The organism is Aeromonas sp. QDB34 (genome assembly GCF_027705405.1).
GTDB classification, from domain to species: domain Bacteria; phylum Pseudomonadota; class Gammaproteobacteria; order Enterobacterales; family Aeromonadaceae; genus Aeromonas; species Aeromonas hydrophila.
Window position 1 is genome coordinate 1 of sequence record NZ_JAPDBT010000011.1, and the last position, 55,756, is coordinate 55,756.

49 protein-coding genes, 4 tRNA genes, 1 pseudogene and 1 riboswitch (1 of these 55 cut by a window edge) are annotated in these 55,756 nt (G+C 63.3%); of the genes and pseudogenes, 24 read left to right on the forward strand and 30 right to left on the reverse strand.

Annotated features, from left to right (window positions below; genetic code table 11):
- The first annotated feature begins 185 nt into the window (after positions 1-185).
- Positions 186-458, forward strand: coding sequence for a late competence development ComFB family protein (locus tag OKC29_RS15015; RefSeq protein WP_016352123.1), 273 nt, complete (start codon positions 186-188; stop codon positions 456-458).
- Here the strand turns inward: OKC29_RS15015 and OKC29_RS15020 are convergent.
- A complete protein-coding gene (locus tag OKC29_RS15020; protein WP_011707516.1) occupies positions 453-662 on the reverse strand; it encodes a hypothetical protein in 210 nt (69 codons plus the stop codon). The two genes, OKC29_RS15015 and OKC29_RS15020, sit on opposite strands and share 6 nt — an antisense overlap.
- 299 nt (positions 663-961) lie before the next feature.
- Here OKC29_RS15020 and nhaC point away from each other — a divergent pair, with 299 nt between their 5' ends.
- The 7 genes from nhaC (at position 962) to OKC29_RS15055 (ending at position 9,079) form a co-directional block, all read left to right on the forward strand.
- Entirely contained in the window at positions 962-2,371 is a 1,410-nt protein-coding gene (gene nhaC / locus OKC29_RS15025; protein ID WP_016352125.1) for a Na+/H+ antiporter NhaC, read from the forward strand.
- A 105-nt stretch (positions 2,372-2,476) separates the two neighbouring features.
- On the forward strand, positions 2,477-3,400 hold the full coding sequence (locus OKC29_RS15030; RefSeq protein ID WP_073351894.1) for a LysR family transcriptional regulator: 924 nt from the start codon (positions 2,477-2,479) through the stop codon (positions 3,398-3,400).
- A gap of 199 nt (positions 3,401-3,599) precedes the next feature.
- Positions 3,600-4,745: an ABC transporter substrate-binding protein gene (locus OKC29_RS15035; RefSeq protein WP_065475434.1), complete on the forward strand. Its 1,146-nt coding sequence runs from the start codon at positions 3,600-3,602 to the stop codon at positions 4,743-4,745.
- 72 nt (positions 4,746-4,817) lie between these two features.
- Positions 4,818-5,831 (forward strand): ABC transporter ATP-binding protein, encoded by a 1,014-nt coding sequence (locus OKC29_RS15040; RefSeq protein ID WP_073351895.1) that lies wholly within the window; start codon positions 4,818-4,820, stop codon positions 5,829-5,831.
- Positions 5,828-6,796, forward strand: coding sequence for an ABC transporter permease (locus OKC29_RS15045; RefSeq protein WP_024944801.1), 969 nt, complete (start codon positions 5,828-5,830; stop codon positions 6,794-6,796). The genes OKC29_RS15040 and OKC29_RS15045 overlap by 4 nt, the downstream gene beginning before the upstream one ends.
- 7 nt (positions 6,797-6,803) lie before the next feature.
- A complete protein-coding gene (locus tag OKC29_RS15050) occupies positions 6,804-7,619 on the forward strand; it encodes an ABC transporter permease (RefSeq protein WP_019840685.1) in 816 nt (271 codons plus the stop codon).
- A 29-nt stretch (positions 7,620-7,648) separates the two neighbouring features.
- Positions 7,649-9,079: a gamma-aminobutyraldehyde dehydrogenase gene (locus OKC29_RS15055; protein ID WP_073351897.1), complete on the forward strand. Its 1,431-nt coding sequence runs from the start codon at positions 7,649-7,651 to the stop codon at positions 9,077-9,079.
- A 156-nt stretch (positions 9,080-9,235) separates the two neighbouring features.
- On the opposite strand, the gene OKC29_RS15060 is transcribed toward OKC29_RS15055, so the two are convergent.
- Positions 9,236-9,568: a hypothetical protein gene (locus tag OKC29_RS15060; protein ID WP_073351899.1), complete on the reverse strand. Its 333-nt coding sequence runs from the start codon at positions 9,566-9,568 to the stop codon at positions 9,236-9,238.
- Between the two features lie 335 nt (positions 9,569-9,903).
- Complete coding sequence (locus tag OKC29_RS15065) at positions 9,904-10,770, reverse strand: EamA family transporter (RefSeq protein WP_050490575.1); 867 nt, start codon at positions 10,768-10,770, stop codon at positions 9,904-9,906.
- Between the two features lie 103 nt (positions 10,771-10,873).
- On the opposite strand from OKC29_RS15065, the gene OKC29_RS15070 reads away from it, so the two are divergent.
- On the forward strand, positions 10,874-11,332 hold the full coding sequence (locus OKC29_RS15070; protein WP_016352133.1) for an Lrp/AsnC family transcriptional regulator: 459 nt from the start codon (positions 10,874-10,876) through the stop codon (positions 11,330-11,332).
- Positions 11,333-11,450: 118 nt separating this feature from the next.
- On the opposite strand, the gene OKC29_RS15075 is transcribed toward OKC29_RS15070, so the two are convergent.
- The 4 genes from OKC29_RS15075 to treR form a co-directional block, all read right to left on the reverse strand.
- Positions 11,451-12,056: a sugar O-acetyltransferase gene (locus tag OKC29_RS15075; protein WP_073351901.1), complete on the reverse strand. Its 606-nt coding sequence runs from the start codon at positions 12,054-12,056 to the stop codon at positions 11,451-11,453.
- A gap of 3 nt (positions 12,057-12,059) precedes the next feature.
- The gene (gene treC / locus OKC29_RS15080; protein ID WP_073351903.1) at positions 12,060-13,721 is read right to left on the reverse strand and encodes an alpha,alpha-phosphotrehalase; all 1,662 of its coding nucleotides are present in this window, start codon (positions 13,719-13,721) and stop codon (positions 12,060-12,062) included.
- A 68-nt stretch (positions 13,722-13,789) separates the two neighbouring features.
- Entirely contained in the window at positions 13,790-15,220 is a 1,431-nt protein-coding gene (gene treB / locus OKC29_RS15085) for a PTS trehalose transporter subunit IIBC (protein ID WP_162275781.1), read from the reverse strand.
- Between the two features lie 191 nt (positions 15,221-15,411).
- Complete coding sequence (treR, locus tag OKC29_RS15090; RefSeq protein WP_073351907.1) at positions 15,412-16,359, reverse strand: trehalose operon repressor TreR; 948 nt, start codon at positions 16,357-16,359, stop codon at positions 15,412-15,414.
- A 210-nt stretch (positions 16,360-16,569) separates the two neighbouring features.
- Between treR and OKC29_RS15095 the strand changes: the two genes are divergently transcribed.
- The 3 genes from OKC29_RS15095 (at position 16,570) to ansB (ending at position 19,005) form a co-directional block, all read left to right on the forward strand.
- The gene (locus tag OKC29_RS15095) at positions 16,570-17,520 is read left to right on the forward strand and encodes an AEC family transporter (RefSeq protein WP_073351909.1); all 951 of its coding nucleotides are present in this window, start codon (positions 16,570-16,572) and stop codon (positions 17,518-17,520) included.
- A 99-nt stretch (positions 17,521-17,619) separates the two neighbouring features.
- Complete coding sequence (locus tag OKC29_RS15100) at positions 17,620-17,814, forward strand: heavy-metal-associated domain-containing protein (protein ID WP_011707532.1); 195 nt, start codon at positions 17,620-17,622, stop codon at positions 17,812-17,814.
- Positions 17,815-17,946: 132 nt separating this feature from the next.
- The gene (ansB, locus tag OKC29_RS15105; protein ID WP_011707533.1) at positions 17,947-19,005 is read left to right on the forward strand and encodes an L-asparaginase 2; all 1,059 of its coding nucleotides are present in this window, start codon (positions 17,947-17,949) and stop codon (positions 19,003-19,005) included.
- Between the two features lie 90 nt (positions 19,006-19,095).
- On the opposite strand, the gene OKC29_RS15110 is transcribed toward ansB, so the two are convergent.
- Entirely contained in the window at positions 19,096-20,082 is a 987-nt protein-coding gene (locus OKC29_RS15110; protein WP_162275782.1) for a sodium:calcium antiporter, read from the reverse strand.
- Positions 20,083-20,170: 88 nt separating this feature from the next.
- Positions 20,171-20,278: riboswitch (yybP-ykoY riboswitch) on the reverse strand.
- Positions 20,279-20,474: 196 nt separating this feature from the next.
- Here OKC29_RS15110 and OKC29_RS15115 point away from each other — a divergent pair.
- On the forward strand, positions 20,475-21,062 hold the full coding sequence (locus tag OKC29_RS15115; RefSeq protein WP_010635988.1) for a superinfection exclusion B family protein: 588 nt from the start codon (positions 20,475-20,477) through the stop codon (positions 21,060-21,062).
- Positions 21,063-21,122: 60 nt separating this feature from the next.
- On the opposite strand, the gene OKC29_RS15120 is transcribed toward OKC29_RS15115, so the two are convergent.
- The 4 genes from OKC29_RS15120 to OKC29_RS15135 form a co-directional block, all read right to left on the reverse strand.
- Positions 21,123-21,581 carry a methylglyoxal synthase gene (locus OKC29_RS15120; protein WP_010635987.1) on the reverse strand — a complete coding sequence of 153 codons (459 nt, stop codon included), beginning with the start codon at positions 21,579-21,581 and terminating at the stop codon, positions 21,123-21,125.
- Positions 21,582-21,669: 88 nt separating this feature from the next.
- Positions 21,670-23,775: a DUF885 domain-containing protein gene (locus OKC29_RS15125; RefSeq protein ID WP_073351911.1), complete on the reverse strand. Its 2,106-nt coding sequence runs from the start codon at positions 23,773-23,775 to the stop codon at positions 21,670-21,672.
- 202 nt (positions 23,776-23,977) lie between these two features.
- Positions 23,978-24,457 (reverse strand): bacterioferritin, encoded by a 480-nt coding sequence (gene bfr, locus OKC29_RS15130; RefSeq protein WP_011707537.1) that lies wholly within the window; start codon positions 24,455-24,457, stop codon positions 23,978-23,980.
- 151 nt (positions 24,458-24,608) lie between these two features.
- Positions 24,609-24,806, reverse strand: coding sequence for a bacterioferritin-associated ferredoxin (locus tag OKC29_RS15135; protein ID WP_073351913.1), 198 nt, complete (start codon positions 24,804-24,806; stop codon positions 24,609-24,611).
- A 137-nt stretch (positions 24,807-24,943) separates the two neighbouring features.
- Between OKC29_RS15135 and OKC29_RS15140 the strand changes: the two genes are divergently transcribed.
- A complete protein-coding gene (locus OKC29_RS15140; protein WP_073351915.1) occupies positions 24,944-25,255 on the forward strand; it encodes an HlyU family transcriptional regulator in 312 nt (103 codons plus the stop codon).
- Positions 25,252-27,318: a tRNA(Met) cytidine acetyltransferase TmcA gene (locus OKC29_RS15145; protein ID WP_073351917.1), complete on the forward strand. Its 2,067-nt coding sequence runs from the start codon at positions 25,252-25,254 to the stop codon at positions 27,316-27,318. The genes OKC29_RS15140 and OKC29_RS15145 overlap by 4 nt, the downstream gene beginning before the upstream one ends.
- Here OKC29_RS15145 and OKC29_RS15150 read toward each other — a convergent pair.
- Positions 27,305-28,024 (reverse strand): SDR family NAD(P)-dependent oxidoreductase, encoded by a 720-nt coding sequence (locus OKC29_RS15150; RefSeq protein ID WP_073351919.1) that lies wholly within the window; start codon positions 28,022-28,024, stop codon positions 27,305-27,307. The two genes, OKC29_RS15145 and OKC29_RS15150, sit on opposite strands and share 14 nt — an antisense overlap.
- A 206-nt stretch (positions 28,025-28,230) precedes the next feature.
- Here OKC29_RS15150 and OKC29_RS15155 point away from each other — a divergent pair, with 206 nt between their 5' ends.
- A complete protein-coding gene (locus tag OKC29_RS15155; protein WP_011707542.1) occupies positions 28,231-29,244 on the forward strand; it encodes a chemotaxis protein in 1,014 nt (337 codons plus the stop codon).
- 57 nt (positions 29,245-29,301) lie between these two features.
- Here OKC29_RS15155 and OKC29_RS15160 read toward each other — a convergent pair whose 3' ends face one another.
- Both OKC29_RS15160 and OKC29_RS15165 read right to left on the reverse strand, forming a co-directional pair.
- Positions 29,302-30,474 carry a CD0519/CD1768 family membrane protein gene (locus tag OKC29_RS15160; RefSeq protein ID WP_162275783.1) on the reverse strand — a complete coding sequence of 391 codons (1,173 nt, stop codon included), beginning with the start codon at positions 30,472-30,474 and terminating at the stop codon, positions 29,302-29,304.
- 343 nt (positions 30,475-30,817) lie between these two features.
- Positions 30,818-31,333 (reverse strand): ClbS/DfsB family four-helix bundle protein, encoded by a 516-nt coding sequence (locus tag OKC29_RS15165; protein WP_073351923.1) that lies wholly within the window; start codon positions 31,331-31,333, stop codon positions 30,818-30,820.
- 111 nt (positions 31,334-31,444) lie between these two features.
- Here OKC29_RS15165 and OKC29_RS15170 point away from each other — a divergent pair, with 111 nt between their 5' ends.
- Positions 31,445-31,777 carry a hypothetical protein gene (locus OKC29_RS15170; RefSeq protein WP_073351925.1) on the forward strand — a complete coding sequence of 111 codons (333 nt, stop codon included), beginning with the start codon at positions 31,445-31,447 and terminating at the stop codon, positions 31,775-31,777.
- Positions 31,778-31,804: 27 nt separating this feature from the next.
- Here OKC29_RS15170 and OKC29_RS15175 read toward each other — a convergent pair.
- The 6 genes and pseudogenes from OKC29_RS15175 to plsY form a co-directional block, all read right to left on the reverse strand.
- Positions 31,805-33,074, reverse strand: a pseudogene (locus tag OKC29_RS15175) (potassium channel family protein).
- Between the two features lie 259 nt (positions 33,075-33,333).
- Positions 33,334-33,409: transfer RNA gene (locus OKC29_RS15180), tRNA-Asn, on the reverse strand.
- A gap of 45 nt (positions 33,410-33,454) precedes the next feature.
- Positions 33,455-33,530, reverse strand: a tRNA-Phe gene (locus OKC29_RS15185).
- A gap of 3 nt (positions 33,531-33,533) precedes the next feature.
- A tRNA-Thr gene (locus OKC29_RS15190) sits at positions 33,534-33,609 on the reverse strand.
- Positions 33,610-33,661: 52 nt separating this feature from the next.
- Positions 33,662-33,737 (reverse strand) — tRNA-Phe (locus OKC29_RS15195).
- A 47-nt stretch (positions 33,738-33,784) separates the two neighbouring features.
- A complete protein-coding gene (plsY, locus tag OKC29_RS15200; RefSeq protein ID WP_016352149.1) occupies positions 33,785-34,447 on the reverse strand; it encodes a glycerol-3-phosphate 1-O-acyltransferase PlsY in 663 nt (220 codons plus the stop codon).
- Positions 34,448-34,623: 176 nt separating this feature from the next.
- Between plsY and folB the strand changes: the two genes are divergently transcribed.
- The 3 genes from folB (at position 34,624) to OKC29_RS15215 (ending at position 36,084) form a co-directional block, all read left to right on the forward strand.
- Positions 34,624-34,995 carry a dihydroneopterin aldolase gene (gene folB, locus OKC29_RS15205; protein ID WP_011707547.1) on the forward strand — a complete coding sequence of 124 codons (372 nt, stop codon included), beginning with the start codon at positions 34,624-34,626 and terminating at the stop codon, positions 34,993-34,995.
- Positions 34,995-35,504, forward strand: a complete 510-nt coding sequence (gene folK / locus OKC29_RS15210) for a 2-amino-4-hydroxy-6-hydroxymethyldihydropteridine diphosphokinase (protein WP_073351927.1) — start codon at positions 34,995-34,997, stop codon at positions 35,502-35,504. Before folB ends, folK begins: the two co-directional genes overlap by 1 nt.
- Positions 35,505-35,625: 121 nt before the next feature.
- Positions 35,626-36,084 (forward strand): YbaK/EbsC family protein, encoded by a 459-nt coding sequence (locus OKC29_RS15215; RefSeq protein ID WP_073351929.1) that lies wholly within the window; start codon positions 35,626-35,628, stop codon positions 36,082-36,084.
- Between the two features lie 33 nt (positions 36,085-36,117).
- Here the strand turns inward: OKC29_RS15215 and mdtD are convergent, their stop codons facing one another.
- The 4 genes from mdtD to OKC29_RS15235 form a co-directional block, all read right to left on the reverse strand.
- Positions 36,118-37,506 (reverse strand): multidrug transporter subunit MdtD, encoded by a 1,389-nt coding sequence (gene mdtD / locus OKC29_RS15220; RefSeq protein WP_029302083.1) that lies wholly within the window; start codon positions 37,504-37,506, stop codon positions 36,118-36,120.
- A 61-nt stretch (positions 37,507-37,567) separates the two neighbouring features.
- Complete coding sequence (locus OKC29_RS15225) at positions 37,568-38,695, reverse strand: CobW family GTP-binding protein (RefSeq protein WP_045788914.1); 1,128 nt, start codon at positions 38,693-38,695, stop codon at positions 37,568-37,570.
- A 71-nt stretch (positions 38,696-38,766) separates the two neighbouring features.
- On the reverse strand, positions 38,767-40,161 hold the full coding sequence (locus OKC29_RS15230) for a D-arabinono-1,4-lactone oxidase (protein WP_073351931.1): 1,395 nt from the start codon (positions 40,159-40,161) through the stop codon (positions 38,767-38,769).
- A 122-nt stretch (positions 40,162-40,283) separates the two neighbouring features.
- Positions 40,284-40,901 carry a LysE family translocator gene (locus tag OKC29_RS15235; protein ID WP_024944780.1) on the reverse strand — a complete coding sequence of 206 codons (618 nt, stop codon included), beginning with the start codon at positions 40,899-40,901 and terminating at the stop codon, positions 40,284-40,286.
- Positions 40,902-40,977: 76 nt separating this feature from the next.
- Between OKC29_RS15235 and OKC29_RS15240 the strand changes: the two genes are divergently transcribed.
- Positions 40,978-41,886 (forward strand): LysR family transcriptional regulator, encoded by a 909-nt coding sequence (locus OKC29_RS15240; protein ID WP_073351933.1) that lies wholly within the window; start codon positions 40,978-40,980, stop codon positions 41,884-41,886.
- Between the two features lie 4 nt (positions 41,887-41,890).
- Here OKC29_RS15240 and OKC29_RS15245 read toward each other — a convergent pair whose 3' ends face one another.
- The 3 genes from OKC29_RS15245 to OKC29_RS15255 all read right to left on the reverse strand — a co-directional run bounded on the left by OKC29_RS15245 (position 41,891) and on the right by OKC29_RS15255 (position 48,714).
- Positions 41,891-43,465: an EAL domain-containing protein gene (locus tag OKC29_RS15245; RefSeq protein ID WP_073351935.1), complete on the reverse strand. Its 1,575-nt coding sequence runs from the start codon at positions 43,463-43,465 to the stop codon at positions 41,891-41,893.
- Between the two features lie 164 nt (positions 43,466-43,629).
- A complete protein-coding gene (acnB, locus tag OKC29_RS15250) occupies positions 43,630-46,227 on the reverse strand; it encodes a bifunctional aconitate hydratase 2/2-methylisocitrate dehydratase (protein WP_270669342.1) in 2,598 nt (865 codons plus the stop codon).
- 228 nt (positions 46,228-46,455) lie between these two features.
- Entirely contained in the window at positions 46,456-48,714 is a 2,259-nt protein-coding gene (locus OKC29_RS15255) for a patatin-like phospholipase family protein (RefSeq protein ID WP_073351936.1), read from the reverse strand.
- Between the two features lie 237 nt (positions 48,715-48,951).
- On the opposite strand from OKC29_RS15255, the gene OKC29_RS15260 reads away from it, so the two are divergent.
- The 3 genes from OKC29_RS15260 (at position 48,952) to OKC29_RS15270 (ending at position 52,965) form a co-directional block, all read left to right on the forward strand.
- On the forward strand, positions 48,952-50,859 hold the full coding sequence (locus OKC29_RS15260; RefSeq protein WP_041216960.1) for a methyl-accepting chemotaxis protein: 1,908 nt from the start codon (positions 48,952-48,954) through the stop codon (positions 50,857-50,859).
- 133 nt (positions 50,860-50,992) lie between these two features.
- Positions 50,993-52,639, forward strand: a complete 1,647-nt coding sequence (locus OKC29_RS15265) for a methyl-accepting chemotaxis protein (protein WP_029304719.1) — start codon at positions 50,993-50,995, stop codon at positions 52,637-52,639.
- 143 nt (positions 52,640-52,782) lie between these two features.
- Positions 52,783-52,965: a hypothetical protein gene (locus OKC29_RS15270; RefSeq protein ID WP_011707560.1), complete on the forward strand. Its 183-nt coding sequence runs from the start codon at positions 52,783-52,785 to the stop codon at positions 52,963-52,965.
- A 67-nt stretch (positions 52,966-53,032) separates the two neighbouring features.
- Here the strand turns inward: OKC29_RS15270 and lpdA are convergent, their stop codons facing one another.
- On the reverse strand, positions 53,033-54,460 hold the full coding sequence (lpdA, locus tag OKC29_RS15275) for a dihydrolipoyl dehydrogenase (protein WP_017409445.1): 1,428 nt from the start codon (positions 54,458-54,460) through the stop codon (positions 53,033-53,035).
- Positions 54,461-54,609: 149 nt separating this feature from the next.
- On the reverse strand, positions 54,610-55,756 hold the 3' portion of the coding sequence (gene aceF, locus OKC29_RS15280; RefSeq protein WP_073351941.1) for a pyruvate dehydrogenase complex dihydrolipoyllysine-residue acetyltransferase. It continues 755 nt past the right edge of the window; only the last 1,147 of its 1,902 coding nucleotides appear in the window; the start codon falls outside the window, past its right edge — the gene reads right to left on this strand; its stop codon occupies positions 54,610-54,612.

A 55,756-nucleotide genomic window follows, 5' to 3' on the forward strand; every position in this document is an offset into this window, starting at 1 on the left:
CGGAATTGGTAGACGCGCTAGCTTCAGGTGTTAGTGTCCCACGGATGTGAGGGTTCGAGTCCCTCTCTTCGCACCATTCATTATACAAAAGGCCCATCACGAAAGTGATGGGCCTTTTGTTTTTAGCCCTTGTTATGACTATGCTTTTGACGACTCACCGCCCATCGTCATGCCAAGGAACGCATATGATACTGGATACCGACATTCACAACTTCTACGAGCATCTGGTGCTCAAGGAGATTGAGAGACAGGGGCTCAACCAGAAGCTGAGCGCCAACCAGATGGCCGATCTCTGCTGCCTGACCCTGAACCAGCTGCCCTCCCACTACATTCGTCACGACGTCGACATGATCTACTTCCTGACCGATGCCAAGCGTACCGAGATGGAGAAAAACGTCATCGAGTCGCTCAAGCTGGCGCAAGAGAAGGTACAAAGCGCCCCGGCCACCTCGTCATAACCAGGGCTGTTGCCAGATCAGGGCCGCGACTCCCGTCATACCGGCCACCGGCAGCAGGATCAGCGCAGGCCTCAGCCTGGGTTCCAGCATGACCCAGGCGGCCAGCAAGAAGCCCAGGCTCCACATACCGTACGCCTTGTCCTGACCCCAGATCAGGATCGCCAGCAGCCCAATCAGCAGCATGGCTCTCACTATCCATCTCATGACACACTCCCCTCCAACAGCTGATAACAATTATCATTTGTATTTTAGAAGTATGCAATCGGACTTTTCTATCGGAGTCGAATGTCCCATCGGGGCAAACAGAGCACTCAAAAACGGGTTATGAGATCAACTAATTTGTAAGTTTTTCAATCAAAACTGCATTTTTGCTAAATCAGTTGGGATTTGCCCCCCCAAGTTTGTGGTAGATTGCGGCCTCTTTTTGGGTGGGCCCCTCGGGATACGTGTATCCACAGGACGAGAGGGACTGACCTTGGCGAGCAAGAGTTTAGGAAGTATCTATGCAAAACCAACAAAACCACATCCGATTGCCGGGCATGTCGCAGGTGTTTGCCTGCCTGGCCATTTTCCTGGCCTTGGCCTTCTCCTTCACCAGTGTGCTCGACCTGCCAATCCAGTTGGCACTGTTCATCGCCTGGTTCGTCATCATGGGGCTCGGCATCAAGCTCGGCCATGATTACAAATCCCTGGAACAAGCCGCCGTCGATGGCGTCGCCAAGGGGATGGGGGCCATCCTGATCCTGGTCTCCGTCGGGGCTCTGGTGGGCACCTGGATTGCCGGCGGCATCGTCCCCAGCATCATCTACTTCGGCCTCAAGGTGATTCACCCGTCCATCTTCCTGCTGGCCACCCTGATTATCTGTTCGCTGACCTCGCTGGCCACCGGCACCTCCTGGGGCTCGGCTGCCACTGCCGGCATCGCCATGATGGGGATCGGCCACAGCCTCGGCGTGCCCGCCCCGCTGGTAGCGGGTGCCGTGCTCTCCGGCGTCTACTTCGGTGACAAGCTCTCCCCGCTCTCAGACTCCGTGGTACTGGCCTCGACCATGTCCAACGTCGACGTGATGGAACACATCAAGGGGATGCTGCCCATCAGCCTGTTCTCCTATGTCATCACCGCCGCCCTGTTCACCGTGGTCGGCATGCAGTACTCCGGCAACGTCAGCCTGGAGCAGGTCAACCTGGTGATGGAGGCGCTCGACAAGCAGTTCAACATCACCCCGCTGGCCATAGTCCCGGTGGTGCTGGTGCTGGGCCTGTTGGCCAACCGCAAACCCGCCTTCCCGGTGATCAGCTTCGGCGCCCTGCTGGGCCTGATCTGGGCCATCCTGTTCCAGGACATGGATCCGGTCAAGGCGATGCACTCCGCCTACAGCCCGTTTGCCATCACCTCCGGCGTCGACTTCATCGACAACATCCTGGGCCGTGGTGGCATGGAGTCCATGCTGGGCTCGGTGGCCGTCATCATCTTCGGCTTGGGCTTCGGCGGCCTGCTGGAGAAGGTCGGCATCCTGGAAGTGATCGCCAGCGCCTTCGAGAAGCGCATCAACGGTGCCGGCAGCCTGACTACCCACACCATAGGCACCGCCTTCCTGGCCAACGTGTTCGGCTCGGCCATGTATGTGTCGCTGATCCTGACCCCCAAGATCATGGCCAAGAACTACGACCGGCTGGGACTGGCACGCAAGAACCTCTCCCGCAACGCCGAGTTCGGCGGCACCCTCACCTGCGGCATGGTGCCCTGGAGCGACAACGGCATCTTCATGGCCGGGGTACTGGGGGTGGCGACCCTCGACTACCTGCCCTACATGTGGCTCAGCTTCACCTGCATCATTGTGACCATCACCCTCGCCTATCTCGGCAAGGCGGTGAACCGGATCCCGGTGATCGAGGCGGCCAGCTCCCGCTAACCGCCGGAAAAACCATGACAAAGGCGCCAGCACGGCGCCTTTTGTCTGGCCGCGATTCAAGGTTAAGCTGGCAGTCACCTTGATCGCATGCGGCAGGACGCCCAGATGAATTTCACCTTTCGCCAGATCCGCTATTTCGTGGCGGTGGCCGACAGCTTCTCGGTCAGCCGCGCCGCCGCCGAGCTGCACATCTCCCAGTCGGCGGTCACCAGCGCCATCCGCGAGCTGGAGACCGAGCTCGGCGCCGCCCTGTTCGAGCGCAATCTGCGCGGCGTCAGCCTCACCACCCAGGGCCACCAGTTTCTGCTGCACGCCCGGCGCATCCTCGGCGCCATGACCGAAGCCGGCCAGTCCCTCAAGGCGGTGGCCCAGCAGGATCAGGGGCGGCTCACCATAGGCGTGACCACGCTGGTGGCCGGCTACTACCTGTCGGAGGCGCTCGGCCGCTTTCGCCGTGCCTTCCCGGCGGTGCAGATCGAGGTGAAGGAGGATGAGCAGCCCTATCTCGAGCACCAGATCGTCAACGGCGAGGTGGATGTGGGGATCCTGATGACCAACCGCACCATCCGCCAGGAGGCGTTCGATACCGAGCTGCTGACCCGCTCACCGCTGCGGGTCTGGCTCGCCACCAACCACCCGCTCTGCGCCGAGTCGACCCTCTCTCTCAAGGCGCTCGGCGAGGAGCCCATGATCTCGCTGACCGCCGACCAGCTGGACCAGATCATCGGTGGCGGCCTGCGCCGCTACGGCATAGCGCCGCGTATCGTGCTGCGGACCGCCTCGGTGGAAGCGGTGCGCAGCCTGGTGGCGAGCCAGCTCGGGCTCGCCCTGCTGCCAGACTTTGCCTACCGCCCCTGGTCGCTGGAGCAGGAGCGGGTCGAGGCCCGCGCCATCAAGGAGCCCATTCCCGCCATCGACATCGGCCTAGTGTGGCGGCGCGGCTCGCGGCTGGAGTGGACCGCCCGCGAGTTTATCGACATAGTGCGGGATCAGAGCCGGCTGCGAGCCCGTCAGCAGGTTTCTCGCTAACCGTTTCCGGAGACCTGACGACCGTATTGCCATAGAAATTCAGATTCATCTGCACTCGATATCGATTTAGCAGATACCTCTGGCGTTAAAAATTGAAATTCTCATTGCTCACGGCTTCTCCTACGCTCATGACTGGTTAACAGGATGTTAATTGTCAGCGTGGCATCACAACCGTGCCCGCCCCAGCAAGGAGAGCAAGATGAAACTGACCCCCCTCACCCTGGCCCTGATCCCCGCCCTGCTGGCAGGCCAGACTCAGGCTGCCCCCACCACCCTCGGCAAGGGTGAAGGCCAGCTCAACATCGTGGCCTGGGCCGGCTACGTGGAGCGCGGCGAGACCGACAAGAACTACGACTGGGTCACCGGCTTCGAAAAAGAGACCGGCTGCAAAGTCAACGTCAAGACAGCGGCCACCTCGGACGAGATGGTGGCACTGATGAACGAGGGGGGCTTCGATCTGGTGACCGCCTCCGGCGACGCCAGCCTGCGCCTCATCGCCGGCGGCAAGGTGCAGGCGCTCAACCTGGCGCTCATCCCTAGCTACGGCAAGATAGACCCCCGCCTGCAGAATGCCCCCTGGCACACGGTGGACGGCAAGCACTACGGCGTGCCCTACCAGTGGGGCGGCAACATCTTGATGTACAACACCAAGGTGTTCCCCAAGGCGCCCGACTCCTGGAGCGTGGTGTTCGAGGAGCAGACCCTGCCAGACGGCAAGTCCAACAAGGGCCGGGTGCAGGCGTTTGACGGCCCCATCCACATCGCCGATGCCGCCCTCTATCTGATGAGCCACCAGCCGGCGCTCGGCATCAAGGATCCTTACGAGCTGAACGAGGATCAGTACAAGGCCGCCCTCGACCTCTTGCGCCAACAGCGCCAGCTGGTGGGACGCTACTGGCACGACGCCTTCGTCCAGATCGACGACTTCAAAAACGAGGGGGTGGTGGCCTCCGGCTCCTGGCCGTTCCAGGCCAATACCCTGATCGCCGACAAGCAGCCCATCGCCACGACGGTGCCCAAGGAGGGCGTCACCGGCTGGGCCGACACCAGCATGGTGCATAGCGAGGCGAAGAACCTCACCTGTGCCTATCAGTGGCTGGAGCACTCCCTCAACAACAAGCTGCAGGGGGATCTCGCCTCCTGGTTCGGCTCCGTACCAGTGGTGCCGGCCGCCTGCGAGGGCAATGCCCTGCTCGGGAAAGAGGGGTGCAAGACCAACGGCATCGACAACTTCGATCGAGTGCGCTTCTGGCGTACCCCCGTCACCCAGTGCAAGAGCCAGGGAACCTGCGTTCCTTACTACCGCTGGGTCTCGGACTATATCGCCATCCTGGGTGGTCGCTGAGGTGCCTCAGTAAATGCCGATATGGGGCCGGACAGGAGTCCGGCCCGCTTCCCACACAGACAAGGACGCCCCATGAATGCCGTACAATTTGACCGGGTCAGCCGCCACTATGGCGAGGTGAAGGCGGTCGACGACATCTCCTTCCAGATCCCGGCCGGCGAGTTTTTCACCCTGTTGGGGCCGAGCGGTTCCGGCAAGACCACCTGCCTGCGGATGATCGCGGGCTTCGAATACCCGAGCGAGGGGGAGATCCGGCTGTTCGGCGAGCCCTGCTCCACCGTGCCCCCCTACGATCGCAACCTCAATACAGTGTTTCAGGACTACGCCCTGTTTCCCAACATGGATGTGCGCGACAACATCGGCTACGGCCTGATGCTCAAAGGCGTCCCCAAGGCGGAGCGTTACCGCAAGGTGGACGAGATGCTGGAGCTGGTGCGCCTGCCCGGCGTCGGCAACCGCAAGCCGGGCCAGCTCTCCGGCGGCCAGCGCCAGCGCATCGCCATCGCCCGGGCACTGATCAACCAGCCGCGCATCCTGCTGCTGGACGAACCGCTCGGGGCGCTCGACCTCAAGCTGCGCGAGCAGATGCAGCTCGAACTGAAAGCCTTGCAGCGCCAGCTCGGTATCACCTTCATCTTCGTCACCCACGATCAGCAGGAGGCGCTCTCCATGAGCGACCGCATCTGCATCTTCAATCAGGGCAAGATCGAGCAGATCGCCGCGCCGGATACCATCTACGACGCCCCCGCCACCCCCTTCGTCGCCCGCTTCGTCGGCACCGTCAACCTGTTTGAGGGGGAGCAGGCCCGCCGGCTGTGCGGTGATGCTCGCCAGATGATGGTGCGCCCGGAGCGGATCCGGCTCGCCGAGGCCGGCACGCCGGGCTGGTCAGGGGAGGTGCGCGAGGTGGAGTACCTCGGCCCCTTCGTGCGCTACCGGGTCGATCTCGGCGAGCAGCTCGAGCTCATCGTCAACCACCCCAACGAGGGCCAGGCCCGCCTGCCCCGTGGCGCCCGGGTCAGCCTCAGCTGGCCGGAGCAGGCGATCCATCGCCTGCACACCGCCCCTCTGGGAGCTCAGCCATGAGCGCCCCCCACAGTGCGAGCCTTGCCATGAGCCAACCCACTGCCCCCCTCTCCTATCGGCCGCTGCGGCGCCTCTCCACCCTGCTCTACGGGCGGCCAGGTCTGTTGCTGGCCATCCTGCTCGGGCCGCCCCTGCTCTGGCTTGGCATCATCTATGTCGGCTCCCTGCTGATGCTGCTCTCCAACGCCTTCTTCGGGCTGGACGAGTTCAGTGGCCAGATCCGCCACGAGCTGGGGCTGCAGAACTTCGTCGCCCTGCTGCGGGCGGAGAACCTGGACGTGATCCTGCGCACCGTCGGCATGTCGCTGCTGGTGACCCTGGCCTGTGCCCTGCTCGGCTTTCCGGTGGCCTACTACATGGCGCGCTACACCAGCGGCAAGACCCGGGCCCTGTTCTACGTCGGCATCATGCTGCCGCTCTGGTCCAGCTATCTGGTGCGGGTCTACGCCTGGAAGCTGATCCTGGCCAAGGAGGGGGTCATCAGCTGGCTGGCAGACACCTTAGGGCTGGATTGGCTGCTGGACGCCATCCTCTCGCTGCCGGTGATCGGGGGGCCGTCGCTGTCGTTCTCGCGCATCGGCACCTTCATCGTGTTCGTCTACGTCTGGCTGCCCTTCATGATCCTGCCCATCCAGGCAGCGGTGGAGCGGATCCCGCGCTCCTTGCTTGAGGCGAGCGGCGATCTCGGTGCCACTCCGGCCCAGACCTTTCGCACCCTGATCCTGCCGCTGGCCCTGCCCGGCGTGGTGGCAGGCTCCATCTTCACCTTCTCCCTGACGCTGGGGGACTACATCATCCCCGGCATCATAGGCAACTCCACCATGTACATAGGTCAGGTGGTCTACATGCAGCAGGGCACGGCGGGCAACCTGCCCTTCGCCGCCGCCTTCTCGCTGGTGCCGATCCTTATCATCGCCATCTACCTCACCATCGCAAAACGCTTGGGGGCCTTCGATGCGCTCTAATACCTCCATGAAACGGGACCATGGCAGCCAGCCTTCCGGCCTGCTCAAGTACGCGGCCATCGGCGGGCTGCTGTTTCTGCACTTCCCGATCCTGTTCATCTTCCTCTATGCCTTCACCAGCGAGAGCAAGAGCTATCAGTTTCCACCGCCCGGGCTCACCCTCAAGTGGTTCGAGGTGACCCTCAACCGCCCCGACGTGTGGCGCGCCATCCAGCTGTCGCTGGAGGTAGCGGGGCTGGCGACGCTGGCCGCCATGGTGCTCGGCACTCTGGCGGCGGGGGCCATCGCCCGCAGCCGCTTCTTCGGCCAGGAGGTGGTGTCGCTGCTGCTGGTGCTGCCCATCGCCCTGCCCGGTATCGTCACCGGCATCGCGCTGCGCTCTGCCTACGGGGTGATGGAGATCCCCTTCAGCTTCTGGACCATCGTCATCGGTCACGCCACCTTCTGTGTGGTGGTGGTCTACAACAATGCCCTGGCGCGCTTTCGCCGTACCAACCAGAGCCTCATCGAGGCGTCGATGGATCTCGGGGCCGACGGCTTCCAGACCCTGCGCTACGTGATCCTGCCCAACCTCGCCACCGCGCTGCTGGCGGGGGGCATGCTGGCGTTCGCCCTCAGCTTTGACGAGGTGATCGTCACCACCTTCACCGCCGGCCAGCAGACCACGCTGCCGATCTGGATGTATCAGGAGCTGATCCGGCCACGGGACAGGCCGGTCACCAACGTGGTGGCGCTCATCATAGTGGCCTTCACCACCATTCCCATTCTGCTTGCCTACTACCTCACCCGCGACGGCCAGGACGTCGCTGGCAGTGGCAAATAACGACTCAACGCGTGCGCAAGGATGCAACCATGAAACTCTCTACCCAACTCTTGATCGACGGTCAGTTCGTCACCGGTGACGGCCAGGCCGAGCCCATCCTCAACCCGGCCACCGGGGAACTTCTCGCCTCGGTGCCAGAAGCCTCGTTCGAGCAGGTGAACCGGGCGGTGAACGGCGCCCAGCGCGCCTTCGCCCAGTGGAGCCGCACCACACCAGCCCAACGCAGTACCCTGCTGCTGCGCCTGGCCGATGCCATCGAACGCCACGCCGAGGAGTTTGCGGCGCTCGAATCCCTCAACTGCGGCAAGCCCTATCTGGCGGTGCTGAACGATGAGCTGCCAGCGGTGGTGGACTGCTTCCGCTTCTTCGCCGGCGCTGCTCGCTGCCTGCAGGGACCGCTGGCGGGGGAGTACATCGAGGGGCACACCAGCATGATCCGCCGTGACCCCATCGGGGTGGTGGGCAGCATTGCCCCCTGGAACTATCCGCTGATGATGGCGGCCTGGAAGATGGCCCCGGTGCTCGCCGCCGGCAATACGGTGGTACTCAAGCCCTCCGAGCAGACCCCGCTCACCGCACTGCGCCTGGCGGAGCTGGCCAGCGAGCTCTTCCCGCGCGGCGTCATCAACATCGTCTGTGGCCGGGGCGAGAGCGTAGGGGCGCCGCTGGTGGAGCACCCGCTGGTGCGCATGGTGTCGCTCACCGGTGACATCGCCACCGGCCAGAAGATCCTGCAGAGCGCCGCCCGCACCATGAAGCGCACCCACCTGGAGCTGGGGGGCAAGGCACCGGTCATCATCTTCGACGATGCGGATCTGGAGGCCGTGGTGGCGGGCATTCGCACCTTCGGCTTCTACAACGCCGGCCAGGATTGCACCGCAGCCTGCCGCATCTATGCCCAGGGCAAGATCTACGACAAGTTTGTCGCCGCCATGACCGAGGCAGTGGCCTCCATCAAGGTGGGCGGTCCGCGCGAGGAGGGGGTGGAGATGGGGCCGCTCATCTCGGACCGACAGCGCAACCGGGTGGCCAGCTTCGTGGAGCGGGCCCAGAGCAGCGGCCACGTGGAGGTGACGGCGGGAGGCAAGATCCGCCCGGGCAACGGCTTCTTCTTCGAGCCGACCCTGATCGCCCATGCCCGCCAGGAGGATGAAATCGTGCGCCGCGAGGTGTTCGGCCCCGTGGTGTCGGTGACCCGCTTCAACGACGCCGAGCAGGTGGTGCAGTGGGCCAACGACTCGGACTACGGCCTCGCCAGCTCGGTCTGGACCAAGGATCTGAGCCTTGCCAGCAAGGTGGCCAGCCACCTGCAGTACGGCTGCACCTGGATCAACACTCACTTCATGCTCACCTCCGAGATGCCCCACGGCGGCATGAAGATGTCGGGCTATGGCAAGGATCTATCCCTCTACGCGCTGGAGGACTACACGGTGCCGCGCCACATCATGCTCAAGCTGTGAGACCCGGCCCACCGAACACGAAAAGCAGAAGGCCCCGCATGGCGGGGCCTTCTCTCTGAGCACTCTGCATCTTCACGCCACGCTGGCGGTCATGGCCGGGGACGGTACCGGTCGAGCCGGTGCGGTCTGCGGCCATCGCGCCAGGGCGTCGTCGGCTTAGCGCTGCTTGCCGCTGCCAATACCGAACGGAATGCGGTAGTCGCTGCTCTGATCACCCAGGCTCACGGTCAGGTTGCCCTGGGTGCGGCTCGGGATCTGCACTTGCTGGGTGCCCATCAGGTTGGCATGGACGGAGGCAACCACGTCGCCAGACTCGTCACGCACTTCCAGCATGGGGTTGGCCTTGCCTTCGACGACGGCGGTCGCGTGCCAGTTCACAAACAGCACGCCCGGGGCGGCGTTGAAGTCAGCCGGAACGGAAGCCTGGGCGAAGCCTGCGGTCATCAGGCCTGCGACGGCCAGCATCTTGATTACGTTTTTCATGTTCATTCACTCTCTTGGTTTTTATGTCATTGCCTGGGCCGACGGGCCCGAATCAATGCATCCTTGCAAGAGGTTATTCAAATAGTGTGTTGTTCTTTCACCGACATCCGGCACCCAGTTTGAGAGTGCCACAGCCTTGAACGACCAGTTATTTGGCCGCTTGGCGTTCCTGCCTAAGCGTTGAGTGAATATTAAACATCCAGGCCCGCCATTGTTAGCGAGATAAACTGGCCTAGATGTTCAAAAAATCTGAAGTGGCTGTACATCCCGGGTTCAGCGAACGGCAGACCCCCACCGGCAAGGTAATGAGCGTAATCCGGCTACCATACGGGTCCGGCAGATCACGCCGGCTCGGTGCGCCGGCGCCCGCCTTGCCAGGTGGTGCCCATGGAGGCGACGATGATCGCCGCTATCCCCAACCACTGGGCCGGGGGCAACTGTTCCCCCAGCAACAGCAACCCCATCAGGGCCCCCATGGCAGGTTCACCGCTGGTCAGAATGCCGTAGCTCTTGAGCGGCAGCCGGCGCAGGGCAAACATCTCGAGGGAGTAAGGGATCGCGCTGGAGAGCAGCCCTACCCCCACGATGGTCAGCACCACGGGCAGGGTGAAGGTGGCCTCGCTCGCACCACCGAGGCCGAAGGGCAGCACCAGCAAGGCCCCCACCCACATGCCCAGAGCCGGTGCCTGCGCCCCCAGCAGGGCACCGGCCCGCTTGCCGGTCAGCATATAGAGCCCCCAGAACACCCCGGCCCCGAGCGCCAACGCCGCCCCCAGGGGATCGAGGGTCTGTTCGGCCGCCCGCAGCGGCAGCAACAACAGCAGGCCGACGATGGCCAGCGCCAGCCAGAGGAAGTCTGCCCGATGGCGCGAGCCGAGCAGCGCCACCGTCAAGGGGCCGATGAACTCGATGGCCAGCGCCACGCCGAGGGGGATCCGCTCGATCGCCAGATAGAACAGCAGATTCATTGCTCCCAGCGACAGCCCATAGGGGATGGCCCCCAGCAGGGTGCGTCGATCGAAGGGCATTCGCCAGATGCGAAACACCAGCGAGAGGAGCAGGGCGGCGCATCCCAGCCGGAACAAGGTGGTACCGGCGGCCCCGATCAAGGGAAACAGAGACTTGGCCAGCGAGGCGCCGAGGGTAATCGACAGCATGGCGAGGATAACCGCCAGCAGGGAGGAGAAAGCAGTGGTGTTCGGCGGCATCTTGTTCAAACCTGAGCAGACAATGAGAAGTAAAATATATCTGGCGACGGCCGTAATTTCGGTCTAAAACTGGCCCTATTCGATAATTTTTATCTCTCTTCCCATGACCGACAAATTCGATCTGCTCATCCTCGCCGAACTGCAGCAGGATGCCCGCCTGCCGATCCCCGAGCTCGCCCACCGGGTCGGCCTCTCGGCGCCAGCCTGTTACCGCCGCGTGCGGGCGCTGCGGGAGGCGGAACTCATCGAACGGGAGGTCGCGCTGGTGGCACCGGCCACCATGGGCTGGCCCATCACCATGCTGGTGCTCGTGACGCTGGAGCGGGATCACGGCCGCATCGTCGATGAGATGATTGCCAGCCTGCAAGGGGAGCCGGAGGTCATGGACCTCTGGTACGTCACGGGGGAGCAGGACTTCGTGCTGCAGGTCGCCGCACGGGACATGCAGAGCTACGACCTGTTTACCCGGCGGGTGCTGCATGCCAGGGAGCAGGTACGCAGCTTCAAGACCCTGGTGGTCATGAAACAGCACAAACGCTGCGGAGCCTTGCTGCCTGCCTGAGGTGAGAACGCACTGCCCGGTCGGGCCCGCACGCCCTTGGGAAAAAATCAGATGAAGGATGGCGCCTTGAGCGCGGCGCCAGATCTCAACCGGGGCGGGATTGCCTGCCCCGGCTGGGTCAGACCGCCGCCAGCTCCTCCGCAGTCATCGGCCGCAACACCTTGCAGGGGTTGCCGGCCGCCACCACGCCCGCTGGCACATCCTTGGTCACCACCGAACCCGCGCCAATGACGCTGTTGTCCCCTATGGTGACGCCGGGGCAGATGACGACGCTGCCACCGATCCAGACGTTGTGGCCGATCCGTACCGGCTTGCCGAACTCCACCCCCTTGATGCGCGGCGCCACCGCCACCGGATGAGCGGCGGTGTAGATCTGCACTCCGGGCGCCAGCAGCACGTTGTCGCCGATGTGTACCTCGCACACGTCGAGGATGGTGCAGCCCACGTTGGCGTAGAAGTTCTCCCCCACGAAGATGTTGGCACCATAGTCGCAAAAGAACGGCGGGTTGATGGCGCACGCTTTGCCACGGCCGCCCAGCAGCTCATGGAGCAAAGCATCCCGCGCCGGTTTCTCCTGCCAGCTGGTGTTGAAGGTGTGGTAGAGCTTGCGGCAGCGCTCGCGCGCCGCTTTCAGTTCAGGGTCGCCTGCATCATAAGGCTCCCCCGCTACCATCTTCTGCCACTCGGCGCCGCGCACCGCCGCCTTTGTCATCACCTCGTTCATCGCCTACTCCACCAGCCAGATCAGGGATTCATAAGGGCGCAGCATACAGGACTGCGGCCGGGCCGGGCTATCCGGGTAGTTGCCAAGCAGCAGGCGCCCCTTGCCGGTGGCCAGCTCGTCCGGCAGGGCGAAGGTGGCCGGCTCGCCGTAGAAGTTGCTCACCACTAGCAATGTCTGGCCGTTGGCGCGGCGGGCATAGGCCCAGATCTGCGGATGCCCTGCCAGCAGCTCCTGATAATCCCCCTGGGTGAAAATGGGATGAGTCTTGCGCAGGCGGATCAGATCCCGGTAGTGCCAGAACACCGAGTGCTGGTCGGCCAGCGCCGCCTCGGCGTTGATCACCGGGTAGTTGGCGGCGGGCTTGAGCCAGGGCGTTCCGCTGGTGAAACCGGCGTTGGGGGCGGAGCTCCACTGCATCGGGGTACGCGAGTTGTCGCGGGACTTGGCGCCGAGAATGGCCAGGATCTCGGCTTCGCTCATCCCCTCGGCCTGCTTGATGGCGAAGATGTTGCGGCTCTCCACATCCTGATAGTCGTCGATACGCTGATAGCCGGGGTTGGTCATGCCGATCTCCTCCCCCTGATAGATGTAGGGGGTGCCCTGCAAACCGTGCAACGTGCTGGCCAGCATCTTGGCGGCCACCACCCTATGCTCGCCCTCGTCACCGAAGCGGGAGACGATGCGCGGCTGATCGTGGTTGCACCAGAACAGCGCCGACCACCCCTTGCCGTGCATGCCGCTCTGCCAGTGGTTGAAGATGCGCTTGAGCTCGAGGAAATCGAACGGCGCCTTGGTCCACTTGTCGCCATTGGGGTAATCCACCTTGAGGTGGTGGAAGTTGAACACCATGGAGAGCTCGGAGCCATCCAGCGCGCCGTAGCGCTGGCAGTGCTCCAGCGAAGTAGAGGACATCTCCCCCACCGTCATGGCACCGACCGGGGCGAAGACGTCGCGGCTCACGTCCTGCAAGAATTCGTGGATGCGCGGCCCGTCGGTGTAGAAGCGGCGGCCATCACCCACCTCGTCGTTCGGGAACGCCTGATCCTTGGAGATGAGGTTGATGACGTCAAGCCGGAACCCGTCCACCCCCTTCTTGGCCCAGAAGTGGATGATGTTTTTCACCTCGGCGCGCACTGCCGGGTTTTCCCAGTTGAGATCCGCCTGCTCGCGGGCAAACAGGTGCAGGTAGTACTGACCGGTGGCGGGATCCAGCTCCCAGGCGCTGCCGCCAAACTTGGATTGCCAGTTGTTGGGCACGCCGCCGTCCACCGGATCGCGCCAGATGTAGTAGTCGCGGTAGGGGCTGTTCTTGTCCCCCAGCGCCGACTTGAACCAGGCGTGCTCGGTGGAGGTGTGGTTCACCACGATATCCATCACGATGCGGATGTCGCGCGCGTGGGCGGCAGCCAGCAGCGCCTCGAAGTCGGCCATGGTGCCGTAGGCGGGGTCGATGGCAAGGTAGTCAGCGATGTCGTAGCCGTTGTCCACCTGCGGGGAGACGTAAACCGGGGTCAGCCAGAGGGCATCGACACCGAGAGTCTTGAGATAGTCGAGGCGGGCCATGATCCCCTTGAGATCGCCGGTGCCACGGGCAGCGGAATCCTGAAAGCTCTTGGGGTAAATCTGGTAAATCACGGCGCTCTGCCACCAGGGTGTTTGGCTCATGGGTCTTGCTCTTGTCTCGAATGAAAAAGGGAGAGGGCGACCCCTGCGGGTCGCCCTGATGCGTGGGATCAGGCGCTTGCCTGGGTCAGCTTGCCGGCCGCCTGCTGGCGCTTGTAGACCAGCAGGGTCAGCACCACAGGCACTACGATGGCCACCAGCATGGCGAGGGAATAAATGGCCCAGTATTGCGGCTGGATGGAGAGGATGCCCGGCAGGCCCCCTACCCCGATGCCGTTGGCCATCACCCCGGCAAAGCCGCAGATGAGGGCCGCAAGGCTGGAGCCCACCATGGCGCACAGCATGGGGAACTTGTACTTGAGGTTGATGCCGTACATGGCCGGCTCGGTCACCCCCAGGTAGGCGGAGATGGCGGCAGGCACCGAGATCTCCCGCTCGTTCTCCTTGCGGCTGATCAGAATGATACCGACGACCGCAGACGCCTGGGCGATGTTGGAGAGGGCGATCAGCGGCCAGATCGGGGTGCCACCCATGCTCTGCATCAGCTGCAGATCCACCGCGTTGGTGGTGTGGTGGATACCGGTGATGACCAGCGGCGCATAGAGGAAGCCGAACAGAGCGGCACCGATGGGAGCAAACGAACCTGTCATGGCCGCCTTGGCGGCAAAGCCGACACCGTCACCCAACCAGCGGCCGAACGGGCCGATAAAGGCGTGGGCCACGATCACCGCCAGCAGCAGGGAGATGAAGGGCACGATCACCAGATAGAGATAGGCCGGAATGATGCGCTTGAGGTTGGTCTCCACCCAGGCCAAGAATACCCCCGCCAGCAGGGCCGGGATGACCTGTGCCTGATAACCCACCTTCTGGATCACGAACAGACCGAAGTCCCACACCTCGGGGGTCTGCTGACCGATGCCGTAGGCGTTCATCAGTTGCGGGGAGACCAGGGTGATACCGAGCACGATGCCCAGGATCTCGGAGCCGCCCATCTTCTTGACCGCAGACCAGCAGACGCCCACCGGCAGGAAGTGGAAGATCGCCTCACCCAGCAGCCAGAGGAAGGCATGCACCTGCGCCCAGAACTGGCTGATCTCGGTGAGGGAATGGGTGCCATCGTCGAACATCTTGATGTCGCCGATGACGTTGCGAAAGCCCAGGATCAGACCACCGGTGATGATGGCGGGCAGCAGCGGCACGAAGATCTCCGCCAGATGGGAGATGCCCCGCTCCAGCGGATTCATGTTCTGGCGCGCCGCCTGCTTGGCGGCCTCCTTGCTGCCGCCGCTGACGCCGATCTCTTCGGTCAGCGCCTTGTACCACTGCTCCACCTCGTTGCCGATGACCACCTGGAACTGGCCGCCCTGGGTGAAGCTCCCCTTCACCGCCGGGATGGTTTCGATGGCCTTGCTGTCGGCCTTGGCAGGATCGTTCAGGACGAAGCGCAGCCGGGTCAGGCAGTGGCTGACGGTGGCGATGTTCTCCTTGCCACCGATCTTGTCGATGAGCGTGGCCAGGTGTTGTGCGTTGATCTTGGACATGAGTCTTCCCTCTGTGACTCCATTGATATTGGTCTGCGTCGCCCTTTTGGGCCAGTCAGTGGGCCCGAGCGTTTTTGGTATCGTTCCCATTTAGCATGCCGACAATCTGGCCAGATCGGAATGGGAACGTTCCCATTTCGTGGCCGAGCTCACAAAAAGCACAGTTTTTGTGCAGGACTAGGTGATGGCAATCACAGAGGGTGGCTGGGGGCTATGGTCGCCAGCGGGGGCAGATCCTGCTCGATCTGACCGAGCAGCTGACGGGCCGCCTGCTCACCCGCCCCCTTGTAGCCGAGATCCAGGCTGAGGGCGTTGGGGAAGAGAAAGCTGAGCATGGGGTTGTTGCCAAGGCCGGTCACCAGCACCTCGCTGCGCCCCTGCTCCTGCAGGTATTTCGCCGCGCCAATGGCGAGGGTGTCGCTGGCGCAGACCAGGGCGCCGGTAGTCGGGGTGAGCAGCTCCCCCGCCAGCCGGTAGCCGCTCTGCAGGCTGAGATCGCCGAGGGCGCTGCGCGCCACCAGCCCCTGCTCGGCACAGTAGCCGAGGTAGGCGTCGAGCCGGCGCTGGCCGGTGGTGAGGTCGCTGGTATCCACCCCCAGATAGGCGATGTCGCGAATGCCGCGGGCGGCGAGCTGGTCCAGCATGGTGTGCACCGCACCGGCATCGTCAAAACAGACCGAGGAGAAGCCGGGATGATCGCGGGCGACCAGCACCAGCTTATCCCTGAGCGGCGCCATGGCGGCATAGTCCAGGTCGTTGAAGGCGAACAAAATAATGCCATCCACCCCGCGCCGCTCCAGCACCGCCAGATGCTCCTGCACCTTGGCGGGGGAGAACTTGCTCTCCATCAGCACGGCGTCGTAACCGCGCAGGTAGAGGGTCTCCAGCATGCCGCGCACCGCCTGGTTTTCCGAGCTGGAGTCGAGCCGCGAGACGATGATCCCCACCACCTGCTGGCTCTGGCTGCGCATGGCCCGCGCCGACTTGCTCGGCACGAAGCCGTGTTCGGCGATGATCTGCTCCACCCGGTCGCGGGTCGCCTGCTTCACCTTGGGATCCTGATTGAGCACCCGGGAGACGGTCGACTTGCCGACACCACTGAGTCGGGCGATATCGAGGATGGTCAGTTTTTTGTCCATGAAGTGGCTCACAGGGGCTCGGTGGTGGAATTGCCCACATTGTTGTGATTAACCCCTGTGAATACAAGCCCATGGCGTTAGAATGCCCCTTTGGCCCCGGCGAACGCCGTGCCATTCGCCATCGCACAGGACGCGCATCATGGGTCTATTCGCCAGTCTGCTTCAATCTCTCTCCGTCACGGGCCTCGTCTATCGCACAGGACATCCATCATGACTCTGTTGGCCAGTCTGCACTTCTCCCTCTCCATCACGGGCCCCATCTGCGTGGTGCTGTTGCTCGGCATCTGGCTCAAGCAGCTGGGTCTGTTGCCCGACAGCTTCGTCGAGTCCGCCTCCCGCCTGGTATTCCAGGTCACCCTGCCCGCCCTGTTGTTCCTCAGCATGGTGCGCACCGACTTTTCCACCATGCCGAGCCCCTGGCTCATCCTCTACGGCCTGCTCGGCACCCTCACCGGCTTTCTGGTGCTGGAGCTGTTGGCGGCCCGCTTCATCCCCGAGCGGCGCCAGCGCGGCATCTTCGTGCAGGGCAGCTTTCGCGGCAACATGGGGATCATGGGGCTGGCCTATGTACAGAACGCCTACGGCGCCGAGGGGATCGGCGCCGCCGCCCTGCTGGTGGGCTCGGTCACCGTGCTCTACAACGTGCTCGCGGTGATCACCCTGACCCGCAGCCTGGGGGGCAGCAAGGGGATCAAGCCGATCCTCAAGGGGATCGCCAAAAATCCGCTGATCATCGCCATTCTGTCCGCCCTGCCCTTCGGCTTGCTCGGCATCGAGCTGCCCCAGCTGGTGATCACCACCGGTAACTACTTTGCCAACATGACCCTGCCGCTGGCCCTGCTCTGCACCGGTGCCAGCCTCAACCTCAAGGCCCTGCGCGGGGGCGCCCTGCTGACCGGCTGGGCCACCGTCAACCGGCTGTTCTGCATCCCGGTGCTGCTGGTAATGGGGGCCTGGGTGCTGGGCTTCAGCCCACAGGCGCTCGGCATCCTGTTTCTCATCAGCTCCACCCCCACCGCAGCCGCCAGCTATGTGATGACCCGCGCCATGGGGGGCGACAGCGTGCTGGCAGCCAACATCATCGCCACCACCACGCTGGGTTCTCTGGTCAGCACCAGCCTGGGTGCCGCCCTGATGAACTACCTGGGGCTGATGGGATGATGAAGTTAAGGGCTGGTTGTCCATACCGTCATCGCTACCCTTGACCTTGCCGCGGGCGGCAGCTTTAGGCTGACAACACATCAACAGAGGAGATATCCCATGACCATCGAACTCACCGTCTCCGGCATGTCCTGCGGTGGCTGCGCCGCCAGCCTGCAAAAAGCCCTGCTGGCCCAGCCTGCCGTCAGCACCGCCAGCGTCGACTTTGCCAGCAGCAAGGCCGTCATCGAGAGCGAACTGAGCAAGGCCGAGCTGATCGCCCTGATCGAAGCCAAAGGCTTCTCGGCGAGTTAAATTATCTCTATATAGGTATAAAACAGGTTAAAATTCTGTACCCAGCTGTTTTTTGGTGAGAGTCATCACAAACCCCGGCAACAGAAAGCGCAAACTTGCTGCAATTTTTCTCACCTCAGAAGGATTTGCTGCATGACTCTCCCGATCCGCAAGACCCTGCTCGCCGCCGTCCTCGGCCTGACCCTCTCCCCGATGGCCATGGCCCTGCCCAACGTCCATATCCTGGCCACCGGCGGTACCATTGCCGGGGCGGGACAGTCCGCCACCCAGTCCAACTACGAGGCCGGCAAGGTGGCTATCGAGACGCTAATCGCCGCCGTGCCCGAGATGAAGAACGTGGCCGACGTGCAGGGTGAGCAGGTGGTCAAAATAGGCTCCCAGGACATGAACGACGAGGTGTGGCTCAAGCTGGCCAAGCGGGTCAACGAGCTGCTGGCCAAGGATGACGTGGACGGCATCGTCATCACCCACGGCACCGACACCATGGAAGAGACCGCCTACTTCCTCAACCTGACAGTCAAGAGCGACAAGCCGGTGGTGCTGGTCGGCGCCATGCGCCCCTCCACCGCCATGAGCGCCGACGGCCCGATGAACCTCTACAACGCAGTGGTAACCGCCTCTGACCCCGCCTCCAAGGGGCGTGGCGTCATGGTGGCGATGAACGACACCGTGCTCGATGCCCGCGACGTCACCAAGACCAACACCACCGGGGTGCAGACCTTCGCCTCCCCCAACTTCGGCCCGCTCGGCTACATCCACAACGGCAAGATCGACTATCAGCGCAGCCCGGCCCGTCTGCACACCAGCAAGACCCCGTTTGACGTGAGCAAGCTCGACAAGCTGCCGCAGGTCGGCATCGTCTACAGCTACGCCAACGCCACCGATCTGCCGGCCAAGGCGATGGTGGATGCCAAGTTCGACGGCATCGTCAGCGCCGGTGTGGGCAACGGCAACCTATACCACACCCTGTTCGACACCCTGGCCAAGGCGAGCAAGGACGGTATCCGGGTGGTGCGCTCCGCCCGCGTGCCGACCGGTTCCACCACCCTGGATGCCGAGATCGATGATGCCAAGTACGGCTTCGTCGCCGCCGAGACCCTCAACCCGCAGAAGGCGCGGATCCTGTTGATGCTCTCGCTCACCCAGAGCAAGGATCCGGCCCAGATCCAGCGCTGGTTCCAGCAGTTCTGACCTCCTTGCCGGCATCGGCCGGCATGGGGTGATGACAACAACAAGGGCGGGACAAGGTCCCGCCCTTTTGCATGTGGTTTGGCTGGTGCCTCAGCTCGCCATCAGCCAGCCGCAGAAGCCAAGATAGATCAGCCCCACCCAGGCGAGCCTGCCCGCCGTCATCCGCTCCCGACTGAACCCCCACCACAACAGCACGACCGCCAGCAGCGTCACCAGCGAGGAGACCATCATGGTGCTGTCCAGCAGCCAGGGGGTGAACAACAGGCAGAACGCCTTGGGAATGGTGCCCTGGATCATCATGGCCCCCGAGATATTGGCCAGCGCCAGCCGGTGCTTGCCCTGCCGCACCCAGATCAACACGTTCATCAGCTCGGGCATCTCGGTCGCCACCGGGCTCAGCAACAGGGCCGCCAGCACCGGCGAGAGCCCGAACAGCTCGCCCATGCTCTCCAGCTGGTGAACGAACAGCTGGGCCGCCAGCGCCACCACCACCAGCGCAACCAGGGTTTGCAGCAGCACCTTGCCGAGCGCCGGGATCTCGGCGCCCGGATCCAGCTTGAGGGGCTCTGGCAACTCGACCTCGTGGCTATCGGTCTGTTTCAGCTCGCGCCGCACATAGACCAGATACACCAGCACGAACAGCGGGGCCAACCAGGTTTTACCGGTGAAGGCCACCATGCCGAGGGCCACCGCCACCAGGAAGATGCCGACGAACCAGGCCTGATCGCGGCCTATCTCGCGCTGCACCTCGCCATTGATGGCCCTGTGCTCGCGGCTCATGCACAGCAGCAGGGTCACGCCGACGGCGGCATAACCAATGGTGGAGAGTACCAGCGGACCGCCGAGGGCGGCGCCTATCCCGATCTGCTGCTGAGCGGGGGCATCCCCCATCAGCAATGCGGTCAGGGTAACGATGCATTCGGGCAGGGCCGTACCGAGGGCCGCCAGCAGGGAGCCGGTGGCGCTCTGGGAGAACTTGAAGTGGTGGCCGGTCCATTCGATGCCGTTGACGAAATATTCGCAGGCCAGATAGATGGTGACGGCAGAGAGCAGAAATAACAGCAGGGTGATCAGCATGATGAGTAACCGCCAGGCGAGCAGAACAACCAATGGACCCGATACGGCTCGCCCGGCTGGCTTGCATATCGAGGCCAAAGGTCTTGCAGAGCGATGGATACCATCGCCGCCCATGCCATGGATCTGAGGATCCAAGAATGTTGACATGAGCCCTGCCCGGATCACGGGCGGGTTGCTACTCCCCTATGACAGTGCGGGCTTTTTACCAAGTTGAGCGCCGCCTCACAAGGCAAGCTAATGATCATTCGCTCAACAAGTTGTAAGGGAATGTAACCGTGCTCTCCACCGGCTTTGCCATCCGGATCCACTCTCCCTGCCGATAAACGCTTCGCCTTGGCACACCGTTTGCTATGAGATGACTACTGTCCACACTGATTTGGGAAGGGTGAACGATGAAACGGTGGATCCAACATTTCTATCAACTGAACCGCCTCAACTGGCTGATGGTCTGGCTGCTGCTTTGCTGCAGCATCATCCTGCTGTTTCCGGCCGGTTTGATGAAGGGAGCCGTCAGCCAGTGGGCCGCCACACACGCCGCCTGGCTCGGTGTCGGCATGCTGATCGCCATCTCCTACTTCTGCAGTCAGGGCTTCCTGATCGCCTGGGAGTGGGCCTGCGACGAGTGGCAGTCCCGCCGCCAGCAGGATCAACTGGCCCAGATGATCTCCTTTCTCGACTTCAACGAGAAGGCGGTGCTGCGCGAGTTCGTGCTGCAGCGCAAAAGCGTCATAAACTTGCCGATCACCGAGCCTGCCGTCAAAAACCTGATGGATGCCGGTGTACTGACCTATGCCTATGGCAAACCGGTGCGCGAGAAAGAGGACGAGAACCAGATCCGCGCCCTGATGATCGCCCTGCCGGCCCGGCCGCTGCTCACCTACAAGGTGCTGGGGCTGTCGCGCGGCAAGATGAGCGACGAGCAGGTGGAGCAGATCATGAATGCCAGACCCAAGTTCGCGCAGAAAAGCTTCCAGCGCTGATCTTCGTTCTCGCCAATAAAAAGAGCCGGCCCTGTGGCCGGCTCTGTCGTTTCTGCCCCGTTACTGGGTTCTCGCCTTGAGATAGCCGGCGTAGTCCGGGATCTGCACGCTGAACGCCTGGCGCATGTGGGGGCTGTCCATGATGAAATCGGCGGTCGCCTCGTTGGTGGCGACCGGGATGTTCCAGACTGCCGCAAGGCGCAGCAAGGCCTTCACGTCCGGATCGTGGGGCACCGCGTTGAGAGGATCCCAGAAGAAGATCAGCACGTCGATCTTGCCCTCGGCGATCAGGGCGCCGAGCTGCTGGTCGCCCCCCATGGGGCCGGAGAAGAGACAGGTGATGGGCAGTTGTGCCTGCTTGCCGAGCATGGTGCCGGTGGTGCCGGTGGCGTAGAGGTGGTGGAGCTTGAGCTCCTCCTTGCGCCGCATCACCCAGTTCAGCAGGGGGGTCTTCATGTTGTCGTGAGCCACCAGCGCCACTCGCTTGTGGGCCGCCATCTCACGGGCGATCTGTTCCATGGACATCATCCGTAGCAGTGTTGTTTGAATAGAGCCGTATCCTAATCGAAAGCGGCGCCCGTTGCCTTGCCGGGCGCCGTAACTGTGATCACTTCGACTGTTCAATCCACTGCTTGTTCTTCTGCTCCAGCACCGAGATGGGCAGCATGCCGTATTCCAGCACATGGTGGTGGAACGCCTTGAGGTCAAAGCCTGCGCCCAGCGCCTGCTCGGCCGACTCCCGCATCCGGATCAGCGCCAGCTGGCCTGCCTTGTAGGAGGTCGCCTGGCCGGTGTAGGCCATGTAGCGCGGCACCTCGGAGCTGATGTCCCCCGCCCCCAGCGCCGAGTTCTCCTTCATGTAGTTGACGGCCTGGTCGTGGCTCCAGCCATACCAGTGAATGCCGGTATCCACCACCAGCCGCATGGCCCTCAGCATCTCTTCGTTGAGGCGGCCGAAGTACTGCAGCTGGTTGTTGAAAGCGGACGAGCCCTCGACCTTCACGTCCCCCACCGCCGGATCATAGAGACCACGCCCCTGATAGAGCCCCATGTCGTGATCCGCCAGGTATTCGGTGTAGAGCGCCCAGCCCTCCGCATAGGCGGTGTAGGAGGCGTTCGCCACGTACTGCGGGAAGTCGGGATCCTTGGCGGCCAACTCCTGGGCGATGGTGATCTGGAAGTGGTGGCCCGGCGCCGCCTCGTGGGCCAGCAGGGTGCTGATGTTCCAGCTCTGCAGACCATAGGGGTAGTAGGTGTTGAGGAAGAACTGCCCCTTGCGGCCCGTCTGCGGGTTGCCGTCCTGATACCAGGCCACCCCGCCGTATGGCGCATCCGCATAGGAGACGGGCACCACCTCGTAATCCAGCTTGGGAATGGTACGCTCGGCATCGAAGAAGTCCGGCAGCACCAGCGCAGCCTTGCTCTTGAAGGCGTTGTACTCCTGCAGTGCCCGCTCGTGTTCGGCCAGCGCCTGTTGCTGCGGCCCGCTCAGGGTCGCCCCGGCTGCATTGTCCGGGTTGAGGCCGGCCGACCAGACCGCCAGCGGGTTCTGATAGAAGAAGGCCGGCTCGTTCAGATAGCGGAAGAAGGCGTAGATCTGGCCGCTCTGCTTGCTCTGGGTCACGTCGTCGCTGTCACACTTGCCGACGGTATGGCACACCTTGACCATAGCGCCAAAGATCCGCTCCACCTCGCTCAGCCCCAGCGCATGCACCTGCTCCGGCGTCATGTCGGTAGTGGTGTGCTTCTTCAGCAGCCAGCGATACCAGTCACGCCCGTTGGTCATGCCGCAGAAACCGTCGTCGCACTCGCCGCTGCCAAGGCGCACCGCATAGGCGCCGCCGTGCTGGTAATCCAGGTAGTCGCGCAGCGCCAGATAGCGGCCGTTGATGCTGTCCAGCACCCCCTTGTACTCGCTGCGCAGCGCCTCCTCCGCCTCTCCCGGCAGTTGCTGCCAGCCGAGATAGGCGCCGGCGATCGCCTCCCCATCCAGCTTGCTGTTGAGCTGGGCCAGCAGCCGGTCCACCAGCTCGTCCGGCAGGGTGTTGCCCTGGGCGCTGCCCAGTTCGAACTGGTGCTTCACCTCGGCCAGGTAGCCGTCATAGGCCTTGAGCCAGGTGAGGTGCTCCTGATACCAGGCCAGTGGCGCGGTAGCGGCCCTCGCCTTGCTCACCGGAACCGGGGCTGCGGCCGGGCGATCGATATCGCGCCGCCAGGCGGCATCCCCCGGCGCAACCCGCTCGGCCGAGCTCTGCTCGAAGTAGTCGAAGCCGCGCTCGACGGTGCGGGCGGCCCTGCCACTGGCGGGCGCAGCCCCCACCTCATCGGCCAGATCCACCACCCGGTTGCGGAAGTGATGGATCGGGATCTGGGACTGGGGCAGATCGTAACCCGCCAGGTTGATCTGCAGATCCCAGCGGATCATGTCGTAGAACAACCGGTCCCGTTCGCTCAGCACGCTCGAGTCCAGGGCATCCAGCCGTTTGAGCAGGGAACTGTCGAGGGCCTTGCGCTTGGCGATGCTGGCGGCATCGATGGCAAAACCGTAGGGGTCCAGCGCCTGGCCTTCGCGCAGGGCCTCGTCCATGGTTTGCATCAGAGAGGCCTTGGTGGCGGCGGGATCCGCCGGGGCGTTGGAGCTGTTGTCATTGCAGGCAGCGAGCGAGAGTGCGATGGCGCAAGCCAGCGCCAGCTTGTTGGGCAAGAAGTGCATGGTGTAGTCCTTTAACCGTTGTTATTGTTTGTCCCCAATAAGGGGTTCCAATAGTGCATCTCTCCCGCGTACTTTTTTGCGACCTGATTAACAAAAATAAGCTTACTTTTCATGATGATAAGCCTCATGAAAAGCTATGCAGCCAGACATTAAAAAACCCGCCTCAGCGGGTTTTTTAATCGTTTTTTCATGCCATAACTATTCAGGAGCCGCCGTGATGCAGCTGGGACTGCTGATAGTTCTCCAGTCCGATGCGATCGATGAGATCGAGCTGGGTCTCCAGCCAGTCCACGTGCTCCTCCTCGTCTTCTAGGATCTCCTGGAACAGGTCGCGGCTGATGTAATCCTGCACCGACTCGGCGTAGGCGATGGCGACTTTCAGGTCCGGGATGGCGTCCATCTCCAGCGACAGGTCGCAACGCAGCATCTCCTCCACCGTCTCGCCGATGCGCAGCTTGCCCAGATCCTGCAAGTTGGGCAGCCCTTCCAGAAACAGCACCCGCTTGACCAGCTCGTCGGCGTGTTTCATCTCATCGATGGACTCGTGGTACTCCTTGTGACCGAGCGCCTTGAGGCCCCAGTCATCGTAGATGCGGGCATGCAGAAAATATTGGTTGATGGCTATCAGCTCATTGGCCAGCACCTTGTTGAGGTGGGCAATGATCTTGGGATCTCCTTTCATCGACAGTGCTCCTTGGTTCGTGCCTGAGGCTGAGATCCTTAGAGCTTAGTCCAGAAAAGTGACAACAAGAGGTCCGGCGAGCCAGCTCGCCTACGGGAAGGGATTGAAAAGACGGGCCGGTTTAACCGGCGACAGGCCCTGCTCAGGCCACCTAGTAGTAGAGCGGCGCCTGTTCCAGCTCGGCCTTGTCGAGTTCGGCGGCGATGATCTCCATGGTCATGCGCACGCATTTGCCACACTGAGCGCCCACTTCGAGCGACTGCTTGAGCTGGCGAAACTCGGTCTTGCCTGCCTGTACCGCCTTGCGGATCTGGGAATCTGTGATGCCGCGGCACAAACAGACGTACATAGTGTTTACCTCATGCTGGATTGCCATGAAATCTAAATGAGAATGGTTCGTAGTGCAAATAACGATTGGTAATAAGATCCCCCGCTTGCCAGCCATCAACCCCTTGGTGACAATGCCCTGTCACTGAGGGAAACATCATGCTCAAGAAACTGTTCACTGCCCTGTTTGGCGGCCAGCCCGCTGCGGTCGCCGAAGTCACGCCCACCGAATACGCCGGCTACCTCATCTATCCCGAGCCCATGGCCGAAGGGGGCCAGTATCGGCTGGCAGGCCGCATCACCAAGGAGCTGGATGGCGTGCTGCAGACCCACCGCTTCATCCGCTCCGATCTGTTTGCCAACCCCGCCGACGCGGAGCACTTCATGGTGCAGAAGGCACACACCTTCATCGACCAGATGGGGGATCGCATGTTCGAGCCCCGCAAACCGGCCGACAGCACCGCCTCATGATGCCGGCTGCGCTCGACGAGTTGCGCCAGGCGCTGGCCCGCACCGGTGAACGGCGGCTGATCTGGCTGGAAGGTGATGAGGCCGATTGCATCGCCCGAGCCGATACGCTGCTAAGCGGCGTCAGCTACTGGCTGGGGGACGGCCCGAGCGAGCACCACCCGCAACCGGCGGCCAAGGCGTTGCAGCGGCTCGGTCAGGAGTGCGACACGCTTGTGTTTAATACTTTCAGCGGTTTTCACCCCGACGCATTCGGGGCGCTGGCGGGCACCTTGCGGGCAGGCGGTCTGCTGCTGTTGCTGACCCCGCCGCGGGCCCAATGGCCAGCCTGGCCAGATCCGGATCGGGTGCGGCTGGTGGCACAACCGGAAGACATGGTGCTGGCGGGTCACGGCTTTCTCGCCCGGCTGGTACGGCTGCTGGCGGGCGATCCCGCTCTCGAGCTGACGCCCCCAGCCACGCCGACCCCGTGGCAGCCGGTTGGGCCAGCGCGGCCGCTGAGCTGTGATCAGGCGCGCGCCCTGCCCGCCATCCACAAGGTGTTGCACGGTCACCGCCGCCGCCCACTGGTGTTGAGTGCGGATCGGGGCCGCGGCAAGAGCAGCCTGCTGGGGCTGGCCGCCGCCGAGCTGCTGCGCCAACAACCCGATCTGCAGATCGTGGTGACGGCGCCCTCCCAGGCCACGGTCGCCACCCTGTTTACCCACGCTACCAATGTCCTTGAAGACGCGCCACAGCTGCTGGCAAGGCTCAGCTACTGCTCGCCCGATCGGCTGGCGCACGAACCGCTGCAACCCGACTTGTTGTTGGTGGACGAAGCGGCCGCCATTCCGACCCCGCTGCTGGAAGCCATGCTGGCCCGGCACGGCCGCATCGTCTTCGCCACCACAGAGCACGGCTACGAGGGCACCGGGCGCGGTTTTCACCTGCGCTTCAAGCGGGTGCTCGATCGCGAAACGCCCGGCTGGCAGGAGATCCACCTGGCCGAGCCGATCCGCTGGAGCAGCCGGGATCCGCTGGAGCCGCTGGTGTTCCGGCTGCTCGGCCTCAACGCCGAGGTCGAGACGCCGCCAGCGCCCACCCAGCCTGGTTGGCACCGGCTAGAACAGGATGCGCTGGCTGCCGACGAGGGGCTGCTCCATCGGGTGTTCGGCCTGCTGGTGCTGGCCCACTACCAGACCACGCCGAGCGATCTGCGCTACCTGCTGGAGAGCCCGGCCCTCGACATACACCTGCTGGAGCAGGGCCCACATCTGCTCGGGGTGGCGCTGGTGGCCCGGGAAGGAGAGATAGCAGACGAGCTGGCCGAGGCGATCTGGGCCGGGCGGCGGCGCCCGCGCGGCCATCTGCTGCCCCAGTCACTGCTGGCGCACGCCGGCTTCAAAACCGCAGGCGCGCGCAGCTACGCCCGGGTGATGCGCATCGCCATTCATCCGGGGCTGCATCGCCACGGGCTGGGGTCGCTCCTGCTGGCCCACCTCGAACAGCATTATCAGGCGGCAGGGCTCGACTATCTGGGCTCCGCCTTCTCGGCCAGCGCCGACTTGTTGCCCTTCTGGCGCAAGGCCGGGCTCAAAGTGCTGCGCATCGGCCTGCAGCGGGATGCCGCCAGCGGCAGCCACGCCGCCCTGCTGCTCAAGGCGCTGCAACCAAGCTGCGCCGCCGAGCTGGCCGACTGGCACCAACGCTTCGTGCGCCAGCTGCCCACCCTGCTGGCAGGCGAGCTGAAAACCCTTGAATCCGAGCTGGTGTGGCAATGCCTGCAGGATGGTGAGGCCAGCTCAAGCGGGCTCGATGGTTTTGATCAGGATGAGCTGGCCTGCTTTGCCCACCACCACAAACCGTTCGAGCTGTGCCAGCCCAGCCTGCAGCGCTGGCTGGCGGGCAACCTGACACAACTGGCAGAGCTTGACCCCGCCGAGCGGCAACTGCTGATCGCCACCATCTGGCAATATGCCGACTGGGGAGTGCTGGCAGCCAGGCTGCAACTGGCAGGCAAGCCGGCGGTCATCAAGGCGCTGCGCAGCCTGCTGGCCCGGCTGCTGCCGCCCGCTACCACTCGATAGGCTCGCCTCGCCAGTCGAGGTAGCTCAGCTCGCCATCCGGCGTCAGCCGCGCTATCAGCGTCACCAGATACGCGGCAGCCTGTTGCGGGCTGTGCAGGCTGCCGGCGGCCAGGTTGCCGTGAAACGGTCGCGAGAGCGCGGTATCCACCGTGCCCGGATGAAACGCCAGCAACTTGACGCCGGGCGCCCGCCTGGCCAGCTCGATGGCGGCACACTTGAGCAGCATGTTGAGAGCCGCCTTGGCGGCGCGATAGCCATACCAGCCCCCGGCGCGGTTGTCGCCGATGCTGCCTACCCTGGCACTGAGCACCGCCAGGGTACAGGGGCTCGACCCCAGCAGCGGCAGCAGCTGGCTGATCCAGCGCAGCGGCAGCAGGGCGTTGGTCTGGTAGAGCTGGGTCATGGCCTCGAGGTTGAGCGCCTCGAGCCGCTTCTCCGGCCGGATGCTTCCCTGCTGCAGCAGGCCGTTGCAGATCACCAGCCAACGCGGCCTCGGTGCCAGCTCGCCGATGCGGGCTACCACCTCTGCCAGCTGTTCATCACTGTAATCGCAGCACAGCCAGTGCAACCTGCTGCTGTTGAGCCCCGCCGGTTGCGGCTGGCGACTGACGGCGATGACGGGCGCGGCGCCCGCCGCCAGCCAGTGCTCTACCAGGGCGCTTCCCAGCCCCCCGCCGGCGCCGATCACCACGACACTCTCTTCCATGACGAGCCCCCTTGTGGCGAGTGTGATGGCCTTCTCCATCGCCCCGCGCTTTTCCTGATAGGCTGATACGCGCCTTCCAGCCTGCGGGATCAAGCGGTTATGGAGGTGATCTTGTGTGGATCCCGCCGTCAGTGGCGGATCCATTCCTATACTGAGGGAAAACCGCAGCGGGTGCTGCCAGCGCAACCAGAAGCACGAGAGTGACCATGATGTCCAAAGACGGGGAAGAGCGTAAATCCATCCTGACCGAGAGCGGCACCAACGAGCTCGAGATCATCGAATTCCATCTCAAGAAGCAGCTGCCCGATGGCCGCGAGAAAATAGCCTATTACGGCATCAACGTCGCCAAGGTGCGCGAGGTGATCCGGGTGCCGGAGACCACCGACTACCCCAATGCCCAGCGCCACATGGTGGGGGTCTTCTCCCTGCGCGAGCGGCTGATCCCGCTGGTGGATCTGGCCGGCTGGCTCGGCATCCGCACCAACCCGGACAACAGCAACAAGGTGGTCATCGTCACCGACTTCAACAAGATGGCAAACGGCTTCCTCATCGACAGCGTCAGCAGGATCCACCGGGTCTCCTGGGAGGATGTGGAGTCCCCCAGCCAGTTCCTGGAGGCGGGCGAGAATGACTGCGTGGTGGCGGTGGTCAGGCGCGACGGCAACCTCATCATGATCCTCGACTTCGAGAAGATCATCGCCGACATCAACCCAGAGCTCAGCATGGAGAAATACGATGTGACCCAGGATCGCAAGGTCATCATCGACGATCGCATGATGGCCATGCGTCAGGCCAAAACCATTTTGGTGGTGGACGACTCCGCCTTCATCCGCAAGATGATCGAGACCACCCTGCGCACCGCGGGCTACAACGTGGTGACCGCCAAGGACGGGGGCGACGGGCTGGAGATGCTGATGGAGTTCGATCGCCTGTCGCAGGAGGAGAAGATCCCGGTGGCCGAGTTTGTCAGCGGCATCATCACCGACGTGGAGATGCCCCGCATGGACGGCATGCACCTGCTCAAGCGCCTGCGCGATACCCCCGCCTTCAAGACCACCCCCATCGTCATGTTCTCGTCGCTGATGAGTGATGACAACCGCCACAAGGCGCTGCAACTGGGCGCCAACGACACCATCACCAAACCGGAGCTGGGCCGCATGGTCGGCATGATGGACAACTTCCTGCTCGGCATCCCCATCCCCAGACCCGGCAACCTGTGAGGCCACCGGACGGCCACGCAAGCAAAAGGGCGCCGAGGCGCCCTTTTGCTTGATGACTCAACCCAGCCAGAGATAGAGCTGGTGAGCCGCCACCCCGGCGCACAGGCCACCGATGGTGTGAGCCACGATGGCGCGGGAGGTGAGATGGCGATAGCCGAGCGCATCCAGCATGGCGGTGTGGGTGCTCAAGAAGCCGCTCCAGCACATGCCCATGGCGGTGAACACCGCCACCTCGTTACCGGTGATCCAGCCCTTGCCGATGAAGGGGGGTACCAGCGACATGGCAGCCCCGACCGCCCCCAGCGAGGTGACCGGGAAGGCCACCAGCTCGGCGTGGGTGAAGCCGAACAGCAGCTCGAACAGCCAGCCCACCTTGGCCGCCAGCACCGGCAGCAGCGCCACCCCCTGGAAAGCCTCACCACTGTAGCCCTGCTCGCCAGGGCCAAAGGTCAGCAGCATCACGAAGGTGCTGATGATGAGCACCCCGGGGATCACCGCCATCCCCAGCTCCACCCCGGACTTGCCACCGTCCAGCAGGGCGTTGAGCACCCGCAGCCAGGTCGGGGCGGCTTCCTGGCTCAGACCCGGTTTGGCCCCCACGCTCGCCACCTCGTCGGTGATCGGGGTCTCCCCCACCAGCGGGCGGATCATCCGCTGCATCAGCCGGGTAGACACCACGGAGCCGATGAGGGCGCCGAGCAGGCCGATCAGCGCCGCGCTGGCGGTGGACTCGCCGCCCGGCAGTTGCAGGGTGGCCATGAAGGTCACCACGATCAGCCCCATGCCGAAGGCGGTGCCGAAGTTGGTGAGCGACACCAGCTGCCAGGGGGTAAAGCCCTTGCGAAAACGGCTGTCCTTGGCGAGGCTGATCACCGCCGGATTGTCGGAGAAGAAGGTCATCAGGGCCGCCAATGCGGTGCGCCCCGGCAGCCGGAACACCGGATTCATCAGCGGTGCCAGCAGCACCTCCAGCAGGCGGATCACCCCGAACTCGCTGAGCAGCTGGCTGAGTGCGCCAGACAGCACGGTAATGCCCATGATGAAGAGCACGGTGTTGAGCAATAGCTGGTGGGCGGTGTTGAACAGGGTGTTGACCAGGGCGGAGAGGCCCATCTGGCTGCCGAGGTAGCCAAACAGGCAGCCGAGGATAACCAACACCAATACCGGCTCCAGCCAGCGGCGAAGGGAGGCGACCCCCTGGTGAGAATCTTTAACTACTTGATTTTCCATACCAATCCTGAAATCTGTCGCTGTGTGGTGAGTATTGTTGTTATGGCACCCATAAAGCAGGAGCCCTTGTCTTGCGACAAGGGCTCCTTGAATGACTCTTCCTGCTGGCCGCGAACCCGTGCCATACGGATTGACGCTTCGCCGCGCCAGCGGCTGAACCAGGGAGGAAACACGGGTGGCCGGACGATCCTGTCCAGTCTGCCCGCCTCGCGTCAGCGCGCCGGCCCACGGCCAGCCCGGCGACGAAACGGGGCGGCAGTATAACAACTGGGGCCAGTCAGCGAAACAAGGGGGGAGACCTGCGCCTTGCCACCCTCTCGCCTGTGCTGGCCGCCAACGAGCCCTACGGCTTCATGCCTTCGCTTTTCAACCACTTGCGCAGCCGGCCGTTGGCGTTGTGATAGGGCGAGACGGTATTGAACTGGATCATTCGTCCCAGCGGCCAGCGTTCATACCAGGGGCGACCGTACAGCTCATCGTCGCTGCGCTGCCCGATCAGCTCGACGATGCGGGCCCTGGCTGCCACCAGCCGGGCCAGTAGCTGCGGGTAGGTCAGCCCCTCATAGTCCCGATAGAATTTGTGCGCCAGCCCGCCCAGCTCGTTCCATTTAAAACCGGTCTCGGGAAAATCCACCGGCAGACCCGCCGCATCCCGCTCGATCCACTTGATCACCAGCTCATTCCAGCCGATGAGGTAGGCCACCAGATTGGCCACGCTCATGCGGGTGCCCTTGCTGTGCCCCTCCATCACCGGCTCTTGTGTCAGACTGTCGGGGACGGCCTGCAAGGCCTTGAGCAGCTTGCCGAAGTTCGTCTCGATGGCGAGCAGCAGCTCGGCCTTGTCAGCAGGGATCCCCATCACTTTTCTCCTGAATGCCCGCCACCCGACAAGCGGCGGGAAGATTGCCGTCCACGGCCGGCGCGGGTAAGCTCGCCCCATCGGCCATCCATCTACTCATCCAGCAGCACCATGAACGACCTCGTGACCTACATCAGGGCCATCCATCGCCAGGCGGGGCCGGCGATCATCGTCCGCCAGCAGAGTGAACAACACAGCGAGCAGGACGAGAGCGGCACCCTGACTCATCACCGGCAGACCCATTACTGGTTTGCCAACGGCGTGGTCATCTGCCACCGGCTGGAGCTGGACGAAGAGCCCTCTCCGCATATCTGCCCTGAGTGCTGGATCAGCTACCGGGTGGTCGCCAGCCCCATGCCCATCACACCTGCGCGCAAGCTGTTCCACAACCCCTGCCAGGAGACCTTCTGGCTCAAGATGCAGCAGATCACACCAGCCGGCTGACCCGCGCTAGCGATAACCAACACCCCATCAATACTGCTTGGTCTTGGAGGCAAATCCTGCCAGGAACAACCCGGTCAGAAACATCCCGCAGAAAGCCTCGATGGCCGACAGCAGCTGGAGCGGGGAGGAGGTCTGGGAGATGTCGCCATAGCCCAGGGTCACGAAGGTGACGATGCTGAAGTAGAGCGAGCGGCCCAGGTGGTGGTAGGTGACCGAGGCCGGCGCCATAAAATAGGTCAGGGTCGCCAGCAGGATCACCCCCATCGACAGCAGCAGGCTGCGGATCGGCCGCTCGCCAAAGCCCCAGGTGATGAAGCTGATGAACTTGGCGGCGCACTTCAGGTAGCACAGCAGGGTGAGCCAACCTTTCTTGAGCAAGCCGCTGCGCAGCCAGCACTCCTTGAACAGCTCCCTGGGGCTCGCCAGCGACTTCATCTCGTGCAGCTTCTCCTTGTAGTAACACTCGCCGGCATCGACGGTATCCCCCACGCTGGAAAAGAGCCGCTTGGCGTTGCGGTAGAGCTTGCTGGCCTCGCTGTGATCGACCCGACCATTCTCGTTGTAGGCCACCTGCACCTTGTCCAGGTTGGTGTGCTCCATGGTGGCGTCGAAGTTCTTGGCCCGCACGTTGAAGTTTTTCAGCACCGCCCGGGAGGAGTGAAAACGGATCTCCTCGCACTCGATGGTGAAATCCTGAAACACCCCGTCCTCCAGCGCCAGCTCCCGTTTCTTGGCCCAGGCCCTGTGATCCCACAAAAGGGAATCGAACAGATCGAGCCCTATCACCCCGCCGTTGACCCTCACCCCCTTGGTCGAGCAGCCGGCCGGAGATGATGGGGCTTTGGAGCTCGACACCGCCGATGTTGAGCAGGCGGTGCTTGCCCAGCACCTGGGCCTCCCCCTTGTTGTTCTCGGAGACCGAGAGCAGGCTCTGCACCCGCTTCACCTCGTCCTTGCCGTGCTTGCCGGCCAGCCACATGCAGTAGGGTTCAAAGCGTGTCTCGGCACGGATCAACCCGCTCTTGCGCAGGGACTCCAGCGCGCTCGAGGCGGTCTCATAGAGCCTGATCTTGTCGTCGCTCATGTAGAGGCACAGGCTCAGCACGCAGCGGGAGCTGATGAAGCGGGCGATGCCGATCTGGAAAATCACCTGCTTGTCGATCTTCTGATCCGTCATCCAGTCGTCGAAATGGGGCAGCGACGCCACCAGCAGATCCCAGATCAGGGGATAGTCGTTGGCCCGGCGCCATTCGTTGAACTGTTCGGGGGAAAGCTGCCAAAGCTCTGTTGCATTCATGGATGACCTCGCTCAAGAAACGGTTCCGTTTGCCTGCACCGGGCCTGGTGCCCGATAAGTCTGCATGACCCGAACCGGGCAGGGGACGGACTCAGCAAGCCATCATACTAGCCGAGCCGACGAAGTCACTGATGGGGAGGGGACAGGGTGAGCCATGCGACAACTTGGCGCCGGTTGGCCCATTTATTGTCCGCAGTGAGTGCCGGATAGCGGCAAACGGGCAAAGAAAAAGCCCAGCATTGCTGCTGGGCTTTTGAATTGGCTCCTCCTACTGGACTTGAACCAGTGACATACGGATTAACAGTCCGCCGTTCTACCGACTGAACTAAGGAGGAATTAACTATCGGAGACCAGATATCGCTATCTCATCGCCTTTATTGTGGTGCCCAGAGACGGAATCGAACCGCCGACACGGGGATTTTCAATCCCCTGCTCTACCGACTGAGCTATCTGGGCAAATGGTGCCGGCTACCGGAATCGAACTGGTGACCTACTGATTACAAGTCAGTTGCTCTACCTACTGAGCTAAGCCGGCACACTTTAAACCATTGTGCATGAACAAGTTTTTATTTCATGGCACCAAAATTTGGTGCCCAGAGACGGAATCGAACCGCCGACACGGGGATTTTCAATCCCCTGCTCTACCGACTGAGCTATCTGGGCGTGGGCGCTATTAAACGGATTTTAAGGCAGGTGGTCAACGGGAAATTTCACTTTTTGTCTCGTTCGTCTCTTTTTTGCTCAGGATCATCCATTTCCAGCACTTCTTCCTGCTCGGCGCGGTTCTGGCGGCCCCAGACTCTGGGTTCCTCCCCCTTCAGCAGGCGAGCAATGTTCTCGTGATGGCGGATCAGAATGAGGCAGGAGAGCAGCGACACCGGCAGCGTGTATTCCGGCTTGAGCAGGTAGGTAAAGAGCGGAGTCAGCAACACGGTAATGATGGAGGCCAGCGACGAATAACCGCTCACCAGCAGCACCAGCAACCAGGTGCCGATCACCGCGCCCCCCATGGTGAAACCGATGGGCATCATGGTGCCGAGCGCCGTGGCCACTCCCTTGCCGCCACGAAAGTGGAAGAAGATGGGGTACATGTGGCCGAGACAGGCAGCCACCCCGATAAAGCCGAGGTAGACGGGTTTGATCTGCAGATACCAGGCGAGGTAGACCGGAGCGGTGCCCTTGAGCACATCGAGCAGCAGCACCACCACGGCCGCCAGCCGACCGCCGAGGCGCAGCACATTGGTGGCCCCCGGGTTGTGGGAGCCGTGATCACGGGGATCCGGCAGACCCGTGATGCGGGAAACCAGCACCGCACTGGACAGCGAGCCGCCCAGGTAGGCCAGAATAATCATCAAAATCGTCAGGGCCGTCATCTTGGTCGTTTTTACCACGATATGAATGGGGTATGATGCGGGCCACATTCTCTGGCGCCGACGTGGGGTTGCCCAACGCGTGTCGCCCAAACCGGCCGCCGGCACTCATCCGCTGGCCAGGCCTGCATCCCTGCGCTGTCATCACAGCCCATCAAGAGTAAAGAAGAAGTACTGTCATGGACAAGGTGTTTATTCGCGGACTCGAGGTTTTGACCACTATCGGTGTATACGAGTGGGAGAAAGGCATTCGCCAGAAGCTCTGTTTCGACCTCGAGATGGGGTTCGACAACCGCCCCGCCGCCGCAACCGACGATATCAAGCTGGCACTGGATTACGCCACCCTCTCTCGCAAGATCTGTGATCACGCCTCCAGCAAGGTGGTGGAGCTGGTCGAAACCATGGCCGAACAGGTCGCCATGCTGGTGCTGGCCGACGAACGGGTACAGTGGGTCAAGGTCACCCTGACCAAACCGGGCGCCGTCCCCAATGCCGCCGGTGTCGGCGTCGAGATCCTGCGTCACCGCACCCCGGCCGCGAGTGCCAACTGATGACCCGCATCTATATCAGCCTGGGATCCAACATCGAGCGGGAACGCCATATCCGCGCCGGCCTCGATGCGCTGCAGGCCGAGTTTGGCGAGTTGCAGGTCTCGCGGGTGTTCGAGAGCGAGGCGGTGGGCTTCAACGGCCGCCCCTTCTACAACCTGGTGGTGGGCGCCAATACCGAGCTGCCGCTGTCTACCCTGTGCCAGCGACTGCGCGCCATGGAGTTCGCCCACGGCCGCGAGCCAGACGCCAAGAAGTTCGCCCCGCGCACCCTGGATCTCGATCTGCTGCTCTATGGCGAGCTGGTCTGCGAGACGCCACTGTTGCTGCCGCGCGGCGAGATCCTCAGCAACGCCTTCGTGCTCTGGCCGCTGGCCGAACTGGCCCCCACCCTGCGCCATCCGCTGGATGGGCGCACTCTCGGTGAGCTGTGGGAGCGTTACGACAAGGCCTCCCAACGGCTCTGCCCCATCCCCTTTCACTGGGCAGCGGGCGAATTGCAGCACCACTGAACAACAAGGGCACCTCGCGGTGCCCTTGTTGTTGATGGACGGAGCTGATAACGGATAAGAAACCGTGATTGGGCCTGCGCCGGTGCAAGTGGCAGGATGGCCGCCATCACAGGAGAACCCCATGCCACTCGATACCATTCACGACTTCAACTGCCGGCTGCTGGCCGGGCTGCCCCACCAGCGCTTCGAGCACGAACCCATCCTCGACTACGCCACCGATGAAAAGGTGAGAGCCCGCCTCGGCTGGCAGGCCGAATTCAGCAAGACCCTGTTTCTCAAGTTCAAGGATGGCCGCTTCGCCCTGCTGCTGACCCACAGAGACGGCCGGCTCGACAACAAGGCGGTCAAGGCGTCGCTCGGCGCCAAGCCCTCCATCTGCACCGCCGACGAGATGCAGGCCCAGATCGGTTGCCTACCGGGCGCGGTCTGCCCCTTCCTGCCCCGCGCCGACATCCCGCTGCTGGTGGACCCCGTACTCATGACCCACCACGCCTTTACCTGGACGCCGGGCCACCCCGAGCAGACCTTCCTGCTGGAAACCGCCCACCTGGCCGGGCTGCTGACCCAGCTGCCCTGCTAGGTGAGCTACCTGCCGGCACCCTGAGCCCGCGGCTCAGCGCTTGTCCCGCGCCAGCTGGGCGAAGATCAGCGCCGCCAGCATCGACATCAGGCCGATGCAGAGGTAGGTGAGGTGAAAGCCCCCCAGCCACTGGCCATCCGCCGCCGACGAGCCGGCAGAGAAGAGCCCCAGCAGGCTGGCGGCGATGGCCACCCCCAGGCTCATGGAGAGCTGCATCACCACCGACAGCAGGCCGTTGCCGCTGCTGGCAAACTCAGGGCTGAGATCCTGCAGGGTCAGGGTGTTCATGGCGGAGAACTGCAGCGAGTTGATGGCACCGAACACCATCAGCCAGCCCAGCAGCACCCCGTAGGGGAGCTGATTGTCGATGAGGGAGAAGCTGGCGATCATCACCCCGAGCGCCAGGGTGTTGCCAATCAGGATGCGGCGATAGCCGATGCGCGGAATGAGCTTGTTCACCAGCGTCTTGGTCAGCATGGCCCCCAGCACGGTGGGGATCATGGTCATCCCCGCCTTGCTCGGCGAGAAGCCGAGCCCCAGTTGCAGAAACAGCGGGGTGAGAAACGGCATGGCGCCGCTGCCGAGCCGGGCAAACAGGTTGCCCCAGATGCCGATGGCGAAGGTGCTGGTCTTGAACAGCCCCAACCCGAACAGCGGCTCCTCGGCATTGGCGGCGTAGAGCCAGTAGCTCGCCATGGCGGCCAGCCCGAACAGCAGGGCAAACAGCGCCCAGCCGGTGGAGATGCTGTGCTCTCCCAGCCCCTGCAGGCCCACCGACACCAGCACCATGCCGGCGCTGAACATCACGAACCCCTGCCAGTCGAACTTGGCCGTGCTCTGGCGCAGATCCGGCATGAAGTACCAGCTGGCGATAAAGCCGAGCAACCCCACCGGCAGGTTGATGAGAAACACCCAGTGCCAGCTCGCTACCTCCACCAGCCAACCCCCCAGCGCCGGACCGATCAGCGGCCCCACCAGGCCGGGGATGGTGACGAACGACATCACCCGCAGCAGCTCGTGCTTGCTGTAAACCCGCAGTACCGCCAGCCTGCCCACCGGCATCAGCAGGGCGCCACCGATCCCTTGCAGCACCCGCGCCGCCACCAGCAGCGGCAGGGAGTTGGCAGCCGCGCAGGCCAAAGACCCCAAGGTAAACAGCAGGATGGCGGCCAGATAGATGCGGCGGGTGCCGAATCTGTCCGCCAGCCAGCCGGAGGCGGGAATGAGCAGCGCCACCGTCAACATGTAGGCGATGATCACCGACTGCATCTGCAGCGGGCTCTCGCCCAGGGTCTCGGCCATGCTGGGCAGGGCGGTATTGAGGATGGTGCCATCCAGCGTCTGCATGAAGAAACCGACCGCCGTGAGTGGCGGCAGCCATTTGCGCTGGGCAGGGGTCACCATGTGTGTGCTATCGGGCATCTGCAGCCACCTCCTCTTCAGACAAAAAAAGACCCGCACAAGCGCGGGTCATCTCATTACATCAGGCATCAGGCTGGCCGAGCATGGCTCTAAGTTGCTCTTCCAGGCTGGGCTCGGGCGCCTTGAGCGTATCCAGGAACAACCGCTCTATGCCCGCCTTGTCCTGACTCTTCACGATGAACACCAGCCGGGACTGGGCCTTGCCTTCCGGCCACTCTCCCAGCGCCTGCAGCGGATAGAGCTGGCCATGGACGCCGTGGATCACCACCGGCTGGCTCTCCCCTTCCAACTGCAATATCCCCTTGAGCCGCAGCAACGCATCGCCGTATTGCGCCTGCACCGCATCGATGGCGGCCAGCAGGCGGGACGGCTTGAGCGGCTCGCCGATGCGCAGGGCGAAACTTTCGATATTGCCGTGCTCGAAGTGGGTCGGCGCGGCCGTGCCCACCTTGGCGGCGAACGGCTTCATCTTCGGCTGCATCGGTGAGGCCAGCCCCTGTTTCGGGGCTTCGGTGCGCAGCCAGGCCAGCAGCTGGCGCACGTCGCGCCCGGCCGCCTCGTTGTAGGCACCCAGTTTCTCCAGCACGGCGGGCGAGAGCACCCCGTTGCTGACCCGCTCGATCGGGGCCGCCGGATTGAGGGCCGCCAGCTGGGCTTCAACCCGCTCCAGCTGCTCGCCATCCACCAGGTCGCCCTTGCTCACCACCAACAGATCCGCCAGCGCCACCTGTTTCACCGCTTCATACTGAGCAGCCAGCTGCTGCTCGATATGGCCGGCATCCACCACGGTGACGGTGCCGTCGAAGCGGTAACGCTGGGCGATAAAGCCCTCCTCCCTCAACGTGAACAGCACGGGGGCCGGATCGGCGAGGCCAGTGGTCTCGATGATGAGTCGCTTGAACGGTTTGATCTTGCGCTGAATGGCCTTCATAAACAGCCCCTGCAGCGCCTCCACCAGGGAGCCCTGCACCGAGCAGCAGATGCAGCCGGAATCGAGTAGCACCACCTGCTCGTCCACCTGCTGTACCAGGTGGTGATCCAGCCCCACCGAGCCGAACTCGTTGATAAGTACTGCGCACTCGCCAAGCTCGGGCTGCTTGACCCAGTGGTTGAGCAAGGTGGTCTTGCCGCTGCCGAGAAAGCCGGTCAGCAGGGTCACAGGGATACGCGTATCTTGCATGTCCGTCATAGGGATGACTCCCCTCTGGTCGGCAGGGTGATGAGTAAGCGAGTGTCTTGCATATCGGTCATGTCAGATCCTTACCGGTTGGCAAACAGGTCGGCGAGCCAGCGGTTTTCGAAGCGGCCGTGGGGGTCAAGCTCGCCCTTGAGGGCCAGGAAATCGTGCCAGCGCGGCAGCAGCGCCGGGAAGTCGTAGAGATCCATCGCCAGATGCTTGCCAAAGTGCGGGATGCCGCCGAGCGGCACCAGCAGTTGCTGCAGCTCGCGCATCTGCTCCATGGAGCCGTTGACGAAGGTGCCGTCCGCCGCCAGATAGACCAGAAACCCGATCCAGCACACCGACTGATCATAGGCGGCGCTGAGCCAGGCCTTGGAGGGGCCGGTGCAGCGCAGGATAAAGGGATAGTGCAGCACGCCGGGGTTGGCCTGCTGCCACGCCTGCAGGGTCTCCAGCGCCTCGTTCATGCGATGCAGCGGCACTGCCACCTCGCAGTTGATCTGGGGCGCCGGGATCCCCTTGCAGAGGATCTGGTAGACGTTGCCCACCAGATCGGAGGCATCCTTGAAGCGGCGCACCGTCTCGAAGTGCTCGCCGGCCAGCGCCTCATCCTTGGTGTCCTTGGCCATCTTCTGCAGAGTCGCATCTATGGTGGCATTCATGCGGGCGTCGATGTCACCCTCCAGCAGCAGCGGTTCGCTGCCGCCGGCTCGGTAGCGGGCCACCTCTTCCTCGGAGGCCGGGTCCACCAGCCAGATGTGGCTCTCGCCGGTCCAGGCGAACCACCAACTCTTCACGAAGGCGTGCTCGCGGTTGAGCCGCTCGTTGTGCGCCAGCAGGAAGGGATAGTCGGTAGTGAACTTGGTGCAGCGCATGATGCGGTTGGGCACGGTCTGCAGGGTGACGTCGAGCAGGATGCCGAGCATCCCCATGCCCATCACGAAGGCGCCGAAGCGCGGATCGCTGCGGTCCACCCGGATGATGTCGCCGCTGGCCAGCATCACCGTCAGGGCCGCCACCGCATCGCACAGAGCGGACTGGTGCAGCCCCTGGCCGTGAGTGCCGGTGCTGAGCGCACCGCCCAGGGTCTGGATACCGATGACGCCCGGGGAAGCCGGCAGCATCCGCTCCATGGCGATGAGATCGGCGTAGACGGTGTCGAGCGGGGTGCCCGCCTGATAGGTGACGGTGTCGGCGGTCTGCCCTAGCTGGCCACGCAGGTGGTGCAAGTCCACCAGCAGCGCCTGGCTGCCCTCGGCATAGACGCTGTGGATGGGTTCGAAGGAGAGGCCGGAGCCGATGAGGCGCAGCTTGCGCTCGGGGTTTTCCCGCAGCAGTTGCTGCAGTTCGTCGCGATTCTTCGGACGCCACACCTGCTCCAGTGCGCCGAGCGGATTGGTTCTGGACCAGTTGAACAGCACCTCCCGCTGACCTATCGCCTTGATGCTGTGAAATGCCTGGAACCTGACCGTCATACCGCCCCTCATCTTTATTGACGTCAAAATGAGCGCCAATTCTACCGAAAAGCGGGGCGCAAGGCATGAAAAACAAGACCCTACGGTCGGGGGTGGATAGGGGGAGCCACTCCCCCACAGCCTCAGCGCGTCTGCTGGGTCAGTGCCAGCAGCATGCCGAATCCCACCAGCAACCCGCCAAACACCCGATCAATCCAGTGGCGCACCGCCAGCAGCCGACCCCGTACCGAGTCGGTGGAGAAGAAGATCGCCACCGCGCTGAACCAGACGGCATGGGCCAGCACGATGAAGGCGCCGTAACCGAGCTGGACCGCCAGCGGTGTCTGCGGCTGCACCACCTGCATGAACAGACTGACGATGAAGATGGTGGTCTTGGGGTTGAGCACATTGGTCAGAAAACCGGTGCGCAGCGCCCCCAGGCTGGAGAGGGCGGGCTGCTCGGCCAGCACCTCGGCGGTCACCGGTTTGGCCCGCAGCATCTTGATGCCGAGGAAGATGAGGTAGGCGGCCCCCGCCAGCTTGATGAGATTGAACAGCCAGAGCGACTGCTGGATCAGCAATCCCACCCCAAGCAGGGTGTAGGTGACGTGCACGCAGACCCCGGCGCCGATGCCGAGCGCCGTCAGCACCCCGCTGCGGCGCGAGAGCAGCAGGCTGTTGCGCGACACCATGGCGAAGTCGGGTCCCGGGCTGATGACGGCAAAGAAGGTAATGGCTACTACGGCTAACAGTTCGGTCATGAAAATAGTCCTGATTACATGGAATATCGGCTATTTTATTTGGCCATAGCGCCAATAACGAACGATAACTTCTGACATGAACGGTGAGAATGATTCACAGAAAAGCCTGTCGCTGCCGGCCCTGACCGCGCTGCGCTGTTTCGAGGTGGCAGCCCGTACCGAGCACTTCAGCCGCGCCGCCGACGAACTGCACCTCACCCACGGCGCGGTCAGCCGGGCGGTACGCCTGCTGGAAGAGGATCTCGGGGTCATGCTGTTCGAGCGGCGTCAGCGCCGGGTCTTTCTGACCGAGGCGGGGGAGCGGCTCTATCAGGCGGTCAGGGAGGGGCTGGGCGGCATCCGCCAGACGGCGCAGGCGCTGCGTCGGCAGGGGCGGCCGACGTCGCTGGTCATCTCCTGCGAGCCAACCCTGCTGATGCGCTGGCTGATCCCGCGCTGGCCCGCCTTCCAGGCCCTGCATCCCGAGCTGGACGTGCACCTGATGGCGGGGGGCGGCGCCCTCAGCTTCGGCAGCGGCATCGATCTTGCCATCCGGCGCAACGACTTCCAGTGGCCTGCCGAGCTCTACAGCCAGCCGCTGTTCGAGGAACTGACCGGGCCGGTCTGCCAGCCGGGCAAGGTGGCACAGTTCTTCGACACGGGGGCCAACGGCCCGGTCCTGCGCCCTGCAGCCCCCCGCCTGCACACCAAGACCCGGCCGGGAGCCTGGCAGGAGTGGTTGCAGCACGCCGGCCAGTCCGCCGGCGAGGAGGCGCCGGGGCAGACCTTCGAGCACTTCTACTTCAGCCTGCAGGCGGCCGTCGCCGGGCTGGGGGTCGCCATCGGCCCCTACCGGCAGGTGTGCGACGACATCGAGGCCGGCCTGCTGGTGGCGCCGCTCGGCTTTTGCCCCGACGGCACCGGCTATCACCTGCTCGCCCCCGCCCCGCCCGCTCCTGGCAGTGCCCACGCCAGACTGGCAGAGTGGCTGCAATCCCTCACCTGATGGCTCAGGCCGAGACTGCCGGCGTCGCGGGCTCGGCCTGCGGCTGGCCCAACGCAGCCTGAAAGTCGCGCAGCGGCAGCGGGCGGCCAAACAGATAGCCCTGCAGGTAGTCGACACCCTTGCTTCTCAGGTAGTCGGCCTGCTGGCGCGTCTCCACCCCCTCGGCAACCAGCGCGAGGCCGAGCCGGGTCCCCAGATCGATCACGTTGTCGACTATGTGCTCGGACAGGGATTCAGTGCCGATCCTGCCGATAAACGACTGATCTATTTTGAGATAGTCCACATGGAACTGCTGCAGGTAGTGCAGGCTGGAGTGGCCGGTGCCAAAATCGTCCATGGCCAGCCTGACCCCCATCTCGTCGAGCTGACGAAACAGCGCCAGGGTCTGGGGATCCGCCACCAGCAGCTCCCGCTCGGTCAGCTCCAGCACCAGTACCACCTGGCCCGGCGCGAAGTGATCGAGGAAGCGCCGACACTCGGCAAGCAGCGCCATGTCGCGGCAGTGGGCGGCACTGATGTTGAAGCTGATGTGAAACCCGTCGGGCACCAGGTCACGCTCTAGGCTCAGCTCGCGGGCCACCTCCTCCATCAGCAGGCTGGTCATCGGTACGATGAGGCCACTCGCCTCCGCCTGGGGGATGAAGAGATCGGGGCGGATCAGCCCGGCCGTCGGGTGCTGCCAGCGCATCAACACCTCGGCCCCCATCACCCGCTCGCTCCCCGCCGCCACCAGCGGTTGCAAATAGGGCACAAACTCCCGATTGCGCAGGGCGCGAGCCAGTTCCACCACGGGAGAGCGGGGCCGTCCCAGCAACCACCAGATGAGCAGGGCAAAGCCGAAGCAGAGCCCAAACAGCACCATAATTGCCCACTGCCGGGCCTGCCACAGGGAGGACCAGAGCGAGGGGATCTCGTGTCCGGCATAGATCGAGAGCGGGTAACGGTCGGAACGGACCTCATGGCTGGCCAGGGTTGGCAACGGCTGACCCCCTTCGCTCAGCACGCCCCGCTCATCCAGCCACTGCTTGCCCACGTGCAGCAGCAAGGTACAGGGCCGCCCGCTCAACACCAGCATGAAGCGCAGGTAATCGCCGTCTATGGTACTGAAGGCGGCCCCCCTGCCCTCGCTGTCACGCAGCGCCAGCAGGGGGTGATCGGCCCGCACCTGATTGCCCGCCAGCAGCCGCAGCCGCCCGTCACTGTAACTCTCAGCCCGATCCGGCCACTGGATGGCACCGAATAGCGAGTTGCAGTAGATCCCCTGCTCCCCCACCAGGTTGACGGTGCGCACGAAGGGCACCAGCGCCACCTGCTGACGCAGGGTGAACAGGGCCTGTTCGCACGGCTGTTCCACGAAGGGCAGCAAGGTACGGTTGGCGCTCTCGGCGTGGGCCAGCATGGTCTCCATCAGGGTGACCGCCTGCCGGGCCGAGCGCTCTGACTGACGATCCAGCATCTGCAGGTGACCGTTGTAGAGCATCCACAACCCGAGTGCGAGGGGCAGCGTGAACAGCAGCAGGGTACACCCCAGACGCAGCCAGGGACGGGAGAAATCCAGGTTGGACAGTGATATCGGCATAGCGGGACCAGACAGCAAACATGGCCGCCCACCTTAACAGCCGATGCTGAATCGGGCCCTAATGAGAGCAAAAAACGAGCAGCAACTGATGGAGATGCAAACAAAAGCCCCGGCACGGGCCGGGGCTTTGCATCAGCACGGGAGCGCCATGGTGGCGCCGACCCTTATACCGCTTGCTGCAGGATCACCGCATCGGCCTTCTTGGTGTAGGAGGCGATCTCGTTGAAGTTGAGGTAGCGATAGGTGTCGGCCGCAGTGGCGTCCAGGGTCTTGGCGTACTGCAGGTACTCGGCCACGGTCGGGATCTTGCCGATGATGGCGGCAACCGCAGCCAGCTCGGCAGAAGCCAGATAGACGTTGGCCCCCTTGCCCAGACGGTTCGGGAAGTTACGGGTGGAGGTGGAGACCACGGAGGCCCCTTCCGCTACTCGCGCCTGGTTGCCCATGCAGAGGGAACAGCCCGGGATCTCGATGCGGGCACCGACCCGGCCGAAGATGCCGTAGTAGCCCTCTTCGGTCAGCTGATCCTTGTCCATCTTGGTGGGCGGCGCGATCCACATGCGGGTTGGCAGCTCGCCCTGATACTTCTCGAGCAGTTTGCCAGCGGCGCGGAAGTGGCCAATGTTGGTCATGCAGGAACCGATGAACACCTCGTCGATCTTGTCACCAGCTACGTCGCTCAGCAGGCGGGCATCGTCCGGATCGTTCGGTGCGCACAGGATCGGCTCCTTGATGGTGGCCAGATCGATCTCGATGATTTCGGCGTACTCGGCATCCTTGTCCGCTTCCATCAGCACCGGGTTGGCCAGCCACTCTTCCATCCCCTTGATGCGGCGGGTGATGGTGCGCACGTCGCCGTAGCCTTCGGACAGCATCCATTTCAGCATCACGATGTTGGACTTCAGATACTCGATGATCGGCTCTTTATCCAGCTTGATGGTGCAACCGGCGGCGGAACGCTCGGCGCTGGCGTCGGCCAGCTCGAACGCCTGCTCCACCTTCAGGGTCGGCAGACCTTCGATCTCGAGGATGCGGCCGGAGAAGATGTTCTTCTTGCCCGCTTTCTCGACGGTCAGCAGCCCTTTCTGGATGGCGGCGTAGGGGATGGCATGGACCAGGTCACGCAGGGTGATGCCCGGCTGCAGCTCGCCCTTGAAGCGCACCAGCACGGATTCCGGCATGTCCAGCGGCATCACGCCGGTGGCGGCGGCGAAGGCCACCAGACCGGAGCCTGCCGGGAAGGAGATACCGATGGGGAAACGGGTGTGGGAGTCACCGCCGGTACCCACGGTATCCGGCAGCAGCATGCGGTTCAGCCAGGAGTGAATGACGCCGTCGCCCGGACGCAGGGAGACACCGCCGCGGTTCATGATGAAGTCCGGCAGGGTGTGGTGGGTCTGCACGTCGATGGGCTTGGGATAGGCCGCGGTGTGGCAGAAGGACTGCATGGTCAGATCGGCGGAGAAGCCGAGGCAGGCCAGATCTTTGAGCTCGTCGCGGGTCATCGGGCCCGTGGTGTCCTGGGAGCCGACCGTGGTCATCTTGGGTTCGCAGTAAGTGCCGGGGCGAATGCCCTTCACGCCGCACGCCTTGCCCACCATCTTCTGGGCCAGGGTGAAGCCCTTGCCGGTATCGGCCACCGGCTGCGGACGGCGGAACACGGTGGAGAATGGCAGACCCAGCGCTTCGCGGGCCTTGTCGGTCAGGCCACGGCCGATGATCAGCGGGATACGGCCACCGGCGCGCACTTCGTCGATCAGCACGTCGGTTTTCAGTTCAAACTGCGCCAGCACCTGGTCGGTACCGTGCTTGCAGATCTTGCCGGCAAACGGGTAGATGTCGATCACATCGCCCATCTCCAGCTTGGAGACGTCCACTTCGATGGGCAGAGCGCCGGCATCTTCCATGGTGTTGAAGAAGATCGGGGCAATCTTGCCGCCGAGGCAGACACCGCCGGCGCGCTTGTTCGGCACGTGCGGAATGTCGTCACCCATGAACCAGAGCACCGAGTTGGTGGCGGATTTACGGGAAGAGCCGGTACCGACCACGTCACCCACGTAAGCCAGCGGGAAACCTTTCTCTTTCAGCGCATCGATGGTCTTGATCGGGCCGATGACGCCATCCTTGTCCGGGGTGATACCGGGACGGGCGTTCTTCAGCATGGCCAGCGCGTGCAGCGGAATGTCCGGGCGGGACCAGGCGTCCGGCGCCGGCGACAGATCGTCGGTGTTGGTTTCGCCGGTCACCTTGAACACGGTGACGGTGATCTTCTCGGCCAGTTCCGGGCGGGAGAGGAACCACTCGGCATCGGCCCAGGATTGCATCACCTGCTTGGCATGGGCATTGCCCGCCTTGGCCTTCTCTTCCACGTCGTGGAAGGAGTCAAACATCAGCAGGGTATGGGAGAGGCCCTTGGCCGCAAGAGGAGCCAGGGTCGCGTGGTCCAGCAGGTCGATCAGCGGCTGAATGTTGTAACCACCCTGCATGGTGCCGAGCAGCTCGACGGCTTCGGCAGCGCTCAGGATGGGAGAGTGGGCTTCGCCCTTGGCGACGGCGGTGAGGAAGCCGGCTTTGACATAGGCCGCTTCATCAACACCAGGGGGAATACGGGAGGACAACAGCTCTTTCAGAAAGTCTTGTTCGCCGGCGGGCGGGTTCTTCAGCAGCTCATCCAGGGCGGCGACCTGCTCTGCGTCCAGAGGTTTGGCAACCACGCCTTCGGCGGCACGTTCTGCGACGTGTTTACGGTATGTTTCAAGCACGACTAATTCCTCTTTGGTCTTTTTTTGGGGTTCGCCCACGCTCGCGGCGATCGTCCTTGCGGGACACCCGTAGGGTGCCCCCCACTATATAAGTTTTAACGACTAATTAAAATCCAAAGCCTGTACAGATATTCATCAAAACAACATAACCATCTAAAGTTACTGGTGTTTTACAAACAGATAAATGGCACACCAGAAATAAGTTAACAAAAAGGCATCATTTGGACGTTATTCGAATGTGCTGCCCAATTGCAGATAGAACATGTCGTTGCCCCCCTCCGCCATGCCGTAGCCGAGGAAGATGGGGCCGAGGAAGCTCTCCACCCCCACGTAGAAGGAACCGGCGGTGAAGGAGCTCTCCATGCTGATGTCTTCACCCTTGTCCCACACCCCGCCCTGCTCGAGGGAACCGCCCAGATAGAGCGGCGCCCGCAACGCGCCGAAGTCGTTGTCCGCCACCCGGTAGATGTAGCGCAGCCCGCCAAACAGGCTGTAGCGGCCGCTCAGCTGATAGCGCTGGAAGCCCGACATGCGGAACAACCCGCCCAGATCCTGCACGAACAGCGGCAACTCTTCCTGGGAGGTGGAGCCCCCGCCCTCCAGCAACAGGTTGAGGCTGTGCCTGTCCCAGGACCAGGGCTTGACCATCGCCAGGTGATAGTTGACCCCCTCATAACGGTCATTGATCGTGTCGTTGTCATCCAGCCGGACGGAGGAATATCCCCCCTTGATGTCCCAGTAGGCGCCCTGATAGGGGAAGTAGCGGCTGTCGAGGGTGTCGTGCTCGAAGCGGACATAGGGGCCCCAGGAGGAGGCATCCACCTTGGCATCCGCCACGTTGCGCACGTCGATGTCGCCCACCTTCCCCTCCAGCCCGAGCGAGAGGCGGCTCCAGGGCTGACGATTCCAGCCCACCGCCAGATCGACGTTGGTGAAGTTGTACTCGGCGTCGACATAGCTCACCTCATTCGCCGCCCGCGTCTCCTCGGGGATGAAGATACGACGCTGGGTCTTGTCGTAGGCCAGGCTCGCCTCGCCGAAAAAGGTCTGGGAGGGCTCCAGCGGGGTGTAGAAGTCGGTCTTGAAGTGCTTGGCGGTACCGAGCGATGCCTCGGTCAGCCACTCGGCCCCCCAGTCGTTGACGTTGGTGAGGGTGTAGGACATGCCCACGTTGTAGTTGGAGCTGCTCTCGAAGTCATCGGAGAAGCCGAACTGGAAGTTGAGGTAGCCCGGCCCCCAGTTCTTCTCGCTGGCGTTGACCACCAGCACGTTCTCGCCACCCCGCTCCTCCACCTCGTAGGTGATGCGATCGAACGACTCCAGCGCATAGAGCCGGCGAATGCCCGCCTCCAGGCTCTCGTTGGTCTGGACCTTGTCGGGCCGCACCTTCAGCATGGCGCGCACCGTCTCGTCGGAGAGACGGGACTTGTTGATGATCTCCACCTTGTCGATGTAATAGGCGGGCTGGCCGCTGCGCTCGGCGCGCCGGCTCAGCTTCTGGTTGCGATAGGCGGTATAGGCGGCGGGCGAGAGAGAGAGCGCATCGAGCTGGGCCGAGGCGCGGTTGGCCACCTGCTCCCCGAGCTTGATCCCCTCCGGCATCAGGGCGAAGTCGGCGATGCCCATGTTGCCGAACTCAGGCGTCAGCAATACGTCCCTGGGCCCCATCAGCGCCTTCTGTTTCTCAGTGCCGACCTGGGTCATGTAGGTGGTGAGCTGATCGATCATGGCCAGCCCCGACTTCAAGGACTCGCGGGTGCGCAGCTTGGCGCTGATGTCCACCGCGATCACCACGTCGGCCCCCATCGCCTTGGCCACGTCCACCGGCATGTTGTTGACGGTGCCGCCATCGGCTAGGATGTGGCCCTCCCACTCCACCGGCTTGAGGGCGCCGGGAATGGACATGGACGCCTGCATCGCCTTGGCGAGGCTGCCGTGGTCCAGCACGAAGGGAGTCACCGTCTCCATGTCGGTGGCCATGGCGCGGTAGGGAATGGGCAGATCGTCGAAGCTCTTCTGCACCGGCAGGTTGGAGGTGGCGTGGCGCAGCAGGCTGGCCATGGACTGGCCCTGGAAGAAGCCGTCGGGGAACTGGACCGAGTCGCCATTGACCCCGATGTCGGTACGCAGCTGATACTGCTCGCTCTGCTGCTTCTTGCGCAGGGAGAGTTCGTCACGCCCCACCTTGTCCTGATAGCCCTTGTTCCAGTCGATGGCCAGGGTGGTGCGCTCCACCTCTTCGGCGCTAAGCCCCATGGCGTACATGCCCGCCACGTAGGAGCCCATGCTGGTGCCCACTATGATGTCGACCGGGATGCGCTTCTCTTCCAGCACCTTGAGGATGCCGATGTGGGCCGCCCCCTTGGCGCCGCCGCCGCTGAGCACCAAAGCAATTTTGGGCCGCTCGGACTGGGCCGCCGCCATCAGCGGCAGACAGGCCAGCAATATCAGGAACAGGGGGTTCCATCCTCGACGAAAGATGCGCATATGATTTTCCATTGAATCCAGGGCGAGCCAGCTAGGCAGTGAAGCCTACTATAAGGGGCGGCCGGCGAACCGCAACAGTTCGCAGGGGATATCGGCACGCATTGCGACGCTGGCCGCCCATGCGGCGATGTGAGCGCAAACGTAATCCGTCAATAAAGTGGGTCAGCCTATCAAGGGTGACGCCGGGCTGCCGCTAATATGTCCTCAATCCCGTGTTCACACACCCGAGTCACCCCTATGCTTGCAAGCCTGACACTCAAACAGAAAATCCTGGCCACGGTCACCCTGGCCGTGGTGCTCTCCTGCCTGCTGGTAGGCTACTTCAGCCAGCGCTCGGCGCAGCAGCTGATCGAAAGCCGCATGTTCGAGCAGGAGCTGCCCAACCTGACCCAGCGCATCGGCAAGGAGATCGAGAAGGATCTCACCTCGGTCGCCGGCGCCGCCAGACAGCTGGCCAACGATCGCTTCGTGCTGGACTGGGTGGCCCGCGGCATGCCCAAGGAGCAGGAGTCGATCCTGATCGACCAGCTCAAGGACATGGCAGCCCAGTACGGGCTGGTCACCGCCTCTTTCGCCGATCGCCAGAGCGCTGCCTACTACAACCAGGATGGCTTCCTGCGCAACCTCACCCCGGAGCAGGATGCCTGGTTCTATGGCTACACCAAGAGCCAGCAAGACCTGATGCTCAGCATCTTTCGCGAGAGCAACGGCGAGGTGAAGCTGTTCGTCAACTTCCAGCAGCTCAATGGCCGCGGCCTCGCCGGCCTTGCCAAGTCCCTCGACAGCATGGTCAGCATGCTCGCCAACTTCCGCATCGGCGACAGCGGCTTCGTATTCATGACCGACGGCAGTGGCAAGGTGAAACTGCATCCCGACGCCAGCCGCATCGACCGAGATAGCCTGGCCCAGCTGGCAAGCGGCAGCGGCAACCTGCTGAACAAGCAGCCCTTTGCCGCCACCCACGCCGAGATCGACGGCCAGCCGGTGGTGCTGGCCAGCAGCTATATCCCGCTGCTCGACTGGTATCTGGTGGCCCAGGTGCCGGAAGCGGAGATCTATGCCGAGCTGGACCGGGCCCGCCTGCACATCCTGCTGGTGAGCCTGGCCATCGCCGCCGGCATGGGGCTGCTCGGCATGCTGCTGGCCGGTTCGGTGAGCCGCCCGCTCAACCAGCTGGCCCGCCTGTTCCGCGAACTCGGCAGCGGTGACGGCGATCTGACCCAGCGCCTCAAGGTGGAGGGGCGGGATGAACTGGCCCAGGTTGCCACCGGCTTCAACAACTTCGTCGCCAAGATCCACGGCTCCATCGAGCAGGTGGCGAGCAACTCCCGCCAGCTCGCCGCCACTGCCAACGAGGTAGCTGCCAAGGCCCAGCTGACCCAGCACAACTGCACCGCCCAGCGCGATCGCACCGTGCAGGTGGCCACCGCCATCCACGAGATGGGCGCCACCGTGAGTGAAATCGCCGGCAATGCCTCGCTGGCGGCCGATGTGGCCAAGCAGGCCAACGAACAGGCCGACGCCGGCGCCCTGGTGGTGGCCCAGGCCCGTCACGGTATCGTCGGCCTCTCCGGCGAGATTGAGCAGGTCGCCGGGGTGATCGAGTCGCTGGCCAGCCAGACGGACTCCATCGGCAGTATCCTCGACACCATCCGCAGCATCTCGGAGCAGACCAACCTGCTGGCGCTCAACGCCGCCATCGAGGCTGCCCGTGCCGGGGAGCAGGGCCGCGGCTTCGCGGTGGTGGCCGACGAGGTGCGCAACCTCGCCAGCCGCTCTGCCGCCTCCACCGCGGAGATCCAGGGCATGATCAACCGGCTGCAGGAGCAGAGCGCCCGCGCCGTCAGCGCCATGGCCCAGGGCCGCAACCAGAGTCTGGAAGTGGTGACCCAGGCTGATGAGGCCAACGGCGCCCTCGGCCAGATCACCGCCCACATCACCCAGATCAGCGACATGAACATCCAGGTCGCCACCGCCACCGAGGAGCAGTCCAGCGTGGTGGGCGAGATCAACCGCAACGTGGAGGACATCAACCAGCTCACCATGGAGACCGCCGACATCGCCCACCAGCTGACCGAGTCGAGCCGCAGCCTGCAGCACCTCTCCGGTGAACTGGACAAGCTGGTCGGCAACTTCCGGCTTTAAGACTTCTGACATCATAAGGGGCGCTATGGCGCCCTTTTTTGTTGGCCGTTTGTTAACAAAAACTCAAGTTGGCGCCAAATCCGTCGATTTATACTCTGATAATTCACATCGTCATGATCAGCGAGGAAAACCCATGCTAGAAGGTAAACTGACGCTCAAATTGCAGCTGATCCTGGCTGTCACCGTGCCCTGTCTCGCCCTGCTGCTGGTGGGTGGTGCCAGCCTCAAGAGCATGGGCACCATCCAGCAACAATCCACCGAGCTTTACCAGAACACCGCCACCCCCATGCGGGCCATGGCGGAGGTGGTCTCACGCATTCCCCGCATGCGGGTCGGCATCGACATGATGCTGCTGCAGGATACCTCCCTCAAAGATGCGAAGGGGGTGATCACCCGGGTTAAGGAGAGCCGGGAGGAGGATATTCCCGAGATGCGTCAGGCCATGCAACAGGCCGTCACCGCCCAGACCGACCCCGCCGCCAAAGCCAATGCCCAGCAGCTGCTCAGCCAGTTCGAAGGAATGGCGAGCAACGAGCTGGCGCCCATGCTGCAAGCGCTGGAACAAGGCGATATGGAAGCGGCAAGGGGCATCTATCGGGATCGCTATACCGTCACCTATGGCACCATGCGCAAGGACGCCAACGCCCTGCTCGACGGCCTGATCCAGCAGGCCCAGCAGCGCCATCAGCTCGGTGAACAGAGCTATGCCAGCGGGCGGCTGCAGATGATCAGCATCATCACCGGCGCCATCCTCATCTCGCTGCTGGTCTCGGTACTCATCCTGATGAACCTCAAGCGCCGGGTCGGCTTCCTGCAGCAGTACATCGGCTATGCCGCCGAACACCTGGCGCTGGATTCCCGTGCCCAGCTGAACGGCAATGACGAGCTGGCGGAGATTACGGTGAGCTTCAATCACTTCGTCAGCAAGATCCACAGCGCCATCGAGCAGGTGGCCCGCAACTCCCACCAACTGGCCGCCACGGCTGACGAGGTGGCCGCCAAGGCCCAGCTGACCCAGCAGAACTGTACCGCCCAGCGCGACCGCACCGTGCAGGTGGCCACCGCCATCCACCAGATGGGCGCCACCGTCACCGAGATCGCCGGCAACGCCTCCCTCGCCGCAGAAGTGGCGAGACAGGCCAACGAGCAGGCGGATGCGGGGGCCGGCGTGGTGGCCCAGGCGCGCCACGGCATCGTCGGTCTCTCCGACGAGATTGCACAGGTCGCCGGGGTGATCGAGTCGCTGGCGACCCAGACCGACTCCATCGGCAGCATTCTGGAAACCATCCGCAGCATCTCGGAGCAGACCAACCTGCTGGCACTCAACGCCGCCATCGAGGCCGCCCGCGCCGGGGAGCAGGGTCGCGGCTTCGCCGTGGTGGCCGACGAGGTGCGCAACCTCGCCAACCGCTCCGCCGCCTCCACCGCCGAGATCCAGGGCATGATCAACCGGTTGCAGGAACAGAGTGCCCGCGCCGTCAGTGCCATGACCCAGGGCCGCAGCCAGAGCCTCGCTGTCGTGACCCAGGCTGACGAGGCCAACGGCGCGCTCGGCCAGATCACCGCCCACATCACCCAGATCAACGACATGAACATTCAGGTCGCCACCGCCACCGAAGAGCAGTCGAGCGTGGTGGGCGAACTCAACCGCAACGTGGAAGACATCAACCAGCTCACCATGGAGACCGCCGACATTGCCCACCAGCTGACCGATGCCAGTCGCGGCCTGCAGCAGCTCTCCGGTGAGCTGGACAAGCTGGTCGGCCACTTCCGCCTGTAGCCTTTGGCTGCCTCGACACAACTTGTCAGAGGGCGCTGCGGCGCCCTCTGTCGCCACCACGGCAGGCCGTGACGCAGGGGCTTTTCACCGCCTCCGCCCGCCTCTGAAAATGCCCCATAATCAGGAAAATGAGAGGAGGTGTTATGGGCAAGCTGGTAGTGATGATCTTGCTGAGCGGTCTGCTCAGCGCCTGCAGCAGCGGGCCGGTGCGGGTACACGGCGCAGACGTGAGCGTGGACGATACCCGGATCCGGGTCAGCGACGGGGATCGAGGTGGCTACGGTACCTTCTGTCCGCCAGGACAAGCCAAGAAAGGGCGCTGCTAAACCGCCAGCAGACGCTGAAAAACAAAAAGCCGCTCGATTGAGCGGCTTTTTTACAGGCAGAAGCGAATTACTTCTTCTTCTTAGCCTTAGCGTTCGGCAGGTCGGTGATGGAGCCTTCGAACACTTCGGCTGCCAAGCCCACGGACTCGTGCAGAGTCGGGTGAGCGTGGATGGTCAGCGCGATGTCTTCGGCGTCGGCACCCATCTCGATGGCCAGACCGATTTCACCCAGCAGTTCACCGCCGTTGGTACCCACGATGGCACCACCGATGACGCGGCCGCTCTCCTTGTCGAAGATCAGCTTGGTCATGCCGTCGGAGCAGTCGGACGCGATGGCGCGACCGGAAGCCGCCCACGGGAAGGTGGCCACTTCGAAGTTCAGTCCTTGTTGCTTGGCTTCCTTCTCGGTCAGACCCACCCAGGCCATCTCTGGCTCAGTGTAGGCAATGGACGGGATCACTTTCGGATCGAAGTAGTGCTTCTTGCCGGCGATGACTTCGGCAGCCACGTGGCCTTCGTGCACACCCTTGTGAGCCAGCATCGGCTGACCCACGATGTCACCGATGGCGTGGATGTGCGCCACGTTGGTACGCAGCTGCTTGTCCACCTCGATGAAACCGCGCTCGGTCACGGCAACGCCGGCCTTCTCAGCATCCAGCATCTTGCCGTTCGGCACACGACCTACGGCAACCAGCACGTTGTCGTAACGGACCGGCTCGGCCGGGGCGTGCTTGCCTTCGTAGGAGACGTACAGGCCGTCTTCACGGGCTTCAACTGCGGTGACCTTGGTCTCCAGCATGATGTTGAACTTCTTGGCCACGCGCTTGGTGTAGATCTTGACGATGTCTTTGTCGGCAGCCGGTACCAGCTGGTCGGCAAATTCCACCACGTCGATCTCGGAACCCAGGGAGGAGTACACGGTACCCATCTCCAAGCCGATGATGCCGCCACCGATAACCAGCAGCTTGCCAGGAACGGTAGTCAGCTCCAGCGCATCGGTAGAGTCCCATACGCGCGGGTCATCATGCGGGATGAACGGCAGCTTCACCGGACGGGAACCGGCAGCGATGATGGCGTTGTCGAAGGTAACGGTGGTTTTGCCGTCGGCACCTTCCACTTCCAAGGTGTTCGGGCCGGTAAATTTACCGAAGCCGTTAACAACCTGTACTTTACGCATCTTGGCCATGCCAGCCAGACCGCCGGTCAGCTGGTTGATGACTTTCTCTTTCCACAGACGGATCTTGTCGATGTCGGTCTGCGGGGCACCGAAGACGATGCCGTGCTCGGCCAGCGCCTTGGCTTCTTCAATGACTTTGGCGACGTGCAGCAGCGCCTTGGACGGGATGCAACCCACGTTCAGGCAGACGCCACCCAGGGTGGAGTAACGCTCGACGATAATAGTATCCAGACCCAGATCGGCTGCACGGAAGGCAGCGGAATAACCGGCAGGGCCAGCACCCAGTACTACGACCTGGGTTTTGATTTCTTTACTCATCATGACCTCTTTGTCGTTCTTATATCCCCGGACAGCGCAGTCTTAAACCAGAACGAGGCGGCTGCAGCCGTGAAAAAAACGGGGCAAGTTTACAATCCTGTTAACGAAATGAGAAGTAAAAAGGGCAGGCTCTGGGCCCGCCCTCTCACTTACAGGACCAGTCGACGAATGTCGGACAGCACGCCGTTCATGGTGGTGATGAAGCGAGCTCCATCGGCACCATCGATGACGCGGTGGTCGTAGCTCAGAGCCAGCGGCAGCATCAGGCGCGGCGCGAACTCTTTGCCGTTCCACTTCGGCTTCATCTCGGATTTGGAGACGCCCAGGATGGCCACTTCCGGCGCGTTGACGATCGGGGTAAAGCTGGTACCGCCGATGCCACCCAGGCTGGAGATGGTGAAGCAACCGCCCTGCATGTCGGCAGCGGTCAGCTTGCCGGCACGGGCCTTCTTGGAGATCTCGGCCAGATCGCGAGACAGCTCCATGATGCCCTTCTTGTTGACGTCGCGCACCACGGGCACAACCAGACCGTTGGGGGTATCCACCGCCACACCGATGTGGATGTACTTCTTCATGATCAGCTTGCTGCCATCTTCAGACAGGGAGCTGCAGAAGCGCGGGTGAGCTTCCAGCGCCTTGGCGGCGGCTTTCAGGATGAACACCAGCGGGGTGATCTTCACGTCTGCCTTCTGCTTCTCGAGCATCGCGTTCTGCTCTTTGCGGAACGCTTCCAGCTCGGTGGTATCCGCTTCGTCGAACTGGGTGACATGGGGGATCATGACCCAGTTGCGGTGCAGGTTCGGACCGGAAATCTTCTGGATGCGGGTCAGATCGACCTCTTCCACATCACCGAACTTGCTGAAATCGACCTTCGGCCACGCCAGCACACTCATGCCGTTGCCGTTGCCAGTGCCTTGACCTGCAGCCGGAGCGGACTCGGCGCGCTTGACCGCATCCTTCACGTAAGCCTGCACGTCTTCTTTGACGATGCGGCCCTTGCGACCGGAGGCTTTCACCTTGGCCAGGTTAACGCCGAACTCGCGCGCCAGACGGCGCACGGCCGGAGAGGCGTGTACGTAGGCGTCGTTGGCAACGAAGTCGGAGGCAGCAGCAGCCTGGGCAACCGGCGCAGGGGCGGCAGCAACAGGGGCAGCAGCGACCGGGGCGGCAGCCTGAGCAACCGGGGCAGCTGCGGCGGCCGGAGCGGCACCAGCCACTTCGAATACCATGATCAGGGAACCGGTGGAGACCTTGTCACCCGCCTTCACCTTGATCTCTTTGACCACGCCGGCGAAC

What these genes read in the sequence shown, in the direction of transcription:
- OKC29_RS15225 (WP_045788914.1), bottom strand. Translation starts at nt 38,695, where the DNA reads ATGACGGACATGCAAGATACGCGTATCCCTGTGACCCTGCTGACCGGC.
- OKC29_RS15020 (WP_011707516.1), bottom strand. Translation starts at nt 662, where the DNA reads ATGAGATGGATAGTGAGAGCCATGCTGCTGATTGGGCTGCTGGCGATC.
- folK (WP_073351927.1), top strand. Translation starts at nt 34,995, where the DNA reads ATGACCCGCATCTATATCAGCCTGGGATCCAACATCGAGCGGGAACGC.
- OKC29_RS15055 (WP_073351897.1), top strand. Translation starts at nt 7,649, where the DNA reads ATGAAACTCTCTACCCAACTCTTGATCGACGGTCAGTTCGTCACCGGT.
- mdtD (WP_029302083.1), bottom strand. Translation starts at nt 37,506, where the DNA reads ATGCCCGATAGCACACACATGGTGACCCCTGCCCAGCGCAAATGGCTG.
- OKC29_RS15115 (WP_010635988.1), top strand. Translation starts at nt 20,475, where the DNA reads ATGAAACGGTGGATCCAACATTTCTATCAACTGAACCGCCTCAACTGG.
- OKC29_RS15015 (WP_016352123.1), top strand. Translation starts at nt 186, where the DNA reads ATGATACTGGATACCGACATTCACAACTTCTACGAGCATCTGGTGCTC.
- OKC29_RS15160 (WP_162275783.1), bottom strand. Translation starts at nt 30,474, where the DNA reads ATGGAAAATCAAGTAGTTAAAGATTCTCACCAGGGGGTCGCCTCCCTT.
- OKC29_RS15245 (WP_073351935.1), bottom strand. Translation starts at nt 43,465, where the DNA reads ATGCCGATATCACTGTCCAACCTGGATTTCTCCCGTCCCTGGCTGCGT.
- OKC29_RS15125 (WP_073351911.1), bottom strand. Translation starts at nt 23,775, where the DNA reads ATGCACTTCTTGCCCAACAAGCTGGCGCTGGCTTGCGCCATCGCACTC.
- OKC29_RS15095 (WP_073351909.1), top strand. Translation starts at nt 16,570, where the DNA reads ATGACTCTGTTGGCCAGTCTGCACTTCTCCCTCTCCATCACGGGCCCC.
- treB (WP_162275781.1), bottom strand. Translation starts at nt 15,220, where the DNA reads ATGTCCAAGATCAACGCACAACACCTGGCCACGCTCATCGACAAGATC.
- OKC29_RS15065 (WP_050490575.1), bottom strand. Translation starts at nt 10,770, where the DNA reads ATGCCGCCGAACACCACTGCTTTCTCCTCCCTGCTGGCGGTTATCCTC.
- OKC29_RS15150 (WP_073351919.1), bottom strand. Translation starts at nt 28,024, where the DNA reads ATGGAAGAGAGTGTCGTGGTGATCGGCGCCGGCGGGGGGCTGGGAAGC.
- OKC29_RS15050 (WP_019840685.1), top strand. Translation starts at nt 6,804, where the DNA reads ATGAAACGGGACCATGGCAGCCAGCCTTCCGGCCTGCTCAAGTACGCG.
- plsY (WP_016352149.1), bottom strand. Translation starts at nt 34,447, where the DNA reads ATGACGGCCCTGACGATTTTGATGATTATTCTGGCCTACCTGGGCGGC.
- bfr (WP_011707537.1), bottom strand. Translation starts at nt 24,457, where the DNA reads ATGAAAGGAGATCCCAAGATCATTGCCCACCTCAACAAGGTGCTGGCC.
- OKC29_RS15140 (WP_073351915.1), top strand. Translation starts at nt 24,944, where the DNA reads ATGCTCAAGAAACTGTTCACTGCCCTGTTTGGCGGCCAGCCCGCTGCG.
- ansB (WP_011707533.1), top strand. Translation starts at nt 17,947, where the DNA reads ATGACTCTCCCGATCCGCAAGACCCTGCTCGCCGCCGTCCTCGGCCTG.
- OKC29_RS15255 (WP_073351936.1), bottom strand. Translation starts at nt 48,714, where the DNA reads ATGCGCATCTTTCGTCGAGGATGGAACCCCCTGTTCCTGATATTGCTG.
- OKC29_RS15120 (WP_010635987.1), bottom strand. Translation starts at nt 21,581, where the DNA reads ATGGAACAGATCGCCCGTGAGATGGCGGCCCACAAGCGAGTGGCGCTG.
- OKC29_RS15270 (WP_011707560.1), top strand. Translation starts at nt 52,783, where the DNA reads ATGGGCAAGCTGGTAGTGATGATCTTGCTGAGCGGTCTGCTCAGCGCC.
- OKC29_RS15045 (WP_024944801.1), top strand. Translation starts at nt 5,828, where the DNA reads ATGAGCGCCCCCCACAGTGCGAGCCTTGCCATGAGCCAACCCACTGCC.
- OKC29_RS15240 (WP_073351933.1), top strand. Translation starts at nt 40,978, where the DNA reads ATGAACGGTGAGAATGATTCACAGAAAAGCCTGTCGCTGCCGGCCCTG.
- OKC29_RS15040 (WP_073351895.1), top strand. Translation starts at nt 4,818, where the DNA reads ATGAATGCCGTACAATTTGACCGGGTCAGCCGCCACTATGGCGAGGTG.
- OKC29_RS15230 (WP_073351931.1), bottom strand. Translation starts at nt 40,161, where the DNA reads ATGACGGTCAGGTTCCAGGCATTTCACAGCATCAAGGCGATAGGTCAG.
- OKC29_RS15135 (WP_073351913.1), bottom strand. Translation starts at nt 24,806, where the DNA reads ATGTACGTCTGTTTGTGCCGCGGCATCACAGATTCCCAGATCCGCAAG.
- folB (WP_011707547.1), top strand. Translation starts at nt 34,624, where the DNA reads ATGGACAAGGTGTTTATTCGCGGACTCGAGGTTTTGACCACTATCGGT.
- OKC29_RS15265 (WP_029304719.1), top strand. Translation starts at nt 50,993, where the DNA reads ATGCTAGAAGGTAAACTGACGCTCAAATTGCAGCTGATCCTGGCTGTC.
- lpdA (WP_017409445.1), bottom strand. Translation starts at nt 54,460, where the DNA reads ATGAGTAAAGAAATCAAAACCCAGGTCGTAGTACTGGGTGCTGGCCCT.
- OKC29_RS15060 (WP_073351899.1), bottom strand. Translation starts at nt 9,568, where the DNA reads ATGAACATGAAAAACGTAATCAAGATGCTGGCCGTCGCAGGCCTGATG.
- OKC29_RS15145 (WP_073351917.1), top strand. Translation starts at nt 25,252, where the DNA reads ATGATGCCGGCTGCGCTCGACGAGTTGCGCCAGGCGCTGGCCCGCACC.
- treR (WP_073351907.1), bottom strand. Translation starts at nt 16,359, where the DNA reads ATGGACAAAAAACTGACCATCCTCGATATCGCCCGACTCAGTGGTGTC.
- OKC29_RS15100 (WP_011707532.1), top strand. Translation starts at nt 17,620, where the DNA reads ATGACCATCGAACTCACCGTCTCCGGCATGTCCTGCGGTGGCTGCGCC.
- nhaC (WP_016352125.1), top strand. Translation starts at nt 962, where the DNA reads ATGCAAAACCAACAAAACCACATCCGATTGCCGGGCATGTCGCAGGTG.
- OKC29_RS15075 (WP_073351901.1), bottom strand. Translation starts at nt 12,056, where the DNA reads ATGAACGAGGTGATGACAAAGGCGGCGGTGCGCGGCGCCGAGTGGCAG.
- OKC29_RS15070 (WP_016352133.1), top strand. Translation starts at nt 10,874, where the DNA reads ATGACCGACAAATTCGATCTGCTCATCCTCGCCGAACTGCAGCAGGAT.
- OKC29_RS15215 (WP_073351929.1), top strand. Translation starts at nt 35,626, where the DNA reads ATGCCACTCGATACCATTCACGACTTCAACTGCCGGCTGCTGGCCGGG.
- OKC29_RS15260 (WP_041216960.1), top strand. Translation starts at nt 48,952, where the DNA reads ATGCTTGCAAGCCTGACACTCAAACAGAAAATCCTGGCCACGGTCACC.
- treC (WP_073351903.1), bottom strand. Translation starts at nt 13,721, where the DNA reads ATGAGCCAAACACCCTGGTGGCAGAGCGCCGTGATTTACCAGATTTAC.
- OKC29_RS15235 (WP_024944780.1), bottom strand. Translation starts at nt 40,901, where the DNA reads ATGACCGAACTGTTAGCCGTAGTAGCCATTACCTTCTTTGCCGTCATC.
- OKC29_RS15030 (WP_073351894.1), top strand. Translation starts at nt 2,477, where the DNA reads ATGAATTTCACCTTTCGCCAGATCCGCTATTTCGTGGCGGTGGCCGAC.
- OKC29_RS15155 (WP_011707542.1), top strand. Translation starts at nt 28,231, where the DNA reads ATGATGTCCAAAGACGGGGAAGAGCGTAAATCCATCCTGACCGAGAGC.
- OKC29_RS15170 (WP_073351925.1), top strand. Translation starts at nt 31,445, where the DNA reads ATGAACGACCTCGTGACCTACATCAGGGCCATCCATCGCCAGGCGGGG.
- OKC29_RS15035 (WP_065475434.1), top strand. Translation starts at nt 3,600, where the DNA reads ATGAAACTGACCCCCCTCACCCTGGCCCTGATCCCCGCCCTGCTGGCA.
- OKC29_RS15110 (WP_162275782.1), bottom strand. Translation starts at nt 20,082, where the DNA reads ATGCTGATCACCCTGCTGTTATTTCTGCTCTCTGCCGTCACCATCTAT.
- OKC29_RS15165 (WP_073351923.1), bottom strand. Translation starts at nt 31,333, where the DNA reads ATGGGGATCCCTGCTGACAAGGCCGAGCTGCTGCTCGCCATCGAGACG.